Consider the following 47,340-nt stretch of genomic DNA (forward strand, 5'->3'; position numbering starts at 1 on the left):
GGCTTGGCCCGCCGCCCGCCTGCCGGGCTTTTACGTGGTTGAAGGGCGCCTTCATCCACACCAGGTGGAGGAAGGCGCCCTTCATCCACCTCACGGAACGGTTCGACGACCTCGTCGTCAGTGCCACCGCACTGCGCGCCTGCACCTCGGCCGCCGAGCACGACCAGCGGCGCGCGCACGCTGCGTTCAGATCCTAAAGACCGAGGCGCTGCTGTTCGGCCCGCACCACCTGCTGCTCCACCGACATCGCCGAGTCCAGTGCGCTCGCGTGCGAGTGCTTCGCCTCGCTTTCGCGCGCGTAGTGGTCGAACAGCAGGGTCTTGTGGTCGCGGATCTCCCGCACTCGGGCGTCCACGCTGTCCTTCACCAGCAACCGGTGCACGTGGACCTTGCGGACCTGGCCCATCCGGTGACAGCGGGCGATCGCCTGGTCCTCCGTGCTCGGCTTCCACTGCGGCTCGGCGATGATCACCACGGACGCGGCCTGGATGTTGAGGCCCACGCCGCCCGCCTCGATCTGAGCCAGCAGCACCGCGTGCTCCTCGCCCGCGGTGAACGCGTCCACCAGTTGTTGCCGGCCCCGCGCCGGCGTCGCGCCGGTCAGGGGACCGAAGACTTCGACGTGGTTCGCGACCGCGTCCAGCACGTCGTGGAAGTACGAGAACACCACGACCTTCCAGCCGTTGTCCCTCGACTCCTCGATGATCTCCAGCAGCCGCTCCAGCTTCGCCGAGCCGCGGGGCGTGCCCGGTGCGTAGGCGGCGCGGCGCATCGCCATCAGGTTCCCCGCGCGCACCGCGTCGAGATACGCACGGCGGTCCTGCCTGCCGAACTCGACCCAGTCCTCCATCTCCAGCAGCTCCGGCAACTCCCCCAGCACGTCTTCCTGGTTGCGCCGCAGGTACACCGGTGCGACAACGCGGCGGAAGGCCTTCGCTCCCACCACGGCGTCGACGGTGCCCGTGCGGGCCGCGACGTCCGGCTGGAGATAGCCGACCAGGTTGCGGAACTCTTCGACGCGGTTCTCCATCGGCGTGCCGGTGAGCAGCACTGCCCGCTCAGCGCGCTGCACGACGGTGTTGACCGCCTGTGAGCGCTGCGTGTCCGGGTTCTTCACGTAGTGCGCCTCGTCGACCACGACCAGCGCCGGGCGGAACCTCTTCGGCAGCACCAGTTTCGGCAACGTGCCGAACGTCGTCACGCCGACACCGCCCTGCGCCAGCCACGTGCCGACCGCGCCGTCGCGGCCCGCGCCGTGCATCCGGTGCGGCACGAGGTCGCTGTGCCTGGCGATCTCGTTGACCCAGTTGACGACGACGCTCGCCGGGCAGACCACCAGGAACCCACGCCGCCCACCGGCGGCGAGGCTGGCCATCACCGCGATGGCCTCGATCGTCTTGCCCAGTCCCATCTCGTCGCCGATGATCACGCGCTTGCGGGCCAGCGCGAACTTGGCTCCGAACGCCTGGTAGCCGCGCAGCGCCACCTTCAGCAGGCTGGTGTCCAGGGTGGTCGCGTCGACTTCGTGCTCGATGTCGGCCGGGACGAAGCCCTTGGCGGCGCTGCGATCCGGCATCGCGTCCGCACCGGCGAGGTCGGCGAGGAGCGTGTTGTAGGCGGCCGCGTCGAGTTCGTAGTCGCGCCACAGCGCGCGGTGGTCCAGGTCCGGCACGCGCAGCTGCGTGCGCACCGCACGCAACGCCGCCACGTCGCGGCTGGCCAGCAGGGTCTCGAGCCGGCCGAGCGCATCGATGGCGGCCTGTCCGCTCTTGCGCGACGAGAAGAACATCCGCACCCGGCTCCCGGCACGGGACGCGGCGCGCAGGTCGGCGTCGACCCTGCCCAGCACGTCTCCGAGCGGCTCGCGCAGCGGACCGACGAGCTGGTTCGCCCTGCGCAGCTTGGACATCAGCTGCAGCAGCTCGGTCCGGGCGCGGTCAGCACGGTCGGGGTTCAGGCGGACCGCCGTCTCGCGCGCGACGCCGTCGGCGACGGCGCGGGCGACCCGCACGATCTGCTCGGCGGACCGCCTGCCGACTCCGGGCACGCCGTCGAGGTGTTCCGGGCGCGCCCCGGCGACATCGGCAACGGTCCGGTACCCGGCGGCCTTCACCTTGCTCAGCCGCAGGTTCGCCTTCCTGTCCCGAAGCGCGTCCACCGGCATGGCACGGAGCTGGTCAGCCACCAGCGAGTCCCGGACCGCCTGATACTTCGCGGAGGCGAGCGCAAGCAGCCGATCCGGTTCCGCGCGCACCTCTGCCGCCTCGGCACGGAACGCCTTCGCGGCGGCCAGCACCGCGCGAGCCCGCCTACCGACCTTCGACGAGTCGTCCACCCGTGTCCTTCCGTCAGGCGGTCGGAGCGTACCGAACCCAGATCTGTCGTGGCCGGAACACGTGTCGCAGTCGGTGGCGCCGCAGCGACACCGACTCGCAGGGAGCCGGTGCGTCGCCGCGGCAGTGCGGAGCGCCCGAACCGCGCACCGTCAGTTCAGGGCAGCGGGCAGTTGCTGGAGTTGCTGGAGGATCGCCGGGTCCTGCAGCGTCATCCACTGGATGACCTCGGCGTACGTCGCGCACACGGTCTCGGCCTGTCCGCACACCTCACCGAGGTACTGCTCCATCGCGTTCGAGAACGCCGACCCGGCCCAGTCGTTGAAGTGGTTGCCGATGACCAGCGGCGCGCGGTTGCCGGTCAACGCCGCCTGGTACACCGACCGGTACGTGTCGACGACGATCCGGGTGAACTCGGCTGCCCGCGCGGGTTCCTCTCTGGCGCCGTTGAGCACGTACCAGAAGTTGTAGTCCATCATCACCACCCGCCTGCCCAGCGCGGGCACGCGCACCTCGGGCATCGGGAACTCCCACAGTCCGTTTTGGAGGGACGGCCATCGCACACCGAGGCTCACGTGACTGGTGTCGTAGACGAGACCGTGCGCGGCCATCGCGGGAAACGCCTTTTGCCAGTCGCCTTCGAGACACGGCGTGCGGCCGCCGCGGATCGCCTCCTGCGGCAGCTTCAGCCCGGCCGCCCGCGCCTTGTCGAGGATCGCCTTGAACGCGTCGAGCTCGGCGTTCCACTGCTCGGTGTTCCAGCGGCCGACGCTGGGTTCGTCGCCCCGGCAGAAGTGGCCGTTGTAGTGCGTGCCGATCTCGTGCCCGGCTGCGATCGCCTTGTTCAGGTCCTCGATGCGGTCCACGACCTCCTGCCTGCTGCCACCGAACCCGATCGACGAGCGTCCCCGCGGGTGCCCTGGCCCGGTGTAGATCTCCCTGTCCTCGTCCGGGACGAGGTACACGCCGGAAAGCAGGCCGGTGACGTGCGCGTTGTTCTTCTGCGCCAGCGGAAGCACGCGGCCCCAATGCTTCTTCGACGACGCGCCGTCGAACGAGAAGAGCACGAACTGCGGAGGCTTCTCACCCACGGCGAGCTTGCGCATCCAGGCCGGCGGCTTCGGCGGCGCGGGCACCGTCGAAGCCGGGCCGCTCGGCGGGGAGGAGGGGCTGGGTTGCGCGGACGAGGTCGCTGCCGAGTCGGCCACCTCCCGCTCGGCGTCGGGATCCAGGACCAGCAGGAGCACGAGGGCCAGCGCGAGCGCCACCCCCGTGGTCAACCATCCCCACCACTTCACACTGACGAGACTCGCGATCACCCGATCAGGTTGCATCAGATCACCAATTCGTCATTCGGCACCGTGGCCAGAGCCGTGCGCAGCCGGCCGGTGACGACCCGCGCCGTGTCGAGGACCGCGGTCACCCCGGGGCGGGTGGGACGCTCGACGGTGTACGCGATCGAGACCGCGGCGACCGGGGGCGGAGGTCACCGGAGCGGAGATGGTGGCCGGGCCTGGGATCACCTGGACCCAGTGACATGACGGCTGTTTTCGGGTCAGTCCCACCAAACACGCCAGGTGATCGGGCTCGCGGCTGTCCAGACGAGGTGCGGATTGCAGAGGCGGCACGCGAACCTCTGATGAGCTTCACACCGGACGCGGTGGCCGAACTCTTGGCGAGTTCATCGTCCGGTTGACCACTGCCGACGTGGAATAGCACTGGCCAGGTGAGCGCCATAAGTATTCCTGCTGGTCACGCGCCCAATACTGGGCCGCATTGCACCTGTCGTGCACAGCGCTCTGTGCCGCCTGTTCGCGAAACCGGCGTTTTCGCCGCCGGTTGTTGATAACGTGATCATGTGACTGCCGACAGCCGCAACGACGGTGCCGCGTCCACACCCAGCCGTGCGGGTGCGGCCTGGTCGGCGCAGGACACAGAGGTTCTGTTGGACGGCATCCGGCGCGGTATGACACTGAATGCACTGGCACCTGTGTTGCAGCGCACGACTGGCGCCCTGCAGGCGCGTTGTCTGGTGCTTTTACCCCCGGAACTTCGACCTGCTTTGCGGGCCGACGCCGAAGCGGTGTTGCGGGGACATCTGGCGGCCAATCCGACTTTCGACGTGCCCACGGGGAGCCCGAGCCGTACGTCGAGTCGCCGCGGGAAAGACGGCCGCAGAACTGCGGCGATGCCCGTGCGACTGAGCGGCGAACAGCAGCGGATGATCGACGCGGTGCAGGCCGGGCGGGATGTCATCGTCGACGCGACAGTGGGATCGGGCAAGACCACGGCGATTCAGGCGTTGTGCACCGAGGCAGGCCGGAACCGGAGAGTGCTGTACCTGACCTACAGCAAACTGTTGAAAGCGGATGCGCAGCGCCGGGTGAAGAACGCAAAAGTGCAGAACTACCACGGCATCGTGTATCCCTCGCTGCTCGAGGCGCGCATCAGTTGCGGCATCGGCGAGTCGATCCGGCGGTTCAACACGGCGTTCACCGAACTCTCGGCACGTTTCCCCAGGTTCGACCTGCTCGTGGTCGACGAGTACCAGGACATCAACGAGGAATACGCGCAGCTTTTGCGCAACATCAAGTCGCTGAACCCGTCGATGCAGACCGTGCTGGTCGGCGACCTTGCCCAGAAAGTGCAGTCGAACACGACATTGGACGTCCAGCGGTTCACCCGGGAGATCACCCGGCAGGCCGAACTGATGCCGTTCACGCAGTCCTTCCGAGTCGGCCAGGAACTCGGAGCACTGCTCAGTGAGGCGTGGAACAAACCGGTCGTCGGTGTCAACCAAGCCCAGACGATCCGGTACGTCTCCTACAACGAGGCGCTCGAGTTCATGGCGGCGAAAACTCCAGGCGACCTGTTGTGCCTGGGTCGACGCAACGGGCAGATGGCCGCGGCGTTGAACCACCTCGAACGCAGACACGGTGAGGTCTTCAACAAGAAGACGGTCTACGCCTCCATCCGGGACGGCGACACCTCGGTGACCTACAACGACGACACCGCGGTGTTCACGACGTTCGACTCCAGCAAAGGCCTGGAACGGTCGGCGAGCGTGGTGTTCGACTACGACGAGACGACCTGGGACATGCGCTGCAGATTCCCCGGCGTCGACACGACCGTCCTGCGCAACGTCTTCCTGGTCGCAGCGTCCCGGGGCAAGAACGAAGTCGTCTTCGTGCGATCAGAACAGCCGCATCGGCACCCCAAGAGCATCGGCTTCATCCCGGTGAAGCGGTTCACCGAGCTGCCGGATGACGAACTGCCGGCGTACGAGAAACCGTTGCTGGCGTCGGACTGCTTCGACTTCACCTATGCGGAGAACCTCCAGGCGTGTGTCGACCTGCTGGACCGGCGACGCCTCGACGACGGTGCGGCCGAGGAGATCGACATCGACCGCGTCGACGGGCTGATCGACCTCTCTCCCGTGGTGGGGCACTACCAGGAGGCGGTGTTCTTCGACAGGTACAACCCCGCACTCGAGGTGCTGCTGAACCCCAAACCGATCGCGAGGCAACTGCGCGCCCAGCTGAACGACGACCCCTGGCACAACTCGCTGGTGCTGACCGCTGTCGACACGGACCAGATGCGCTACGCGGAACAAGTCACGCGGAGTGTGAGTGGTGAAGTTCGTGACGCGCTGACGAGGCGGCTGGCCACACAGCTTCCCCGCGACTGCGCGGCACAGGTACCGATGGACTTGTCCGGAATGGCCGTCGCATCGTCGGCGGCGACACCGATCACGTTCATGGGTGTCGCGGACGCCGTGCACGACGGCCAGGTCTTCGAGCTCAAGTTCGTCTCCGAACTCGACCACGCCATGTTCCTCCAGCTAGCGCTCTACCTCGTGATGAGCGGGCACCAGACGGGAGTGCTGTGGAACACGCGCACCGATGAGCGCTGGGCGGTCCAGGTGCCTGACCGCGAAAGGTTCATGCACGCCGTCATCGTGTGCGTGACCAAACAGCGCTACCGGGCCTTCCGGCCGGCAACACCACAACAGCAACGGACCGGCCGGCTCCACAGGATCCCCGACGGCCTGATCGCGCGTCCGCATCGGGACGGACGACGCCTCCGCTGAGACGGTCCCGTCGATCTGCGCTGTGCCACCAACCGGTGCGGGCTTCGTCGACCGGAAGGTGTTGCGCACATGAGAAGCGGCTTGGCCGGCCCGGCAAATATCGACATTCACACGCACTGTCACCGCTCGTTACGATGCGCATTCGAAACATTTTCCAAAAAAGGACCTCACATTTAGCGCATTTTCGAGACGTTTCAGTCCAAACCCGCCCATTCGAGTGGTCTCCCCGCACGGATCGTTGACAGAGCGTCACAGCCGCAATCAAGAAAGCGTCCCATCGGGCGCATTCCATGCGCGTGCTCCGTTTGGCGGTCCCGCATCGTCAGGCCGATTTGGAAGCGTACGAGCCACCGAACGGGCTAGCAGACCCGACTCCGGCACCTTGACACAAAAGGTGGAACTAAAACGTTCTGGGGGTCGACTTTGGACTGCGAGGAGACATGCACGACGTCCAGATAGAACCGCTGCTGGAAAGACTCTCCAGACGCCATTTCATTCCGGGAGCACAACTCGCCGTGCACCGCGGTGGAATTACCCGCGCAGTCGAGTTCGGCGTCCAGCACACCGACGGGCCACCGATGACACGCGCTGCGCGCGTGCCCGTGGGGTCGGTCAGCAAGACCTTCACCGCGGCACTGGCGATGATCCTCGTGTCGGACGGGGATCTCGATCTGGACGAGCCGCTCACCGAGTACGTGCCAGCCGCGGCGAGCCTGAGCGACCGCCTCACCGCGCGGCATCTGCTGAGCCACACCGGCGGCCTGCCGTCCGATTCCGACGAGGTCACGGCGTCCACGCTGAGCAAGCACGTGGCCGAGTGCTTCCGCCGCGCCGACCCGCTGCACGAGCCCGGTGACGGTTTCTCCTACTCGAACATCGGCTACAGCGCGACCGGGCACCTGATCGAGGTCGTCACGGGTATGAGCTGGTGGGAGGCCATGTCGTCGGTGCTGCTGCGGCCACTCGGCGTGGCCGCGCACTTCGTGGTGGCGCCGGACGGCCCGCAGGACGCGGTGCCGGGGCACGCGGTCAACCCCGACCGGCACCGGGTCGTGCCGGTGCACCAGTCGCTCACGCTCGTGGACGCGCCGGCCGGCGCCATCGCGGCGAGCGCGATCGATCTGGTGCGGCTCGGGAGGATGCTCGCCGGCGACGGGCCGCGGCTCGTGGCGGACGCCGAGCTGCGCGAGATGCGGACACCGGCCGAGGGAGCGGAGCCGTTCGGGATGGCCGACGCCTGGGGTCTCGGCGTGGCGTTGTTCGAGGGCGGGTGGTTCGGGCACGACGGCACCGGCGACGGGACGTCCTGCCACCTGCGCGTGCATTCGGAAAGCGGCACCGTAGTCGCCCTCACCACGAATGGCAGCACCGGATTCGCCATGTGGCGCGAATTGGCGCGTGAGCTGGGTGTCGGCGACTACGACGGTTGCCGCGAGCTGGGAGAACGCCTGACCAGCACACCGCCGGACTGCATGGGGCGTTTCTACAACGGCGATACGGAGTATTCCGTCATGCCAGGTGAAAACACGCCACTACGACTCGCCGTGGACGGCGAGCCGTTCGCCGAGTTGACGCTCTACGACGGTCTGCTGTTCCGAATGCGGGACGTCGGCACCGGTGACACCACGCAAACCGGCCGTTTCCTGCGCGGTTCCCCCGGCCGCGGCATCGGCTGGCTCCAGGTCGGCGGCAGGCTCGCCCGCCGCGCCGCCTGATCTCCCTCTTTTCCGACTGATCCCCCGGAAAGGTCCTCCGCCGAAATGTTCCTCACGGCACTGTTCCGCGCCAGAGTCGCGTCATCCCCGCACGCACGCGCCGTCATCGCACCATCGGGCACGCTCACCTACGCCGAGCTGAACGCCCGCGCGAACCGGCTGGCGCACTGGTTGCGCGAGCGGGGAGCCGGTCCCGAGCGGATCGTGGCGCTGCGCATGCCGAGGTCGACAGGCATCGTCGTGGCGCAGCTGGCCGTGCTCAAGGCCGGAGCGGCCTATCTGCCCGTCGACCCCGCCTACCCCGTGGAGCGGATCGACTTCATGCTGCGCGACGCCGCGCCGCTGCTCACCCTTCAGTCCGAAGTGGACACGGCGGGACTGCCGGACACCGATCCCGAGGTGGAGCTCGACCCGGCTCATCCGGCGTACGTCATCTACACGTCGGGTTCGACCGGACGGCCCAAGGGCGTGGTCGTCACGCACACCGGCCTCGCGAACTTCGCACAGGCCGAGATCGAGCACTTCCAGGTCCGGCCGGGTGACCGGGTGCTGCAGTTCTCCTCCCCCAGCTTCGACGCCTCGGTGCTGGAGCTGTGCATGGCGCTGCCGTCGGGTGCCGCCCTGGTCGTACCGCCGGAAGGGCCGCTGCTGGGCGAGCAGCTCGCCGAGGTCCTGCGGCACAACAAGATCACCCACGCGCTGATCCCTCCCGTGGCCATGGCGACGGTGCCGGACGTGCCGCTGCCGGACTTCCGCACCCTGGTCGTCGGCGGTGACGCCTGCACGCCCGAGCTGGTCGAGCGCTGGTCGCCGGGCCGGCGGATGATCAACGCCTACGGCCCGACGGAGTCCACGGTGGTGTCGACGTGGAGCGAACCGCTGAGCCCCGGCGGCAGCCCGCCGATCGGCACACCCATCCCCGGCACGGTTGCCCACGTGCTGGACGACGACCTGCGACCCGCGACCGAGGGCGAGCTCTACGTGTCAGGTGCCGGCCTCGCCCGCGGCTACCTCGACCGGCCAGGTCTCACCGCGCAGCGGTTCCTGGCCAACCCGTTCGGGCCGGGGCGGATGTACCGCACCGGTGACGTGGTGCGGTGGCGCGACGGAGTGCTCGAGTTCGTCGGACGCGCCGACCACCAGGTCAAGATCCGCGGGTTCCGCATCGAGCCCGGCGAGATCGAGGCCGTGCTGCGCGAGCACCCGGCGGTGCGCGAGGCCGTCGTGGTCGCCCGTGCCGAGCAGGGACTCAAGCGGCTCGTCGGGTACGTCACCGGGGAGGCCGACCAGGCCGAGCTGCGGGCGCTGGTGGCGGCCAGGCTGCCCGCGCACATGGTGCCGTCGGTGTTCGTGGTGCTGGACGCGTTCCCGTTGAGCCCCAACGGCAAGCTCGACCGATCGGCGCTGCCGGCACCCTCGGCCCACACCGCGACGCCGGGGTTCACGGCCCCGCGCACGCCTGCCGAAGAACGGGTCGCGAAGGTCTGGGCGGAGGTGCTGGGGCTCGACGCGGTCGGCGCCGGGGACGACTTCTTCCACCTCGGCGGCGACTCGGTGCTCGCCACGCGGGCGCTGGCACTGCTGGGCGGCGGGCTGCCGCTGCGCGCTCTCTTCGAGCACCGCACGGTGACGGCACTCGCCGAAGTGCTGCCGGACACCACGCCGGCCGAGATCCCGCGCGTCCACAAAGGACAGAGCGTGCCGTTGTCCCGCACGCAGAAGCGGCTCCAGGGCGCGGAGGGGCCGGACAGCAACACCGCCGTCGGCGTGCGGCTCACCGGTTCGCTCGACCTCGCCCGCCTCCAGCAGTCGCTGGACGCGCTGGTCGCCCGGCACGACGCACTGCGCACCACCGTCCACGGCGACGTCCAGGTGATCAGCCCGCACGGCACGGTGCCGCTGGAGCTCGTCGACGACCTCGCCGCCGAGCTGGCCGAACCCTTCGACCTGCGCACCGGGCCGCTGACGCGCGCGCTGCTCACGCGCGACCAGGTCCTCGTGCTGTGCCAGCACCACATCATCACCGACGGCCGGTCGGTCACGGTGCTGCTCGACGAGCTGGCCAGGTTCTACGCCGGCGAGCAGCTACCGCCACCACGCCTGCAGTACCCGGACTTCGCGCTGTGGCAACAGGACCAGCCCGTGCCGAGCGTGGACTACTGGCGGCACAAGCTCGACGGGCTCGAACCCCTCGACCTGCGCACCGACCGGGTGCGGCCACCGCTGCGCTCGACGGCGGGCGCGGTGCTGCGGCGCCCGCTCGGCGCCGATCTGGTGCGCCGGCTCGCCACGGTGGGCCGGGCGCACGACGCCACGCTGTTCATGACGCTCACCGCGCTGGTGAAGGTGATCATGGCGCGGTACAGCGGCCAGCGCGACATCGCGGTCGGCACGGTGAACTCCGGACGCGACCGGGCCGAGCTGGACGGCGTCGCGGGCTTCTTCGTCAACACGCTGGTGCTGCGGACGTGGCTCGACCCGGAGCAGTCGTTCAGCGCCTACCTCGACCAGGTGCGCGACACCGTGCTGGAGGCGTTCGCGCACGACGACGTGCCGTTCGACCAGCTCGTGGAGGAACTGCGGCCCGGCCGCGACCCGAGCCGGACGCCACTGGTGCAGGCCGTCGTCGCGCTGCAACAGCCGTTGCTCACCCGCACCGGCTTCGGCGAGCTGAGCGCCGAGGAGGTCGGACTGCCGCGGCCGGCCGCGCGGTTCGACCTGGTCACCGAGTTCTGGCCGCGGGGAGACGACCTCACGCTGACGCTGGAGTACAACACCGATCTGTTCGACGCGAGCACGATCGAGCGCATGGCCGACGACCTCGTCGCGCTGTGCGAGGCCGTCACCGCGGACCCGGACCGCGACCTGGTCGAGTTCGCCGGGGAAGCGGAGGACGTGGCACGCGTGCACGGGTTCCGGGTCGACCCGGCGGTGGTGGAGGGGGTTCTGCGCCGGGTCGTCGACGACGCGCACGTGGTGGCGGGCGACGGCCGGCTCGTCGGCTACGTGACGCGGGCGAACCCCGCGGAGCTCAAGGGTTTCCTGAGCCAGGTGCTGCCCGACTACCTCATCCCGTCGGCGTGGGTGGTGCTCGACGAGATCGATCGCGCGAACCTGCCCGAGCCGCCCGCGCCACGGGTCGAGCGCGCCCGGTTCGTCGCGCCCCGCACGCCGGTCGAGGCCGTGCTCGCCTCGGTGTTCGCCGAGGTCCTCGGCGTCGGCCGGGTCGGGGTGCGGGACGGGTTCCTGGAGCTGGGCGGTGACTCGATCCTCGCGATCAGCGTCGTCACCAAGGCGCGGGCGGCCGGTCTGCACCTGAGCGCGCGTGACGTCTTCCAGCACCAGACGATCGCCGAGCTCGCCCCGCACGTGCGTTCCGCCGACGGCACCACCGCCGAGCAGGGCCAGGTCACCGGGGACGTGCCGCTCACCCCGATCCAGCGCTGGTTCTTCGAGCACCACGAGCGGCCGGGCCGGTTCCACCAGTCCGTGCTGCTCGACTTCGCCGAGGACGTCGACCAGGAACGACTCGGCAAAGCCGTCGGCACCGTGGTGGAGCACCACGACGCGCTGCGGGCGCGGTACGCGTTCGAGGAAGGCGAGTGGCGCCAGCGCATCGAGCCGTCCGGGCACTCGCAGCTGCGGGCGGAGATCGTGGCGCCGCGCCAGGTCCGGTTGTCCGCGCACCACCTCGTCGTGGACGGCATCTCGTGGCGGATCATCGCCGAGGACCTGCGTGCCGCCTACCGCGGTGAACAGCTGCCACCCAAGACGACGTCACTGCGCGAATGGGCGCACCGGCTCGTCGAGCACGCGGGAGCGGGCGGCTTCGACGACGAACGCGCGCACTGGGAGCGGATCACCGGGGGCAACCCGCGCACCGGCACCACGGCCACCCAGCACGGCGTCACCGTCCGGCTGTCCGAAGAGGACACCCGGCAGGTCCTGCGCGACGTGCCGCCCGTGTACCGCACACAGGTCAACGACGTCCTGCTGGCCGCGCTCGGCTGCGTGCTGAGCGGCTGGACCGGCTCCCCGAGGGTCCTGGTCGCGCTGGAGGGCCACGGCCGCGAGGAGCTGTTCGACGGTGTGGACCTCTCCCGCACGGTCGGCTGGTTCACCTCGATGTTCCCGGTCGTCCTCGACCTGCCGGAGGCGGGCTGGGGCGAGACGCTCAAGGCGGTCAAGGAGCAGCTGCGGGCGATCCCCCGGCGCGGCATCGGGTACGGCGCACTGCGCCACCTCACCGGCGCGGGCCTTCCGGACGTGACACCGGAGGTCGGGTTCAACCACCTCGGCCGGTTCGACGACGGCCAGAGCGGCATGGACCTCGACGCCGATCCCGGCTCACCGCGGCCGCACGCCCTCGACGTGGTCAGCCGCGTCGAGGGTGACCGGCTGGAGGTGACCTGGTTCTACAGCACCGAACTGCACGACGAGGCGACGGTCACGCGGCTCGCGGGCGAGATGCTGGTGGCGTTGCGGGACATCGCGCGCCACTGCGCGCGGCCGGACGCCGGTGGCCGCACGCCGTCGGACTTCCCGCTGGCGCGGCTGGACCAGGCCGCCTGCGACCGGATCGCGCTGCCGCACGTCGAGGACGTCTACCCGTTGACGCCGATGCAGGCCGGCATGGTGTTCCACTCGCTCGACGGCGTCTACCTGCAGCAGACCAGCTTCGTCGTCACCGCGGACCCGGCCGAGCTCGCGGCGGCGTGGCAACGGGTCGTGGACCGCACCCCGGTCCTGCGCAGCAGCGTGGTGTGGGAGGGCGTGCCGAAACCGCTGCAGGTCGTGCACGCGCACGCCTCTCTGCCGATCCGCCACCTCGACTGGACGACCGGTGACCGCGAGGAACTGCTCAGGGCGCTGCTGGACGAGGACCGCGCGGAGGGCGTGGAGCTGGGGACCGCGCCGTTGATGCGGCTGACGCTCGCCCGCCTGCCCGAGGGCGAGGTGCAGGTGGTGTGGACGTTCCACCACGTGCTGCTCGACGGCTGGAGCGTCTTCCAGGTGCTCACCGACGTGCTGGGCGAACCCGCCGAACGGCCGCCGTTCCGCGACTACGTCGAATGGCTGCACCGCCAGGACGACGAGGCCGCCGAACGCCACTGGCGCGCGGTGCTCGGCGGCTTCACCGAGCCGACGCCGCTGCCGTTCGACCGCACGCCGTCCGGGCAGCACGAATCCAGCACCACCGCGAACCTGCGGATCTCGTTGTCCGCAACGGAATCCGCCGCGCTGTACGCGTTCGCACGCGAGCAGCGGCTGACACCGGGCACGGTCGTGCAGGGCGCGTGGGCGGTGCTGCTCGCTCGCTGCAGCGGCCGGGACGACGTGTGCTTCGGCGCCACGGTGTCCGGCCGGCCCGCCGATCTTCCCGGCGTGGACGACATCACCGGGATCTTCATCAACACCCTGCCGGTTCGCGTGGCGGTGCTCGACCACGAACCCGTCGCGGCGTGGCTGCGCGGCGTGCAGGAGGCGCAGGTCGAGGCACGGCGGTTCGAGCACGTACCGCTGACCGACCTGCACGCCTGGAGCGGGGTCGAAGGCGGGGTGAACCTGTTCGACAGCGTGCTGGTGTTCGAGAACTACCCGGCGAACGGGCTGCCCCTGCGCGACCTGCGGGCGGTGGAGACGACGAACTTCCCGTTGAGCGCCACGGTCTACCCGGACACCGAGCTGACCGTGCTGCTCGGCTACGACCCCGCGGCGTTCGACGAGTCCACGGCGCGCGGGTTCGGCGACCACCTGCGCGTGCTGCTGACCGGCATCGCCGAGGACGCCGATCGCGAGGTCGGCGCGCTGCCGATGCTCCTTCCCGCCGAGCTCGACCGGCTGGAGGCGTGGAACGACACCGCGCACGAGGTGCCCGACTGCACCCTGCTGGACCTGCTGGCTCCCCGTGCCGACGACGCGGTCCGGTTCGAGGGCGAGGCGATCACGGGTGCGGAGCTGGAGCGGCGCGCGAACCGGCTGGCGCACCGGCTGATCACCGAGGGCGCCGGCCCGGAACGCGTGGTCGCCGTGACGCTGCCCCGGTCGATCGACCTGGTCGTCACGCTGCTCGCGGTGCTCAAGACGGGTGCGGCGTACCTGCCGATCGACGCCGACCTGCCCGCCGAACGGATCGCGTTCATGCTCGGTGACGCCGCCCCGGTGTTCGTGGTCGACTCACCACTCGGCGCGGCGGGCTTTCCGCCGACGGCGCCCGAGATCGCGCTGACGCCGGACCACCCGGCGTACGTGATCTACACCTCCGGTTCGACCGGCAAGCCCAAAGCCGTGGTGGTGCCGCACCGGGGCATCGTCAACCGTCTCCTGTGGACGCAGCACCAGTACGGGCTCACGTCCGGCGACCGCGTGTTGCAGAAGACACCGGCGAGTTTCGACGTGTCGGTCTGGGAGTTCTTCTGGCCGCTGGTCGCCGGGGCCACGCTGGTCGTGGCGAAACCCGAAGGTCACCGCGACCCGGACTACCTGGCTGATCTGATCCAGCGCGAGTCGATCACGACCGTGCACTTCGTGCCGTCGATGCTGCGGGCGTTCCTGCGCGAACCGGCCGCCGCGGGCTGCACCGGGCTGCGGCGCGTGCTGTGCAGCGGTGAGGCGTTGCCGGCCGACCTCGTGCGGGCCTGGTACGACGTGCTGGACGTGCCGCTGCACAACCTCTACGGCCCGACCGAGGCGTCCGTGGACGTGACGAGCTGGGCCACCGAACCGGCCGCCGGGGTCGTGCCGATCGGCAGGCCGGTGTGGAACACGTCGTTGCGCGTCCTCGACCCCGAGTTGCGACCCGTGCCACCTGGTGTTCCCGGCGAGCTGTACCTGGCGGGCGTCCAGCTCGCGCGCGGTTACCTCAACCGGCCCGGGCTGACGGCCTCCCGGTTCGTCGCCGACCCGTTCGGCCCGGCCGGTACCCGCATGTACCGCACCGGTGACCTCGCCCGCTGGCGGGCGGACGGCTCGGTCGAGTACCTGGGGCGCACCGACCACCAGGTGAAGATCCGCGGACTGCGGGTGGAGCTCGGCGAGATCGAGGCCGTGCTGGGCGACGCCGTCGTCGTCGTGCGTGACGACCGCCTCGTCGCCTACGTGAAGACGCCGGACGTGGACGCGTTGCGCAAGGCCGCGGCGGCCGCGCTGCCGGACTACATGGTGCCGGCCGCGATCGTGCCGCTGGACGAGTTCCCGTTGAGCCCCAACGGCAAGCTCGACCGGCGCGCCCTGCCCGATCCGGAGTGGACACCGGCCGGACACGTCGAGCCGCGCACCCCGGCCGAGGCAGCCGTCGCAGCGATCTGGGCGCAGGCGCTCGGAATCGACCGCGTCGGCGCCGAGGACGACTTCTTCGCGCTCGGTGGCGACTCCATCCGCGGCATGCACGTCACGTCGCTGCTGCGAGACGCGTTCGGGGTCGCGCTGAGCCCTCGCGACGTGCTGTCCGCCCGCACCGTCGCCGCACTCGCCGACCTCGTCGAGGAACTGATCCTGAGCGAGCTCGAGCACACCGCTTCTCTCGACGAACTCTGAGGACCCGCACCCCATGACCACGTCCAAGCAGGATCGCGTTTCCGCCCTGCCCGCGCACCTGCGGGAACAACTCCGCAAGCGTCTCGCGGGCGCCGTGGCCGCCACCCCGGTGATCCCGGCGGTGCCGCGCACGGGACCGTTGCCCACCTCTCCCGCCCAGCACCGGTTGTGGCTGCTCGACCGGCTGCGTCCAGGCTGCAACGACCACAACTCCGGGCGTGCACTGCGGTTTCGCGGTCCGCTCGACGTGCCGAGGCTTGCGCGGTGTGTGCAGAAGCTGGTGGACCGGCACGAGGCGTTGCGCACCACCTTCGCCGAACGCGACGGCGCCGCCGTGCAGATCGTGCATCCAGCTCGCGACTTCGACGTGCCTGTTGTCGACGAGTGCGACCTGACCGCGGAGTTCGCGCGGTCCTACGACCTGGAGCGCGGGCCGTTGTTCCGCGCGCTGATCGTGCGGTTCGGGCCGCAGGACCACGTGCTGATGCTCGGCGCGCACCACATCGTGACCGACGGCTGGTCGCTCGGTGTGCTGACCGAGGAGCTGGCCGCGCTGTACCGCGGTGAGCGGTTGCCGGAGCTGTCGATCCAGTACGCGGACTTCGCGGCGTGGCACCGGGAGCAGCGCTGGGACGACGCGCTGGGGCGGTGGGAGGAACGGCTCGCCGGGCTGTCGCCGTTGGAGCTGCCGACCGACCGGCCGCGGCCTGCTGAACGCAGTGGCGCGGGCGCGGCACATCGGTTCGTCGTGCCCGCCGCGGTCACCGGTGGCCTGGAGCGGGTCGCACGAGAGCACGACACCACGTTGTTCGGCACGCTGATGGCGGCCTGCCAGGTGTTGTTCGCCCGCTACAGCGGCCAGTCCGACGTGGCGCTCGGCACGGTCACCTCCGGCCGGACGCGCCCCGAGCTCAACCGCGTCGTGGGGTTCTTCGTCGCCACGGCCGTCGTCCGCTCCACTGTGGATGGTGCGTTCACCGACCTGCTGCGGCAGGACCACGCGCTGCACGACGAGGTGCCGTTCGAGAAGCTGGTGGACGCGGTCGGCGCGAACCGCGACGCGAGCCGCAACCCGCTGTTCGACGTGATGGTGTTGCTGCAGAACACCGAACGCGGTCTGCCGGCGTTCCCCGGGCTCACCGTCGAGGACGTGCCGGTCGAGCGGTGGGCGGCGGACTTCGACCTGACCGTGGAGTTCACGCCGTGCGGCGACGAGCTGGAGTGCGTGCTGGAGTACAGCACCGACCTGTTCGACGCGGCGACCGTGCAGCGGCTCGGCGAGCACCTGCTCGTGCTGCTCGGCGGTGTGGCCGAAGACCCGTCGCGGCCGGTGCACGCCCTGCCGCTGGCCACGAGGGCCGAGCTGGATCGCATGCGGGAGTGGAACTCCACCGCGCTCGACGCGCCCGTGACGACGTTCACCGCAATCTTCGAGGCGCAGGTTCGCCGCACGCCGCACGCCACCGCGCTGGTCTGCGGCGCGGAGACGTCGACCTACGCCGAACTCGACGCGCGGGCGAACAGGCTGGCGCACTGGCTGATCGCGCAGGGCGTGCGGCCGGAGCAGGTGGTCGGGGTCTCGTTGCCCCGCACGACGGACGCGATCGTGGCGATGCTGGCGGTGTTGAAGGCAGGCGCGGTCCACCTGCCGATCGACCCGGGTCTGCCGCGTGATCGCCAGGAGCACCTGCGCGTTGACGCCGGTGCCGTGCTGGTGCTCGACGCGCTGCCGGACACCGGCGAGCTGCCGGCGGCCGCCCCGGCGGTGCGGATCCTGCCGTCCCAGGCCGCCTACGTCATCTACACCTCCGGCTCGACCGGCACACCGAAGGGTGTCGTGGTCGAACACCGGAACCTGGTGAACCTCCTGCACAGCCACGTCGCGGACTTCGCGGGCGGCGAACGGATGCGTGCCGCGCTGAGCGCCGTGTTCTCGTTCGACACGTCGTGGGAGGGCCCGGTGCTGATGGCCGCCGGGCACGAACTGCACCTGCTGGGCGACGACGTGCGGCTCGACGCGGACGCTCTCGTCTCCTACGTCGGCGAGCACCGGATCGACTTCCTCGACCTGACGCCGTCCTACCTGCGACAGCTCATCCCGGCGGGGCTGCTGGAACACCACCCGCGCGTGCTGATGCTCGGCGGCGAGGCGCTGGGCGAACGGCTCTGGCGCGAACTGGCCGGCACCAACGCCCACAACTTCTACGGCCCGACGGAATGCACGGTCGACGCGGTGTCGTGCCGGGTCGAGGGTGACCGGCCGGTGATCGGCAGACCACTGCGCAACCTGCAGGCGCACGTGCTCGACGCGGACCTGCGGCCGGTGCCGGTCGGCGTGGCCGGTGAGCTCCACCTGGCCGGCGCTCAGGTCGCGCGGGGCTATCTCGGGCAGCCGGGCCTGACCGCGTCGCGGTTCCTCGCGAACCCGTTCGACGTTGATGATTCTTCTGGGGCACGGATGTACCGCACGGGCGACCGGGTGCGGTGGACGGCCGAGGGGCAGCTCGAGTACCTGGGGCGGGTCGACGACCAGGTGAAGATCCGCGGGTTCCGCATCGAGCCCGGCGAGGTCGAGGCCGCTCTCGTGCGGCATCCCGACGTCACGGACGCGGTGGTCATCGCGCGCGATGACCGGCTCGTCGGCTACGTCGTCGGCACACGAGCGGATCTCCGTCCCTGGCTGAAGGACAGCCTGCCGGACTACATGGTGCCGTCCGCGTTCGTCACACTCGACCGGTTGCCGTTGACGGCCAACGGCAAGGTGGACCGAAAGGCGCTGCCCGCTCCCGTGCCGCGGCGGGAGGAGTTCCAGGCGCCGCGCACGCCCGCCGAGGAGACGCTGGCGGGCATCTGGTCCGAGGTGCTGGGTGTCGGGCACGTCGGCGTGGGCGACAACTTCTTCGGACTCGGCGGTGACTCGATCCTCGCCATCCAGCTGGTGTCCCGGGCTCGGCGGGCAGGGCTCCAGCTCTCGTCGCGCGACGTGTTCCGGCACCAGACCGTGGCCGAGCTGGCACTCGTGGCGGCGCCCGCCGTCGAGGCGGAGATCGCGCACGTCGAGGGTCCGGCGCCGCTGACGCCGATCCAGCGGTGGTTCTTCGAGCACGACGGCGGCACCGACTACGCCATGTCGCTCGCCGTCGACGTCCCGTCCGATGTGGACGTGCAACGCGCGTTGGACGTCGTTGTGGCGCATCACGAAGCCCTGCGCCTGCGGTTCGCCGGCGGACGGATGGAGCTCGGCGCACGCCCGCCGGTGCTGGAGGTCGCCGACGAGTTCGAGCACCGCGACTTCGACCTCGCCAACGGACCGTTGTTGCGCGCGGTGCTGGTGGGGACGAGGCTGTACCTGTCCGCGCACCACCTGATCGTCGACGGGGTGTCGTGGCGGATCCTGCTGGAGGACCTCGCGAGGGCGTGGCACGGTCAGCAGCTCGACCCGCCGACGATGCCGTTCACGCGGTGGGCGCACCATCTCACGCACCAGGACTTCCGCGACGCGTTGCCGCACTGGCGCCGTCAGCCGACCGGTGGCGTGGCGGACGGAGAGCGCCGCAGCTTCACGGTGAGCCTGGACGCCGAGACGACAGCGGCGTTGCTGCACGACGTCCCCGGCATCTACCACACGCAGATCAACGACGTGCTGCTCGCCGCGCTCGGCCGCGCGGAGCTGACGCTGGAGGGACACGGCCGGGACGTGCTCGACGCCGACGTGTCCCGGACGATCGGCTGGTTCACCACCCAGTTCCCGGTCTCCCTGGACTTCCCGGACGGCGACTGGGGCGTGGTGCTCAAGTCGGTCAAGGAACAGCTGCGCGCGATCCCGCACAAGGGCCTGTCGTACGAGGCGTTGCGGTATCTCACGCCGGACAGCGGCCTGAGCGGCGAGCTGCCGGATCTGTGCTTCAACTACCACGGTCAGTTCGCCGGAGGCCACGAAGTCCCCGGACCCGATCTCGCCCGGCACCCGGTCGAGGTCAACGGCGTGGTGGCCGACGGGTGCCTGCGGTTGACGTGGTCGTACACCGGTGAGAGCCCGCGGGCCGAGGCCGAGCGGATGCTGGTGTCGTTGCGGGAGATCGTCGAACACTGCCGTACGAGCACCGGCGGCCACACGCCCTCGGACTTCCCGCTGGCCCGCCTCACCCAGGAGCAGGTCGACGCGCTGCCGGCCGACGTCGAGGACGTCTACCCGCTCACGCCGCTGCAGTCCGGCATGCTGTTCCACCACCTGCTCGACCCGAGCGCGTACGTCGACCGGCTGGAGCTGGTGCTCGACGGCGTCGACGACCCGGAGGCGTTGCGCGCGGCCTGGCGCCGGGTGATCGCCCGCACACCGGTCCTGCGCACGAGCATCGTCTGGGAGGGCGTGGACGAGCCGGTGCAGGTGGTGCACCGCGAAGCGTCTCCGTTGCTGCGCATCGACGTCACACCGGTGAGCGGTTCTCGCGTGCGCATGGTGTGGGAATCGCACCACGTGCTGCTGGACGGCTGGAGCACCGCGCAGGTGTTCGCCGAGGTCGTCGCGGAGTACCGCGGCGAGCCGGCGTCCACCCGCCGTCCGTTCCGCGACTACCTGCGGTGGCTGGCCGAGCAGGACACGCCGGCCGCGCAACGGTACTGGCGCGAGGTGCTCGACGGGGCCGAGCCCACTGCACTGCCGTACGACCGCAAGCCCACCGAGGCCCATCGGGCCGAGTCGACCGAGTCCATCACCGTGTCGTTGTCCACAGAGGACTCCGAGGCGTTGCGCGCGGCCACCCGCGAGCACGGCATCACGGTCAACACGGTGGTGCAGGGCGCGTGGGCGGTGCTGCTGGCCCGGCACAGCGGCACTCACGACGTCGTCTTCGGCACGACCGTGTCCGGGCGTCCCGCCGAGCTGCCCGGCGTCGAGTCGATGATCGGCATGTTCATCAACACCGTGCCCACCCGGATCGGCGTGGCCGATGACCAGCCTGCCGTCGAATGGTTGCGTTCGTTGCAGCACGCGCAGAGCGAGGCGCGCGCGTTCGAGCACATCTCGCTGGCGCAGCTCGGCGGCGGGTTGTTCGACAGCGTCGTGGTGTTCGAGAACTACCCGTTCGACCGCGAGTCCACGGCCGGACCGCGCGTCGTGGAGGTCACCGCGACCGACACGACCAACCTGCCGATCACGCTCACCGCGCACCTCGGCGACCGGCTGAGCTTCGACCTCGCCTACGACCCGCACCTGTTCGGCGAAGCCACCGCGCGGAGGTTGAGCGAACGGCTGCACGTCCTGCTCAGCGGTATCGCCACCGATCCCCGCCGGCCGGTCGGCGCGCTGCCGTGGACCGTGCCGGGCGAGCTCGACCTGGACGCGTGGACCGAGCTGGAGACGTCCGGCGAGCTCTACCACGAGGTCTTCGCCCGGCAGGCCGCCGCGACACCGGACGCGATCGCGGTGTGGCCGCACACGTTCGCCGAGGTCAACGCCGCCGCGAACCGGTTGGCGCACAAGCTGGTCGCGGACGGCGCCGGACCGGAACGACTCGTCGGCCTCGCCCTGCCGCGTCAGGACGTGGTGGTCGCGCTGCTGGCGGTGCTGAAGGCCGGTGCCGCGTACCTGCCGATCGACCGCGACCTCCCGCCCGGCCGCCGGGAGCGCCTCCTCGCCGACGCGAAACCCGTGCTGGTGCTGGACGAGCTGCCCGACGTCAGCGCGTTCCCCGCGCACGACCCGGACGTGGAGGTGCTGCCCGGGCACCCGGCCTACGTGATCTACACGTCCGGGTCGACCGGGACGCCGAAGGGCGTGGTGATCGAGCACGCCCAGCTCGCGAACCTCTGCGCCGACCACCGGGCGACCCTGATACCTGATGCACCGCAACGGTTCGCGCTCACCGCGGCGTTCTCGTTCGACACGTCGTGGGAGGGCCTGCTGTTCCTCGCCGCCGGGCACGAGCTGCACGTGATCGGCGAGGACCTGCGGCTCGACCCGCCCGCGCTGGTGCGGTACGTCCGCGAGCACGACATCGACGTGATGGACGTGACGCCGACGTACGCGCGCCAGCTCCTCCCGGCCGGGCTGCTCGACGCCGGGCTGCGGACGCTGATGCTCGGCGGTGAGGCCGTGGACGAGTCGCTGTGGCAGGAAGTGCGCGAGATCGGCCTCAACTACTACGGCCCGACCGAGTTTGCAGTCGACGCCACGTACTGCGCGCTCGCCGACCACGACCGGCCGGTGATCGGCAAGCCGGGTCACAACGTGCGTGCGTACGTGCTGGACGACGACTTGCGTCCGGTCCCGGCGGGTGTGCCGGGTGAGCTGTTCCTGGCGGGCGCGCAGGTGGCCCGCGGCTACCTGGGCCGCGCGGGCCTGACGGCCCAGCGGTTCGTGGCGAACCCGTTCGAACAGGGCACGCGCATGTACGCCACCGGCGACCGCGTGCGGTGGCTGGCGAACGGGATGCTCGACTACCTCGGCCGCACCGACGACCAGGTCAAGATCCGCGGCATCCGGATCGAGCCGGGCGAGATCGTCGCCGCGCTGCTGGACGTGCCCGGTGTCGAGCAGGCCGCCGTGGTGGCGGTGGACGACCGGCTCGTCGCCTACCTCGTCGGCTCGCCATCGGTGGACGTCCGGGCTGCGCTGAGCGCGGTGTTGCCCACCCACCTGGTGCCGGCGGCGTTCGTGGAACTGGCCGAGCTGCCGGTGACCTCCAGCGGCAAACTGGACCGCAAGGCGTTGCCCGCGCCCGAGTTCACCTCGGCCGGGTTCGTGGCGCCGCGCACCGACGCCGAACGCGTGGTCGCCGCCGCCTGGACGGATGTGCTGGGCGTGGACCGGGTCGGCGCCCAGGACGACTTCTTCGCGCTGGGCGGAGACTCGATCCTGAGCATCCGGGTCGTCGCGCGGCTGCGGGCGGCGTTCGGGGTGCAGGTGTCGCCGCGGGTGCTGTTCCAGCACCCCACCGTGGCGCAGCTGGCGGAGGCGTTGCGGGACGGTGACTCCGCGACGATTCCGGTGGTACCGCGAACGGAAGTTCCGCAGTCGTTCGCCCAGGGGCGGCTGTGGTTCCTGGACCAGTTCGAGGCCGGCGGCACGGAGTACATCACCCCGACGGCGTTGCGGTTGCGCGGTCCGCTGGACGTGCGGAGGCTGAGCGCGGCGCTGACGGCGTTGGTGGCGCGGCACGAGTCGCTGCGCACGACGTTCACCGACGGCGTGCAGATCATCGGCGAGCCGTACGAGGTGCGGCTGCGACCGGAGGAGGGCGACCTCGACACCGTCCTGCTGGAGGAGACCACAACGCCGTTCGACCTGCGCACCGGTCCGTTGCTGCGCACGCGGCTGGTTCGAGCCGGTGCCGACGAGCACGTGCTGGTGCTGACGTTGCACCACATCGTCACCGACGGATGGTCGACCGCGGTGCTCACCGGCGACCTGGCCGCGCTGTACGAGGGACGGGAGCTGCCGGAGCTGCCCGTGCAGTACGCGGACTTCGCGGTGTGGCAGCGCGGCCTCGACCTCGGCGCGCAGCAGCGGTACTGGCGGGAGCAGCTCGCCGGGGTGGCACCGCTGGAGCTGCCGACCGATCGGCCCCGGCCCGCCGTCCGCACCACGTCCGGTGCCGTGCACGAGTTCGAGCTGCCGGTCGCGGGACTGCGTGACGGCGGCACCACGTTGTTCATGACGCTCGTGGCGGCCTGCCAGCTGCTGTTCGCCCGATACGGCGGGCAGTCCGACGTCGCCGTGGGCACGGTGACGTCCGGGCGCGACCGGGCCGAGCTGGAGAACGTGACCGGGCTCTTCGTGAACACGCTCGTTTTGCGGTCCACTGTGGACTCCAAGCCGTTCCGCGAGTTCCTGGCCGACGTGCGGCAGACGGTGCTGGACGCGTTCGCGCATCAGGACCTGCCGTTCGAACGGGTCGTGGAGGCCGCGGGGCCGGACCGCGATCCGAGCCGCAACCCGCTGTTCGACGTGATGGTGCTGCTGCAGAACACCGCGGACGAGGTCCCGGAGATCGCCGGCCTCGCGGTCGAGGAGGTGCGGCTGCCGGTCGTCACGTCGACGTGCGACCTGACGTTCGAGTTCCAGGAACGCGGTGACGTGCTGCGCGGCGCGGTCGAGTACAACCCCGATCTCTTCGACGCGGCCACGATCGAACGGATGACCGGGCATCTCGTGATGCTGCTGGGTGACGTCGCCGCCGGCCGCGAGCCGTCGCTGGTCGACGAAGGCACGCTGCAGGCGGGTCCGGTACTGGAAGTCTCCGATCCACCGTTCCCGCACCTCTTCGCGCGGCAGGCTCGGCGCACGCCGGACGCCACCGCGCTGGTCGCCGACGAGTCCTTCACGTTCGCGGAGCTCAACGCGCGGGCCAACCGGTTGGCGCACCGGCTGATCGCGGGAGGCGCGGGGCCGGAACGCCTGGTGGCGCTGCGGTTGCCGCGCTCGGCGGACCTCGTGGTGGCGCTGCTCGCCGTGCTCAAGTCGGGCGCGGCCTACCTGCCCGTGGATCGCGAGCTGCCCGCCGAACGCGTCGAACTGCTGCTGCAGGACGCACAGCCGGTCGTCGTGCTGGACGAGGTCGGCGGCCTGGACGCGTTCCCCGACACCGATCCCGTCGTGGAGATCGACCCGGCGAGCACCGCGTACGTGATCTACACCTCCGGGTCGACCGGCACGCCGAAGGGTGTCGCGGTCGAGCACCGCAATCTCACGAACCTCGTGGCACACCACCGGGAGCTTTTCGGCTCGCGGGTCCTCCGGGTCGCGCACACCGCGCTGTTCTCGTTCGACACGGCGCTGGAAGGGCTCGCTCTGCTGGCGTGCGGTCACGAGCTGCACCTGGTCCCCGACGACGTGCGCCTCGACGCGGTGGCACTCGTGGAGCGTTCCCGCGGTGTCGACGTGCTCGATGCCACGCCGGCCCACATGCGGGCACTCATCGCCGCCGGCCTGCTGGACCGGGCGCCGGAGATCATCACGATCGGCGGCGAAGCGGTGCCGCCGGATCTGTGGGAGCAGCTCGGTGAGGTCCGGGCGTACAACTTCTACGGCCCCACCGAGTGCACGGTCGACGCGACCTCGTGCCGGATCGGCGGCCCGCGACCGGTGATCGGACGCCCGCTGGCCAACCAGCGGGCGTACGTTTTGGACGACGAGCTGCGGCCGGTTCCGGCAGGCGTGCCGGGTGAGCTCTTCGTGGCAGGCGCCCAGGTGGCACGTGGCTATCTCGGCCGTCCCGGGCTGACCGCGCAGCGGTTCCTCGCGGATCCGTTCACCGCGGGCCGGATGTACCGGACGGGCGACCGGGTGCGGTGGACCGACGACGGGCAGCTGGAGTTCCTCGGCCGGGCCGACGACCAGCTCAAGATCCGCGGCTTCCGGGTCGAGCCCGGTGAGGTCGAAGCGGTGCTGCTGCGGCATCCGGACGTCTCGGCGGCGGTCGTCGTCGGCCGGGACACGCGGCTGGTGGCCTACGTCGTGGGCACCGCCGACCTCGACGACTGGGCGCGCAGGTTCCTGCCGGCGCACCTGGTGCCGTCGGCGTTCGTTTCGCTGGCAGCGCTGCCGCTCACGCCCAGCGGCAAGGTGGATCGCCGCGCGTTGCCCGAACCGCGGTTCGCACCACGTCGGTTCGTCGCGCCGCGCACCGGAAGGGAAGTCCTCTTGGCCCGGACCTGGGCCGAGGTGCTGGGGCTCGAGACCGTCGGGACCGAGGACAACTTCTTCGCGCTCGGCGGTGACTCGATCCTCAGCATGCAGGTGGTGGCCCGAGCCCGGGCTCACGGTCTGATGATCACGTCGAAGGACGTCTTCGTCCACCAGACCGTCGCCGCGCTCGCCGCCGCCGCGCAGGGGGCACCGGTCCCGGCGTGCCACGACCTGGTCACCGGGCCGGCGCCGCTCACCCCGATCCAGCGCTGGTTCTTCGAGAACGTGGGCCGTGACGACTACACGATGTCGCTGCGCCTCGAACTCGCGCCCGGCACCGACATCGACGCGCTCGCCCGTGCCGTTCGGGTGGTGGCCGAGCACCACGAGGCGTTGCGGCTGAGGTTCGCCGACGGCAGGCAGGAAGCCACGGCACCTCTGCCGGACTTCGGCTCCGCGGGCGGATTCGACCTCGAGCGCGGGCCGTTGTTCCGCGCCACGCTGGTGGACGGCACGTTGCTGCTCGTCGCGCACCACCTGGTGATCGACGCGGTGTCGTGGCGGATTCTGCTCGAGGACCTGGAGACCGCCTATCGCGGCGATCCCCTGCCGCCGGGCACGTTGCCGTTCACGCAGTGGGCGCACCGGCTGAACCGGCGCGCTCCCGAGTTCGCCGACGCTTTGCCGTACTGGCGGTCGATTCCGCTCGGCACGACGAGGCTGCCTTCCGAGCGGCACCACTTCAGCGTGGCGCTGGACGAGGCGACGACCGCGGCCTTGCTGCGCGACGTTCCCGGCGTCTACCACACCAGGATCAACGACGTGCTGCTCAGCGCGCTCGGCAAGGCCGTCTCGCCGGTGTTCACGTTGGAGGGCCACGGTCGCGACGACAGCGTGTCGCGCACGATCGGCTGGTTCACCAGCCAGTTCCCGGTGTCGCTCGACCTCCCCGACGGTGACTGGGGTGTCGTGCTCAAGTCCGTCAAGGAACAACTGCGGGCCGTTCCGCACGACGGCCTGTCCTACGAGGTGCTGCGCTACCTCACGCCGGACAGCGGACTGACCGGCGACCTGCCGGAGGTGTGCTTCAACTACCTCGGCCAGTGGGACGACGGCGACGACGACGGGTTGTTCCGCGGTCGCCTGGACACCGGCATCGCGGAGATTCCCACGCATCCGGTGGAGATCACCGCCGCGGTCGAGGGTGGCAGGCTCGTGCTCGACTGGGACCACGGACTGTCCGAAGCCGACGCGCGCCGCCGGGCGGAGGACATGCTCCAGGCGTTGGTGGAGATCGTCGATCACTGCCGCACCAGTTCCGGCGGGCACACGCCGTCCGACTTCCCGCTCGTCCGGCTGACCCAGGAGCAGGTCGACGCACTGGGCGACGTCGAGGACGTCTACCCGTTGACGCCGTTGCAGTCGGGCATGGTGTTCCACAGCATCAATGACGCCGACGCGTACGTCGACCGGCTGGAACTCCTGCTCGACGTCGACCTCGACCGGTTCCGCGCGGCCTGGCAACGGGTGATCGCCCGTACGCCCGCGTTGCGCACGGACGTCGTCTGGGAAGGTGTGGACGAGCCGGTGCAGGTCGTCCGGTGGGAGCAGTCACCCTTGCTGCGCCTGGACTTCTCGCAGGCCGGCGACCGGGTGCGGCTCGTCTGGTCCACCCACCACGTGCTGCTGGACGGGTGGAGCACCGCCGGGGTGTTCGCGGACGTGATCGCCGAGTACCGGGGCGAGCAGCCGGCCACGCGCAGGCCGTTCCGCGACCACCTGCGGTGGCTGTCCGAACAGGACACCGCGGCGGCCGAGACGTACTGGCGCGGCGTGCTGGACGGGTTCACCACCCCGACGCCGCTGCCGTTCGACCGCAAGCCCGGGGGCCCGGCCGAGTCGAGCGCCGTGCTGAGGCGCGATCTGCCACCGGCGGATCTGCGGGAACGCGGACTGACGGTCAACACCGCGGTGCAGGGCGCGTGGGCGTTGTTGCTGGCCCGGTTGAGCGGTGAACGTGACGTGGTGTTCGGCACCACGGTGTCCGGTCGTCGGGCCGAACTGCCCGGCGCCGAGTCGATGATCGGCATGTTCATCAACACCGTGCCGTCGCGGGTGGTCGTCGACTTCGACCAGCCGGTGGCATCGTGGTTGCGCGATCTGCAGGCCCGGCAGAGCGAAGCGCGAGCGCATGACCACGTGTCCCTGGCGCGGCTGGGCGGCGAGCTGTTCCACAGCCTGCTCGCGTTCGAGAACTACCCGGTCGACGCGGACGACGACCTGCGGGTCGAGGTGGTGGAGAGTCGTGACACCACGACGCTGCCGCTCGCCGTGCGGGCGCATGCCGACGACGGTGTGTTGCATTTCGAGTTCACCTACGACCCGCGCTTGTTCGACGCGTCCACCATCGAGTCGCTGGCCGACCGGATGGCGTTGGTGCTGCACGACTTCACGTCGAGTCCGGATCTGGCGCTCGCGGACGTGCGGTGGACGACGGTGGAAGAGGACCATCGCGTTCTGGTCGAGTGGAACGGCACCGCCACCGGGCGGCCTGCCGCCACGCTGCCGGAGCTGTTCGAGGCCCGGGTCGCGCGCACCCCTGACCGGGTGGCGGTCGGCGACCTGACCTATGCCGAGCTCGACGCCCGTGCGAACCAACTGGCACACCTGCTGATCGAGGCGGGGGCCGCACCGGAGCGGTTCGTCGGGTTGCGGATGCCGCGCGGCACCGACCTGGTGGTGGCGATCCTCGGCGTGCTCAAGTCCGGCGCGGCGTACCTGCCGATCGACCTGAGCTACCCGCCCGACCGCGTGGCGCGGATGCTCGAGGACGCCGCGCCGGTGGTGGTGCTCGAGTCGCTGCCCGAGCTGAGCGGCTGTCCGGACACCGCCCCCGTCACTCCACTCAGGACAGATAACCCGGCGTACGTCATCTACACGTCCGGATCGACGGGCGTGCCGAAGGGCGTGGTCGTGCCGCACGCGAACGTGGTGCGGCTGTTCGAGCGGACCGCTCAGTGGTTCTCCTTCGACGAGACCGACGTGTGGACGTTGTTCCACTCGTGCGCCTTCGACTTCTCGGTGTGGGAGCTGTGGGGTCCGCTGCTGCACGGCGGCCGGCTGGTCGTCGTACCGCACGAGGTGTCGCGCTCGCCACGGGCGTTCCTGCAGCTCCTGCACGACGAGCAGGTCACGGTGCTCAACCAGACGCCGTCGGCCTTCTACCAGCTGATGGCCCAGGAGCAGGTGCCGCTGTCGCTGCGCTACGTGATCTTCGGCGGCGAGGCGCTCGACCTGTCGCGGCTCTCGACCTGGTACGCGCACCACGACGCACAGCTCGTGAACATGTACGGCATCACCGAGACGACCGTGCACGTCTCGTACCTTGCGCTCGATCCCGCGCTGGCGGCCCAAGCGCCTGGCAGCCTGATCGGCACCGGCATCCCGGACCTGCGGATCTACCTGCTGGACGAGCACCTGCGGCCGGTGCCGCCGGGCGTGGTCGGCGAGATGTACGTGGCGGGCGAGGGGCTGGCGCGCGGTTACCTGAACCGGCCGGGCCTGACCGCGTCGCGGTTCGTCGCGAACCCGTTCGGTGCGGGGCGCATGTACCGGACCGGCGACCTCGCGCGGTGGCGGTCAGGTGAGCTGGAGTACCTCGGCCGGGCCGACCAGCAGGTGAAGATCCGCGGGTTCCGGATCGAGCTGGGCGAGATCGAGGCCGTGCTGCACCCGGCGGTGGACCAGGTCGCCGTCATCGCGAAGGACCAGCGACTCGTCGCCTACGTCGTCGGTGACACCCCGGTCGACGAGCTGCGTGCCCGAGCCGCAGCGGTGTTGCCGGAGCACGTGGTGCCGTCGGCGTTCGTCCGGCTGGATCGCCTGCCGCTCAACAACAACGGCAAGCTGGACGTTCGGGCGTTGCCGGAGCCCGGCCGGGAGTCCGCCACGGCACGGGAGTTCGTGGAGCCGCGCACGGACGCCGAACGCGCGATCGCCCGCATCTGGGCGGACGTGCTCGGCGTCGACCGGGTCGGTGCCACGGACCGGTTCGTCGAGCTCGGCGGTGACTCGATCAGCAGCATCCGGGTGATCTCCCGGCTGCGGGCGGAGTTCGGCGTCGACCTGACCCCGCGTGACCTGTTCGACCAGCCGACCGTCGAAGGCATCGCCCGCGTGCTGCCCCGGCGCGGCACGACCACGATCCCGGTGGTGCCGCGGGACGGCGGGCTGGAGCTGTCGTTCGCGCAGCAGCGGTTGTGGTTCCTCGACCAGCTCACGCCCGGCGGCACGGAGTACGTGACGCCACTCGCCGTCCGGTTGACCGGTGAGCTCGACGTCCCGGCGCTCTCGGCGGCGATGTCCGCGCTGGTGGCCCGGCACGAATCGCTGCGCACGACGTTCCGCGAGGTCGACGGGCGGGCCGTGCAGGTCGTGCACCCGCCTGCCCCGGTGGAGGTCCCGCTGGCCATCGGCGACGTCGGGGAGATCCTGGCGCGGGAGGCGACCACGCCGTTCGACCTCACGACCGGCCCGCTGCTGCGGCCGTTGCTGATCCGCGTGTCGGCACGCGAGCACGTGCTGGCGCTGACCATGCACCACATCGTCACCGACGGCTGCTCCGGTGGGCTGATCATGGAGGAGCTGAGCGCGCTCTACGCCGGTCAGCCGCTGCCACCGCTGCCCGTGCAGTACGCGGACTTCGCCGCGTGGCAACGATCTCTGCCGCTCGACGAACAGCTCGGCTACTGGCGCACGCAGCTGGCGGCCGTGCCCGCCCTGGAACTGCCGACCGACCGGCCACGCCCGCCCACGCACACCACGAACGGTGCGACGCTGGAGGTCGCGCTGCCCGCCGACGGGCTGCGCACGGTCGCTCGCGGCCAGGACACGACGCTGTTCACCGCACTTGTCGCCGTGTGCACGCTTTTGCTGCGCCGGTGGACCGGGCAGGAGGACATCGCGGTCGGCACCGTGTCGTCCGGGCGGGAACACCCGGAACTGGAGCGGCTCATCGGATTCTTCGTGAACACGCTCACGCTCCGGTCCACAGTGGACGAGTCCGTGAGCTTCGCGGAGTTCCTCGACGGCGTGCGGACGACGGTCAGGGACGCGTTCGCGCATCAGGACGTGCCGTTCGAACGGGTCGTGGACGCGGTGCAGCCCGACCGCGATCCGAGCCGCACCCCGCTGTTCCAGGTGCTGGTGGCGTTGCAGAACGCGCCGAGCCGGGCCGGCTCGCTGCCGGGCCTGGTGGGTGAGGACGTCGACCTGCCGGTGCACACGGCGTCTTTCGACGTGGCGTTCGAGTTCACCGAGATCGACGACTCGCTGCACGGCACGATCACCTACAACACCGACCTGTTCGACCACACCACCGTCGAGCGGCTGGCACGGCATCTGAGCGTGCTGGTGGACGGTGTCGTCGCGGCACCCGCGGTCCCGATGGCCGGGCTGCCGATGCTCACCCCGGCCGAGCTGGACCAGCTGGAGGCGTGGAACGACACGGCGCTCGAGGTCGAGCCCCGCTCGTTCGCTCAGCTCGTCGAACGGCAGGTCGTCCGCACCCCGGACGCTCCCGCGCTGATCCACGCCGAGGGCGAGATCACCTTCGCCGAGCTCGACGCGCGGGCGAACCGGCTCGCCCGGTTGCTCGCCGAGCGCGGCGCCGGCCCGGAGCGGATCGTCGCGGTGCGGCTGCCGCGGTCGGTCGACATCATCGTCACCGAGCTGGCGGTGATGAAGACCGGCGCGGCGTTCCTGCCGATCGATCCGGACTACCCGGCCGAGCGCGTGGAGTTCATGCTGCGCGACTCCGATCCGGTCGTCGTCGTGGACGGTCCGCTGGACGCGAGCGGCTACGACGCCGCGAACCTCGGCGTGCCGGTCGACCTGGCGCAACCGGCCTACGTGATCTACACGTCCGGGTCGACGGGACGGCCGAAGGGCGTGGTGGTCACGCACGCCGGGCTCGCTTCGTTCTCCGCGGCCGAGATCGAGCACTTCCAGGTGCGGCCGGGCGACCGGGTGCTGGAGTTCTCCTCCCCCAGCTTCGACGCGTCCGTCCTGGAGCTGTGCATGTCGCTGCCCGCCGGTGCCGCGCTGGTCGTGCCGCCGGAGGGACCGCTGCTCGGTGACCAGCTCGCGGAGGTGCTGCGGGACAACAAGGTCACGCACGCGTTGATCCCGCCGGTGGCCATGGCGACCGTGCCCGACGTGCCCCAGGAGGAAGGATTGTTGCCCGACTTCCGCACGCTCGTCGTCGGAGGTGACGCCTGCACCGCGGAACTCGTGGCTCGCTGGGCCCCTGGACGCCGGATGATCAACGCCTACGGGCCGACCGAGTCCACTGTGGTCACCTCGTGGAGCGAGGAGCTGCAACCGGGCGGGGTACCGCCGATCGGCAGGCCGTTGCCGAACACTCGCGTGTACGTGCTCGATTCGTTGTTGCGGCCGGTTCCCGTCGGCGTGCCGGGTGAGCTGTACGTCAGCGGCCCCCAGCTGGCCCGCGGATATCTCGGGCGACCGGGGCTGACGGCGGAACGGTTCCTCGCCAATCCCTTCGAACCCGGGCGGATGTACCGCACCGGTGACGTCGTGCGGTGGAACCACGACGGCGAGCTGGAGTTCGTCGGACGCGCGGACGACCAGGTGAAGATCCGCGGCTTCCGCGTCGAGCTGGGCGAGGTCGAGTCGGCACTGCTGCGGCACCCGTCGGTGCGGGAGGCCGTGGTGGTGGCGCAGGGGTTCAGCGGGCACAAGCGGCTGGTGGCCTACGTCGTCGGCGCCGTCGACGGTCTGCGTGAGTTCTTGGCACAGACGCTGCCGGACTACCTGGTGCCATCCGCGTTCGTCCCGGTCGACGAGATCCCGCTGAGTCCCAACGGCAAGGTGGACCGCAAGGCGTTGCCGGTACCGGAGTTCACCTCCACCGGGCACGTTCCACCGCGCGACGAGGTCGAACGCGCGCTCTGCTCGTTGTGGGCGGACGTCCTCGCGGTCCCCGAGGTCGGGGTGGAGGACAACTTCTTCGCGCTCGGCGGCGACTCGATCCTGAGCATCCAGGTCGTGGCCCGCGGCCGCCGTGCCGGACTGCGCTTCACCGCCAGGGACCTGTTCACCCACCAGACGGTCGCGGGGCTCGCGCCGCACGTCACAGGCGAGACCGACACCGGTGAACGGGAGGTCGTGACCGGCGACGTGCCGCTGCTGCCGATCCAGCGGTGGTTCTTCGCGGGAGACCGCACGGCTCCGCACCACTTCAACCAGTCGCACCTGGTGGAGCTGACCGCGGACGTGGACGTCACCGCGCTCCGGCGGTCGCTGGAAGCGCTGGTGCGCCACCACGACGCGCTGCGGATGCGGTTCACGTGCGACGAGTCCGGCTGGCACCAGCACAACCCGCCGTTCGAACCGGTCGACCTGCTGTCCGAGCACCCGCTGGAGGCTCTCGAGCAGGTGGCGGACGAGCTGCACGCGAGCTTCGACCTGGCCCGCGGACCGCTGCTGCGGGCGGCGCTCTTCGGGTCGCGGCGGCTGTTCCTGGTGGCGCACCACCTCGTGGTCGACGGCGTGTCGTGGCGCATCCTGCTGGACGACCTCGACACCGCCTACCACCAGGCGCTGCGGGGAGAGCCGATCGATCTCGGCCGCAAGTCGACCTCGGTGCGCGACTGGGCGGCCAAGCTCGAGTCCTTTGTGGACTCGGGTGCGCTCGACCCCGAGATCGAGCACTGGCGGTCGATCACCGCGTCACCGGTCGACGCTTCCGGCGAGGAGGCAGCGTCGTCGTTCGAACTGAGCGCGGACGACACGGACGCGTTGCTGCGCGGCGCACCCGCCGCCTATCGAACCGGCATCAACGACGTGCTGCTCGCGGCACTGGCGTGGGCGCTCGCGCGGTGGACCGGCACGCCCGCGGTCACGATCGACCTCGAGGGCCACGGGCGCGAGGAAGTGCTCGACGACGTCGACCTGTCCCGGACGGTCGGCTGGTTCACCACGATGTTCCCGGTCGGGCTGGAGGTTTCGGGCTCCTCCTGGCGCGAGCGGGTGAAGTCCGTGCGGCGGCAGCTGCGGCGGGTGCCCGGCAACGGGTTCGGCTACGGCGCGCTGCGCTGGTCGGGTCGTGTGCCGGGCGTCGAGGCGCCGGTGTCGTTCAACTACCTCGGCCAGTTCGACGCGCGTCCGGAGGACAAGTCGTTGTTCGGCGAGGTGCTGCCCGCGACCGGCCGCGACCACATCGACCGCGACCCGCACGTGGTCCAGGTGGTCGGCGAGGTGGCGGACGGGCGGATGACGTTCGGTGTCGTGCACCGCGTTCCCGTCGAGAGTCTGGTCGAGGACTTCGCCTCGGCGTTGCGCGCCATCGCCGCGGACTGCCGGGAGGCGCGATGACCCCGTTGTCGCGCAACCGGAACTACACGGTGCTGTGGACCAGCCAGGCGTTGTCGGAGGTGGGGTTCAACGCCTCCCTGATCGCGTTCCCGCTGGTCGTGCTGATGGTCACCGGTTCGGCGGCGGCGTCGGGCCTGGTGCTCGCCGTCGACGCGGTCGCTCAGCTCGTCGCCGGCCTGCCCGGCGGCGCGCTGGCCGACCGCTGGGACCGTCGGCGGGTCATGCTCTGCTGCGAAGCCGTGCAGGCGGTCGCCGTGGCCAGCCTCGCGGTGGCGTTGTGGCAGGGCATCGCGACCGTGCCGCACATGGTGGTCGTGGCGGCCGTGCTGGGCACCTGCCGGGCGCTCTTCGAACCCGCCGAGGACGCGAGCCTGCCGCGCATCGTGCCCGAGTCCCAACTCGCGTCTGCCGTGTCGCTCAACGCCGCACGGTCGTCCGTCGGGCAGATGGCGGGCACCGCGCTGGGCGGCTTCCTCGTGGCGGTCGGCCGCTGGGTGCCGTTCGCGGTCGACGCCGTGACGCACGCGATGGCGTTCGCGGGCTTGCTCTTCCTGCGAATGCCGCCCTCGCCGCCGGCGGAGCGACGGCACTTCCTCCGCGAGGTGCTCGACGGCCTGCGGTGGGTGCTGGGCAGACCAGAGATGCGCGTGACGGCGTGGTGCGCGGTGACGCTCAACCTGTTCTTCAGCGCCTACTACCTGGTGATCATCGTGCTGGCGCAGTCCCGCGGCGTGCCGTCCGGCGAGATCGGCGTGATGGCCGCGATGCTCGGCGCCGGCGGCGTGCTGGGAGCGTTGATCGCCCCGCGCCTGAGTGCGCTGTTGTCGCCACACCAGGCGATCGCCGGTGTGTTCTGGGCACTGACGGCACTGGCGCCGCTGGCCGTGTTCGTCTCCAACGGCTACCTGATGGGCGCGCTGTTCGCGGGCATGGCCCTGCTCGCACCCACGGCCAACACGGTGATCACCACCTACCAGTTGCTGCGCACACCCGACGAGTTGCGCGGCCGGCTGAGCGGCGTCATGAACGTCGTCGTCGGCACGGCCGCGGCCCTCGGCCCCGCACTCGGCGGTGTGCTGGCCCAACTGCTCCCGGGTTCAGGCGCGGTGCTGCTGTGCGCGGGCGGCATCGCGGTCATCACGGTGCTGGTCACCGTGCATCCCGTTCTCCGCGCGTATCCACGAAAGGACGTCATGGCATGAGGGACGACATCGAGTACCAGGTCCTCGTCAACGACGAGGAGCAGTACTCGCTCTGGCCCGCGACGCACGAGGTGCCCGCGGGATGGCGCCCGGACGGGTTCCGCGGCACCAAGGACGAGTGCTCCGCCCACGTGGACGAGGTGTGGACCGACATGAGGCCGCGCAGCCTGCGCGAACGCATGGCCGCGGGATGACGGGTGTGCCGCCCGGCCACTGCGGCCGGGCGGCCGCCCCGACGGGCCACCGCACCAGCGGCGACAGTCACACCGAAGAGTGACCACGGTCGTGCCGCCGCAGGAGCGGTGAAGGGCCGAAACCCTGTTCGCGTGTTTCCCGCCCGTTGCGGCACGGCAGAATCTCGCCCCGTGATCGATGTGGCGGACAACAGCGGGACCACGCGGGGCAAGCGCGTCGGATGGGTCGAGCTGTACTTCGACCTGGTCTTCGTGTTCGCGGTGAGCCAGGTGGCGCACGGTGTCGTGGTGGACCCGCGCTGGACGCGTGCCGCCGCCGTGCTGGGCCTGTTCGCGGTGCTGTGGTGGACGTGGATCGGCTTCGCCGTGCTCTACAACCGCCGCGGCGACGACGCCCGCACCGCCGACCGGCTGTTCGTGCTCGTCGGCACCATCCCGTGCGCGCTCGCCGCGACCCAGGTCCACCACGTCTTCGACGGGCACCCGGCGGTCTTCGCGCTGGCCATGGCCGGGGTTCGCCTGGTCCTGGCCGCCGCGCACCGGTGGCCTGCCGTGGCCGGGCTCGACCAGCGCCGGATCAGCTGGGGCTACGCGGCGTCGGCGGTCCTGTTCGGCGTCTCGGCGCTGCTCCCGCTTCCGTGGGTGTTCGTGGTCTGGGCGTTCAGCCTGCTGCAGGAGGCTGGGTTCCTGCTGCTCGGCGACCGCCGCGACCGGCACCTCGGCCGGGACCGCGCTCAGCCGCGGACGCGGCCGACGCGGGAAGGCCGGTGGCGGGAGCTGTTCGCGGCGCCCCGCGACCCGGCCCTCGCCGTGGACTCGGCCCACCTCGCCGAACGCTTCGGGTTGTTCATGATCCTGTTGCTGGGCGAGCTGGTGATCACGGTGGGGACGGCGGCGCTCGCGCGCCCGGCCGACGACCTCGGCTACTGGCTGGCCCTGGTCGGCGGGTTGCTGCTGGCCGGTGCGCTGTGGTGGATGTACTTCACGTCGGCCGTGGAGATGTACGAGCGCATGCTCGACCTCTCCGGCGGCAACCCGGCCCTGGCGTACTCGCTGTACGCCGCCGGGCACCTCATGCCGGCCTTCGCGCTGGTGCTCGTCGCGGGCGGGGTGAACCTGTCCCTGCACGAGCCGGCGCCGCACGCGGCCGCGTGGTTCACCACGGCCGGGCTGGCCATGTACCTGGCGGGCACCAGGGTCTTCTCGGCCGCGTCCCGTCGCTGGCAGGTGAGCCTGGGCTGGATCGCGGTCATCGCCGTCACCGTGAACCTCGCCTTGCTGGCCCAGGGCCTGCCGGCTCCGGCGGTGGTCCTGGTGATCGCGGGCTGGGCGGTCGTCAGCGCCGCGGTGGCGGCGGTGATCCGGCACCGCGCACTCGACCACTTCGGCGAGGACCCGGTGGCGTTCCTGCGCAGCATCACCGAAACAACACGCTGAGCCGCGCTCCCCCGGCGCTGCCGGCCTGGCCACGCGGGTCGCATGGCCCGCGGCACCGGTTTGTCGCAGAGAGGTCGTGCTCGGCCGAAGACACCGGCGCCCAGGAGCAACGCCTCAGCCGGGTGTCGCGCGGGGGGGGATTGCTCGGGCCACGCGATTGGCGAACATGTTCGTTACGATCGCCATTGTGACTGAGAGAAGAGAGCCGATCAGTCGCCGGGACCGTCCGGCGAAGCCTGCCCTGTCCCGGCGCTGGATCGTGGACACCGCCGTGCGGGTCATGCGAGCCGAGGGCCTGGAGAAGGTCACGATGCGCCGGCTGGCGCAGGAGCTGGACACCGGCCCGGCATCGCTGTACGTCTACGTCGCCAACACCGCGGAGTTGCATGCCGCGGTGCTGGATTGCCTGCTCGGCGAGGTCGACCTGACCGGGCGGGACGGCGGGGAGGACTGGCGCGAGCAGCTCCGCGCTGTCATGGCGTCGTACACCCGAGTGCTGTTCGAACACCCACCGCTGGCGCGGGCCGCACTCGTCGCCCGCCCGAGCGGGGAGAACTACCTGCGTCTGGTGGAGCGCATCCTGGATCTCCTGTCGCGCAGTGGCGCCGGTCGCGAGCAGGTCGCCTGGGGGGTGGACAAGCTGCTGCAGGACGCGACCGCCACCGCCGCCGAGCATGCGACGCAAGCGCACGACCCGGCCGCCGAGAAGGACTGGGACGCCACCGTGCGCGCGCTGGGCGCCGTGGACGCGACCACGCATCCGGCGATCGCCGCGCACATGCCCGCCCTGATCGGCGGCTCGGTGCCCGACCGGATCCGCTGGAGCTTCGACGTCCTCGTCAACGGCATCACCCACACGCCCGTCCCCGGCGCCGCGAGCTGACGGTCAGGCGGATTCACCTGCTTCGAGGCCGAGTGCGGCCTGAGGTGCCGAGAGCCACCTCACTACGAACTTGTTCGCGACGAACATGTTCGTTACGGTGTGCTTGCCGAGGTCATCGCTTGCACTCAGGCGGCACGTCACCGTCTCACGGGGCCATGCGAGCCGACAGCGATTGCTCGGCGGACAGAGGTGTTTCCCCACGGCTTTGGAGGCCCCATGAGCACTCACTTCCCGGTCGCGATCATCGGCGCGGGTCTCGGCGGTCTGACCGCCGCCCGCGTTCTGCACGTCAACGGCATCGAGCCGGCGATCTTCGAACTGGAGGCGTCGGCGGCGGCCCGCACCCAGGGCGGGATGCTGGACATCCACGAGGAGAACGGGCAGAAGGCCCTGCACGCCGCCGGCCTGTACGACGACTTCCTCAAGATCGTCCACGAGGGCGGTCAGGCCATGCGCCTGCTCGGCCCCGACGGCACGGTCCACGTGGCCGAGGAGGACGACGGCACCGGCGGCCGGCCGGAGGTGGACCGCGGCGACCTGCGCGCACTGCTGCTGAGCTCCCTGCCCGACGGCACGATCCGCTGGGGCCGCAAGGTCACCGGCGCCCGCGCGCTGGGCGAGGGGCGCCACGAGGTGACCTTCGCCGACGGCTCCGCCATCACCACCGATCTGCTGATCGGCGCGGACGGCGCGTGGTCGCGGATCCGGCCGCTGGTCTCGGACGCCAGGCCCGCCTACACCGGCATCTCCTTCGTCGAGACCGACCTGTTCGACGCCGACACCCGCCACCCGCGCAGCGCCGCGGTCATCGGCGGCGGGTTCTTCATCGCCCTGGGCAACGAACGCGGCGTCCTCGCGCACCGGGAGACCGACGGCAGCCTGCACGCCTACACCGCGCTCAAGATCGACGAAGGGTGGCTCGACACCGTCGACTTCACCGATCCCGCCACCGCCAAGGCCGCGGTCCTGGCCCACTTCACCGGCTGGGACGAAGACCTGCGCGGCCTGGTCGCCGACGCGGACACGATCACGCCGCGCCGCATCCACGCGCTGCCCGTCGGACACCGCTGGGACCGCGTCCCCGGCGTGACCCTGCTCGGTGACGCCGCCCACGTGATGTCCCCGTTCGCCGGGGAGGGCGCCAACCTCGCCATGTTCGACGGCGCCGAACTCGCCCTGGCCATCGCCGCCCACCCCGGCGACACCGAGGCGGCCCTGGCCACCTACGAGCAGGCGCTGTTCCCCCGCAGCGAAGCGTCCGCCGCCGAGTCCGCGGCCAGCCTGGACACGATGTTCGGCCCGCGGGGCCTGGAGCAGATGGTCGAGTTCTTCACCTCCGGCCCGGCAGCCCAACCGGCCTCGCGCTGACCACCACCTGCACCCCGCTCCAGGAGGAACCCATGACGACGCCTCTTCGGCGCACGATACCTCTCCGGCCCGGCCTCGATCTCGACCTGCGCGAGGCGGGCACGGGCGGCAGCCCGGTCCTCGTCCTGCACGGCGGCCCCGGCCCCGCCGGCGTCACACCCCTGATCGACCACCTCGCGCCGGATCACCGGGTGCTCGCGCCCACTCATCCGGGCTGGGACGGCACCACACGGCCGGACGCACTGGACTCCGTGCCCGCGCTCGCCTCCGCCTACCTCGACCTGCTCGGCCACCTCGGCCTGCACGACGTGACGGTGATCGGCACGTCCTTCGGCGGCTGGGTCGCCACCCAGACCGCCCTGGACGACCGCGAGGGCCGGATCTCCCAGCTGGTCCTCATCGACGCCATCGGTCCCGTCGTACCCGGCCAGCAGGTCACCGTGCCGGCCGGACCACCGGCAGCGGCGCCGCAGGGCGGACCGTCCGCGCGGTCGATGGCCGTGATGCGCGCCTACACCGGGCCGGCCATGGGAGACGCCGGTCTGCTGCCCCGCCTGTCCACCGTCACCTGCCCGGTGCTGGTGCTCTGGGGCGCCGACGACACCGTCGTCACCCCCGAGTTCGGCCGCGCCTACGCCGCGGCGTTCCCGCACGCGCGGTTCGAACTCATCCCCGGCGCGGGGCACGCCCCCGTCCGGGAGGAGCCCGAGGCGGTCTTCACCGCCCTCGACTCCTTCCTCACCTCCGCGGGCCCGGCCACCGGCCACTGAACCCGGAGCACCTGCGTTTCAACATCCCTTGTGACCGACAGGAGGCACCATGACGAAGATCGCGATCATCCTCGGCAGCACCCGCACCGGACGGGCCGGCGGACGCGTCGCGCAGTGGGTCCTGGCCCAGGCCCGCCAGCGCGGCGACGCCGAGTACGACCTGATCGACCTCGCCGAGGTCGACCTGCCGCAGATCGACGAACCGTTCCCTCCCGCCACGGGCCGCTACACCCACCCCCACACCCAGCGGTGGGCCACGACCATCGCCGCCTACGACGGGTACGTGCTGGTCACCCCCGAGTACAACCACTCCTTCCCCGGCGTGCTGAAAAACGCCCTCGACCGCGTCTACGCCGAGTGGAACGACAAGGCCGCCGGCCTGGTCTCCTACGGCGTGGACGGCGGCGTGCGCGCCGTCGAAGCGCTGCGCCCGGTCCTGGCCGCCCTGCGGCTCGCGGACGTCTCCGCGCAGGTCACCCTGAACCTGCGCACCGACTTCGCCGACTTCGGCGCCACGTTCACTCCCGCCGAGCACCAGGGCCCGGCGCTGACGGCGATGCTCGACCAGCTCCTGTCCTGGAGCAACGCCCTCGCCCGGACCCGCCGCAGCACAGCCCCGGCGACGTCCTGAAACACCACCCGGGAAACAGCACTCCCCACCCGCGACTCGAAGGCCGGCGGCAGGCGATGGTGGCGCCCGGGCATCGCCTTCCGGCCTCAGCGAAACAGGACCTCGTGCCCGGTTCGGCACGCCCGCCGGACGCGACCCTGGGCGTGGAGGTGAGTGCGGTGAAAGCACGGTTCACGGCACACCGGCCCCTGGTGGCCGCCGCTGCGGTGCTGCTGCTCGGTGGCGTGGCGGTGCTCGTCTTCGCGCTGCTGCGTCCGGCTTCCGAAACACCCTTCGGCGCACCACCGCGCTCGTCAGCAACACCGACGACGACCACAGCCACCACAACTGGTGCGAGCAAACTGCCGACGACAACCGCGCCGACAACCACTCGGACCACAACTCCCCCTCCCCCGGGGATCCCTTTCCCAGAGTCGTTGCGCGGCCAGGACGTCTCCCGGCTGCCGACCGATCGCAAGGTCGTCGCGCTGACGTTCGACGCGGGGGCCAACGCCGCCGGACTGCCCAGCATCCTGCGCACGCTGGCCGACCAGCGGGTGCAGGCGACGTTCTTCCTCACCGGCAACTTCGCGCAGTCCGATCCGGATCACGTTCAGGCGATCCTCGCCGCCGGGCACCGCGTGGGGAACCACTCGATGACGCACCCGTACATGACCCTGTTGCCGGACAACGAGATCGCCGGTGAACTGACGCGTGCGGAGCGGGTGCTCATGCGCACCGGAGCCGATCCCCGACCGCTGTTCCGCTTCCCCTACGGTGACCGCGACGCGCGCACGATCGCGGCCGTGAACGCACAGGGCTACGCCGCGGTGCGGTGGACCGTCGACACGCTGGGCTGGCAGGGCACGACCGGCGGCGGTGATGCCCGGCGAGTGGTCGATCGCACGATCGAGGCGTTGCAACCGGGTGAGATCGTGTTGATGCACATCGGATCTCATCCCGACGGGTCCACCTTGGACGCCGACGCGCTGCCGGACGTGATCAACACCGTGCGGGCGCGCGGCTACGAGTTCGTCACCCTCGACACGCTGGGGTGAAGTCGTGCCGCGGGGGGCGGGCAGGAGGTGGCCCACTCCGGTGCGCCGCCGAAGCCCCACGGGGTGTCAACGGTGACGACCTCTCCGGACCACCTCCGCGGGCCGCGGACTGCGGGCCGCCAGTTCTCACGTCGGCCTCGGTGACTCGCCGCAGGGACCAACGTCCCGGCCCGGAGTTGCGCTGGTCCCTGGGGGCGGTTCCCGGCGCTGCCTAACGTCGGGTGAGTCCCGTGAAGTGAGGAGGCCACGTTGTCGCGTCTCGCGCGGTCAGGGCCGCCACCCGGTCCCGCCCCGGGTCCGCCACCGGCACGGCCGTGGCGCGGGTGGTCGTGGCTGCTCCTGCTCGCCGTGGGCGCGGTCATGGTGCTGCTGTTCTGGATCGGTCTGCTGTTCAGCCCGGCGGTCTCGCTGTCCTACACCGACTTCGTGTCCAAGGTGGACGCGGATCAGGTGGTGGACGTCACGGTCGACGACCTGGGCTCGGTGCGCGGGACGCTGCGGGACGGGTCCGCGTTCCGCTCGCAGATCCCGTCCGCGCTCGACACGTCCGGGCTCGAGGCGAAGCTGGCCGGGAAGAAGGTCGAGGTCACGGCCGAGCAGAGCGAGAGCATCTGGGGCTCGCTGCTGTCGCTGGTCCTCCCGCTGGTGTTGCTGCTCGCGCTCTTCATCTGGATCGGGCGGCGCGCCAGGGGTGTCCTGGCCGGTGGCGCCGCGGGGTTCGGCCGGTCGCGCGCGAAGATCATCGAGGCCGAACGTCCGACGACGAGGTTCTCCGACGTCGCCGGCTACGAAGGGGTGAAGCAGGAGGTCAGCGAAGTCGTCGACTTCCTGCGCGATCCAGGCAAGTACGCGGCGGCGGGCGCGAAAGGACCACGCGGCGTGATCATGGTCGGGCCGCCGGGCACCGGCAAGACGTTGCTGGGCCGCGCCGTGGCGGGCGAGGCCAGCGTGCCGTTCCTGTCGGTGACCGGATCGGCGTTCGTCGAGATGTTCGTCGGCGTGGGAGCCTCGCGCGTGCGCAGCCTGTTCGAGGAGGCGCGCACACGGGCACCCGCGATCATCTTCATCGACGAGATCGACGCGGTGGGCGGACGGCGTGGTTCCGGTGCCGGCGGTGGGAACGACGAACGCGAGCAGACGCTGAACCAGCTGCTGTCCGAAATGGACGGCTTCGACCAGACCAGCGGAATCGTGGTGCTGGCGGCGACGAACCGGCCGGAGGCGCTCGACCCCGCGCTGCTGCGGCCGGGCCGGTTCGACCGCCAGGTGATGGTGCCGCTGCCCAACCAGGCCGAGCGAGCGGCGATCCTCGCGGTGCACGTGCACGGCAAACATCTCGGCGAGGACGTCGACCTGGGCAGGATCTCCAGGGCCACGCCGGGGTTCTCCGGCGCGGACCTGGCGAACCTGGTCAACGAGGCGGCGATCTTCGCGGTGCGCGCCGACCGGACGGTGATCACCGCGGCCGACCTGGTGGCCGCGCGTGACCGCGTGCTGCTCGGCCGGCGCGACTCGTCCAACGCCCTGTTGCCGGAGGAGCGGTGGGCGGTCGCGGTGCACGAATCAGGGCACGCGCTGCTGGCGGCGTTGTGCGAGCACGCCGACCCGGTGGAGAAGGTGACCATCCTTCCGGCGGGCATGGCGCTGGGGGCCACGGAACAGCTGCCCGAGGTGGAACGGCACCTCTACCGCGAGAGCTACCTGCTCGACCAGCTCGCCGTCCGCCTCGGCGGGCGTGCGGGCGAGCTCGTCGTCCTCGGGGAGGGGTCGACCGGCGCCACCGACGACCTCGTCGGGGCCACCAGGCTCGCCACCCGCATGGTCACCGAGTTCGGCCTGTCCCCCGCGCTCGGGCCGGTCGGCTACCCCGGCGGCGAGCCGCGGTTCCTGTCAGGCGGCGGTAACGGCGGCTTCGGCAGGCCGTACTCCGAACAGACCCAGCGGCAGATCGACCAGGAGATCGCCCGGCTGCTGCGCGAAGCGGAGGATCGGGCGGTCACCCTGCTGACGAAACACCGCGGAGCCCTGGAGCACCTCGCCGGCCTGCTCACCGAGCAGGAGACCCTAGACGGTGCCACCGTCCTCGCCGTCCTGCGCGAGGAGCTCGTGGCCACGGCCGACGTCGAGCGGTGACGACAGCGTCCGGTGAGCACCTGCGCTCACCGCGAACTGGTGACTCCACTGTGGACTTTCCGCGCCGGGCCGGAGCGTTCCCGGGCTCCTCACGTCCGGACCGAACCGGTTGCCGCGGCCCAGGTTCGCGGTACGGTCGTGATCGTGGACCACGACCGTCGGCACGAGCTCAGCGTTGGTACCAACGGAGCCACACCATGGGCGGTCTGACGCATCAGATGCGGCCGGTGTCGGCGTCACGGGCGCTTGACCTCCTGGCCAGTTGCCCGTTCGGGCGCGTCGTGCTGTCCGAACGAGCGCTGCCCGCGATTCGGTTGGTCAACCACGTCGTCGAGGGCGACGCTCTGGTCATCCGCACCTGCCTGGAGCAGCCCGTGCGGCCGGGGGCCGGTATCGTGGTGGCCTACCAGGCCGACGCCATCGACCCGCAGACGCGTGCGGGGTGGTCCGTGGTCGTGGTCGGTCTGGCCGAACGGATCGTGGACGCCGACGAAATCCTGCACTACGAGCAGATCCTGCCGTCGTGGTCGGCGGGTGACATCGACCAGGTCATCCGGATACGGCCGCACCTCGTCACCGGCCACGAACACGTCCTGATCACGACGGAAGCCTGACCGGCGACCTCAGCCCGGCCCGAGCACGTCGCCGCCGGCCAACACGGCACGAGCGACTTCGGACAGGCCGAGACCGTGCCGGTCGGCGTGCTCGGTCATGGCCGCATGGGCTGCCGGGATCGTCATCGCGTGGCGCTCGGCCAGCACGCCCTTGGCCTGTTCGACGGCGGCGTTGTCCGCCAGCGCGGTGCTGAGACGAGCCGCGACCTGTTCCCCTTCGCGCGTCACGGCCTCGACCGCGATGGCGGCGGACGCCAGTTCCGCGAGTCCGCGCGCGATCAGCGTGTCCTGCTCGGGCATCGTCCGGACGTCGTCGTCGAACAGGATCAACGTGCCGCGCATGACGCCACCGGAGGACAGCGCCACGGCGTGCACGGCGAGATAGCCGGCGGCTTGGGCCAGGGCGGAGAACATCGGCCACCGGTCACCGGCGGCCGCGAGGTCGGAAACCGCGACCGGCAGCCCTGTCACGTGCGCCTCGTGACCAGGTCCCTCGCACAGTTCGCACAGTTCTCGCACCGCGGGCAGGTCCGGGCTCGTCACGACCAGGTTCAGCGGCGAACGGACGACGACGGCGGCCGCGGCCACGCCGAACACGCGCAGGCAGCTCCTGGTCAGCTCGACGAGGTACGCCTCGAGATCCGGGCCGCTCGACGATGCGCGCATGAGGCCGATCAGTTCGCGCAGGGCCTTGGCGGCCTCGACGGAACGCGGGCGTACGCCGGCCTGGCGGATGGTCGAGATGACGGCGTCAAGCCGGTCGATGACGGTGTGCGTCCGTTCGTGGCCCAGCTTCTCGTGGCCGGGCAGCAGACCCAGCAGTGCGTGCAGGTCGAGGCTCGCGGCGTACAGGTCGTACACGATGCCGTCCAGAAGGCGGTCCAGGGCGCTGCCGTCCTGCGCCACCCCGGCCTCGGCACGGCACGGATCCGCTGAGCTCCCCGTGTGCATCTTCAGGCCTCCACGGCGGACCACCGAAGCAGGCCCGCCGACTTCGTCTCAGCGGCGTCGCGCATCAAATGATGTGCACCACCTCGATGCTTCCGGTCCCGTGCCGCGCGGACAACCGGCCAGTCAGATGATGCCCCGCGCACCGCGATCAGGCGGGGCGGACGTCCGTCGCGGCGATCAGGGCCACGTCAGCCGATCCGTCGACCACCGCGGCCGCCAGCTCGGCCAGCGGCACCGAGCTGGCGTGGGCGTACCGGCGCAACAGGTCGAAGGACTTCTCCACCGTGGTGTTCAGACGTTCGGCCAGCACGCCTTTGGCCTGCTCCACCAGGATCCGGCTGTCGAGTGCGGCCTGCAGCTCCTCCACGACGACATCACCGTGGCGTGCCGACCGCTGGCGGAGGATGGCGACCGTCGCCACGTTCGCCAGCGCCTGCCCGACCTCGACCGTGGCGGGGTCCAGCGCACCCTGCCGGGCGCTGAAGAGGTTGAGACCGCCGATCACGGTGCCGCGCAGTCTCATGGGCAGGGCGTGCACCGCGGCGAACCCCGCGCCGGCGGCGGCGCGGACGAAGTTCGGCCACCGGTCGGACGCTCCGGCGAGGTCCGCGCACAACACCGCCTCGCCGCCGTGGTAGGCGTCGAGGCACGGGCCCTCGTGGTTCTGCAGCTGGAACAGCTCCGCGATCATGGCCTGTTCGGTCGAGGCGGCCACCATGTTCAGCGTGCCCCGGTGGTCCACGAGCAGCAGTCCCGCCGCCGTCACTCCGAGCACCTCGACGCAGCAGTCGACGAGCCGGTCCAGGAAGTCGATGATGTCGAAGTCGTCGACGAGCGTGCTGGACAGTGCGACGAAGGCTTCCCGGGCTCGCTGGTCAGATACCGTCACCGGTCTTCCTCCTTCCCTGGGCTGGGGATGTCGCTGTTGGTGTCGACGGTCGCGTCGCGGGAGAAACGCAGCCGTCTCTCCACCACGTCGCGCGCCACGTCCACCAGCCGCCGGTCCTGAGCGTAGGCGTGCGCCCGCAGCCTCACCAACGCCTCCTCCACGCCGACGCCGAGCTGTACGGAGATCATGCCCGCTGCCTGGTGCACCTCGGCACGCCGCTCGTCGAAACCGTTCCCGGTCGATGTCCGTTGCCCGGTGGCGATCCCGTCGGCGGCGCTCAGCACGAGCAACATCGCCGCGTCCGCGTACACCAGGACGTCGGCGACGCGGTCGTCCGACAGGACACCCCGCTCGGTCAGATAGGCGCTCAGCACACCGACCTCGATCGCGCCCGCCCGCAGCGGTACCGAGATCATCGCCCGTACACCGTGACGTGCGGCCGCCCGAGCGAACATCGGCCACCGGTGGCCGCTCTCCGGTCCGGCGAGATCCGCGACCAGGACCGGCGACCGGCGGGCCGCCGCATCCGCCGCGGGTCCCTCACCGAGGGTGAACTGCATTTCCTCCAGCTCATCCGTGCCGGGGCCGACCGAGCAGACCGGCTCGTCCCTTCCCCGGCCACGAGCCAGGGTGAGGCCGACCCCGCGCGCGCCCACCGAGGCAGCGCAGGCCGCACACACATGACCTACCGCAACCGGCACGCGCTCCTCCTGAGCGCGCTGTCTGATCGCCGCCCACGCGCGTGCCACCCGTTCGTGATCCACAGGCCGCCTCACCACCGTCGAAACCTGTCCGGAGTCAGGCTCCAGACGCTAGTTCGGCCTCCGTACGGCGAGAACTATCCCATGTCGCAGGTGATGCGGGCCCTACGACCCGCCCGCGGCACATCGGCTTGCCCTGTCGCCGACGCTGCCGCGCATGGTGAAGGCCGGCCGGACCGACGGCGAGCGGTTCGGCGAGCCCGAGAAGCGGAAGGGTGCCGGGTGAGCCCGGCCCCCTTCACGTGCTCACACCCTTCTGCCCCAGTGGAAGTAGGCGAGAGGCCCAGCGAAGTTCACCAGGATCGCCAGCGCCCACCAGAGCTTGCGTCCGCGCACGAACTCGCGCGGCCGCAGGGCCAGGTCGGTCCACGCCGCACCGGCCATCACCACCTGCACGACGCCCATCGTCAGCAGGGTTCTGCGCTGCGCCTCGGTGAGGTCGTTCCATCGTTTCGCCACGGCTCAGATCCGTTCGGGCGTGGTGATGCGGACGTCGGTCACCCCGGCGACCGCGCGGGCCAGCACCTCGGCGACGTGCCGGTCGGTCGCGTCGTCCAGGCTGTCCACAACGGACACCTTGCCGCAGCTCACCTCGACCTGCCAGCGGTGCGCGGCACCCAGCACTGCGAGGCGGTGACGGATCTCCGCCTCGACGACCCGGTCGTCGCGGCTGATCGAGCGGAGCAGGTCGCGGCGGGTCACGATGCCGACGAGGCGGCCCTCGTGCACGACCGGGATGCTGCGCACGCCGTGTTCGAGCATCAGGTCGGC

22 protein-coding genes are annotated in these 47,340 nt (G+C 70.9%); 15 read left to right on the plus strand and 7 right to left on the minus strand.

Features of this window, described 5'->3' with window-relative positions; translation table 11 throughout:
- The coding region (locus tag ABZV40_RS39665; protein WP_355454191.1) for a hypothetical protein at positions 1 to 197 on the plus strand (197 nt) is incomplete at its 5' end.
- On the opposite strand, the gene ABZV40_RS39670 is transcribed toward ABZV40_RS39665, so the two are convergent.
- Together ABZV40_RS39670 and ABZV40_RS39675 are read right to left on the minus strand one after the other, a co-directional pair.
- A complete protein-coding gene (locus ABZV40_RS39670) occupies positions 194 to 2,335 on the minus strand; it encodes an SNF2-related protein (RefSeq protein ID WP_355454193.1) in 2,142 nt (713 codons plus the stop codon). The genes ABZV40_RS39665 and ABZV40_RS39670 overlap by 4 nt on opposite strands.
- Before the next feature lie 150 nt (positions 2,336 to 2,485).
- On the minus strand, positions 2,486 to 3,613 hold the full coding sequence (locus ABZV40_RS39675; protein ID WP_355454195.1) for a polysaccharide deacetylase: 1,128 nt from the start codon (positions 3,611 to 3,613) through the stop codon (positions 2,486 to 2,488).
- A 908-nt stretch (positions 3,614 to 4,521) separates the two neighbouring features.
- Here ABZV40_RS39675 and ABZV40_RS39680 point away from each other — a divergent pair.
- From ABZV40_RS39680 to ABZV40_RS39745, 14 genes are all read left to right on the plus strand, one after another.
- Positions 4,522 to 6,423, plus strand: a complete 1,902-nt coding sequence (locus ABZV40_RS39680) for a DEAD/DEAH box helicase family protein (RefSeq protein WP_355454197.1) — start codon at positions 4,522 to 4,524, stop codon at positions 6,421 to 6,423.
- 440 nt (positions 6,424 to 6,863) lie between these two features.
- On the plus strand, positions 6,864 to 8,138 hold the full coding sequence (locus ABZV40_RS39685) for a serine hydrolase domain-containing protein (protein WP_355454198.1): 1,275 nt from the start codon (positions 6,864 to 6,866) through the stop codon (positions 8,136 to 8,138).
- A gap of 45 nt (positions 8,139 to 8,183) precedes the next feature.
- Entirely contained in the window at positions 8,184 to 15,674 is a 7,491-nt protein-coding gene (locus ABZV40_RS39690) for an amino acid adenylation domain-containing protein (protein ID WP_355454200.1), read from the plus strand.
- A gap of 13 nt (positions 15,675 to 15,687) precedes the next feature.
- Positions 15,688 to 33,699 (plus strand): non-ribosomal peptide synthase/polyketide synthase, encoded by an 18,012-nt coding sequence (locus ABZV40_RS39695; protein WP_355454202.1) that lies wholly within the window; start codon positions 15,688 to 15,690, stop codon positions 33,697 to 33,699.
- A complete protein-coding gene (locus ABZV40_RS39700) occupies positions 33,696 to 34,901 on the plus strand; it encodes an MFS transporter (RefSeq protein ID WP_355454204.1) in 1,206 nt (401 codons plus the stop codon). The genes ABZV40_RS39695 and ABZV40_RS39700 overlap by 4 nt, the downstream gene beginning before the upstream one ends.
- Positions 34,898 to 35,095, plus strand: a complete 198-nt coding sequence (locus ABZV40_RS39705; protein WP_355454206.1) for an MbtH family NRPS accessory protein — start codon at positions 34,898 to 34,900, stop codon at positions 35,093 to 35,095. Before ABZV40_RS39700 ends, ABZV40_RS39705 begins: the two co-directional genes overlap by 4 nt.
- A 171-nt stretch (positions 35,096 to 35,266) precedes the next feature.
- Entirely contained in the window at positions 35,267 to 36,532 is a 1,266-nt protein-coding gene (locus tag ABZV40_RS39710; protein WP_355454208.1) for a low temperature requirement protein A, read from the plus strand.
- A 166-nt stretch (positions 36,533 to 36,698) separates the two neighbouring features.
- Positions 36,699 to 37,415 carry a TetR/AcrR family transcriptional regulator gene (locus tag ABZV40_RS39715; protein ID WP_355454209.1) on the plus strand — a complete coding sequence of 239 codons (717 nt, stop codon included), beginning with the start codon at positions 36,699 to 36,701 and terminating at the stop codon, positions 37,413 to 37,415.
- 216 nt (positions 37,416 to 37,631) lie between these two features.
- Complete coding sequence (locus tag ABZV40_RS39720; protein ID WP_355454211.1) at positions 37,632 to 38,783, plus strand: NAD(P)/FAD-dependent oxidoreductase; 1,152 nt, start codon at positions 37,632 to 37,634, stop codon at positions 38,781 to 38,783.
- 32 nt (positions 38,784 to 38,815) lie between these two features.
- Positions 38,816 to 39,553, plus strand: coding sequence for an alpha/beta hydrolase (locus ABZV40_RS39725; protein ID WP_355454213.1), 738 nt, complete (start codon positions 38,816 to 38,818; stop codon positions 39,551 to 39,553).
- A 49-nt stretch (positions 39,554 to 39,602) separates the two neighbouring features.
- A complete protein-coding gene (locus ABZV40_RS39730; protein WP_355454215.1) occupies positions 39,603 to 40,184 on the plus strand; it encodes an NAD(P)H-dependent oxidoreductase in 582 nt (193 codons plus the stop codon).
- Between the two features lie 158 nt (positions 40,185 to 40,342).
- Entirely contained in the window at positions 40,343 to 41,221 is an 879-nt protein-coding gene (locus ABZV40_RS39735) for a polysaccharide deacetylase family protein (RefSeq protein WP_355454217.1), read from the plus strand.
- 249 nt (positions 41,222 to 41,470) lie between these two features.
- Positions 41,471 to 43,354, plus strand: coding sequence for an ATP-dependent zinc metalloprotease FtsH (gene ftsH / locus ABZV40_RS39740; protein WP_355454219.1), 1,884 nt, complete (start codon positions 41,471 to 41,473; stop codon positions 43,352 to 43,354).
- Between the two features lie 197 nt (positions 43,355 to 43,551).
- Positions 43,552 to 43,968, plus strand: coding sequence for a pyridoxamine 5'-phosphate oxidase family protein (locus tag ABZV40_RS39745; RefSeq protein ID WP_355454221.1), 417 nt, complete (start codon positions 43,552 to 43,554; stop codon positions 43,966 to 43,968).
- A 9-nt stretch (positions 43,969 to 43,977) separates the two neighbouring features.
- Here ABZV40_RS39745 and ABZV40_RS39750 read toward each other — a convergent pair whose 3' ends face one another.
- The 5 genes from ABZV40_RS39750 to ABZV40_RS39770 form a co-directional block, all read right to left on the minus strand.
- Complete coding sequence (locus ABZV40_RS39750) at positions 43,978 to 44,919, minus strand: ANTAR domain-containing protein (RefSeq protein WP_355454223.1); 942 nt, start codon at positions 44,917 to 44,919, stop codon at positions 43,978 to 43,980.
- Between the two features lie 148 nt (positions 44,920 to 45,067).
- On the minus strand, positions 45,068 to 45,808 hold the full coding sequence (locus tag ABZV40_RS39755) for a GAF and ANTAR domain-containing protein (protein WP_355454225.1): 741 nt from the start codon (positions 45,806 to 45,808) through the stop codon (positions 45,068 to 45,070).
- Positions 45,805 to 46,587, minus strand: coding sequence for a GAF and ANTAR domain-containing protein (locus ABZV40_RS39760; protein WP_355454227.1), 783 nt, complete (start codon positions 46,585 to 46,587; stop codon positions 45,805 to 45,807). Before ABZV40_RS39760 ends, ABZV40_RS39755 begins: the two co-directional genes overlap by 4 nt.
- A gap of 228 nt (positions 46,588 to 46,815) precedes the next feature.
- Positions 46,816 to 47,028 carry a PLDc N-terminal domain-containing protein gene (locus ABZV40_RS39765; RefSeq protein ID WP_355454229.1) on the minus strand — a complete coding sequence of 71 codons (213 nt, stop codon included), beginning with the start codon at positions 47,026 to 47,028 and terminating at the stop codon, positions 46,816 to 46,818.
- Positions 47,029 to 47,031: 3 nt separating this feature from the next.
- The coding region (locus ABZV40_RS39770; RefSeq protein ID WP_355454231.1) for a CBS domain-containing protein at positions 47,032 to 47,340 on the minus strand (309 nt) is incomplete at its 5' end.

Source organism: Lentzea sp. NPDC004782 (assembly GCF_040609115.1).
Taxonomy (GTDB): Bacteria; Actinomycetota; Actinomycetes; order Mycobacteriales; family Pseudonocardiaceae; genus Lentzea.

Bases quoted from the DNA above. Each gene is read 5' to 3' on its own strand.
- ABZV40_RS39700 (WP_355454204.1), top strand. From the start codon at position 33,696: ATGACCCCGTTGTCGCGCAACCGGAACTACACGGTGCTGTGGACCAGC.
- ABZV40_RS39730 (WP_355454215.1), top strand. From the start codon at position 39,603: ATGACGAAGATCGCGATCATCCTCGGCAGCACCCGCACCGGACGGGCC.
- ABZV40_RS39680 (WP_355454197.1), top strand. From the start codon at position 4,522: ATGCCCGTGCGACTGAGCGGCGAACAGCAGCGGATGATCGACGCGGTG.
- ABZV40_RS39705 (WP_355454206.1), top strand. From the start codon at position 34,898: ATGAGGGACGACATCGAGTACCAGGTCCTCGTCAACGACGAGGAGCAG.
- ABZV40_RS39690 (WP_355454200.1), top strand. From the start codon at position 8,184: ATGTTCCTCACGGCACTGTTCCGCGCCAGAGTCGCGTCATCCCCGCAC.
- ABZV40_RS39685 (WP_355454198.1), top strand. From the start codon at position 6,864: ATGCACGACGTCCAGATAGAACCGCTGCTGGAAAGACTCTCCAGACGC.
- ABZV40_RS39745 (WP_355454221.1), top strand. From the start codon at position 43,552: ATGGGCGGTCTGACGCATCAGATGCGGCCGGTGTCGGCGTCACGGGCG.
- ABZV40_RS39750 (WP_355454223.1), bottom strand. From the start codon at position 44,919: ATGCACACGGGGAGCTCAGCGGATCCGTGCCGTGCCGAGGCCGGGGTG.
- ABZV40_RS39720 (WP_355454211.1), top strand. From the start codon at position 37,632: ATGAGCACTCACTTCCCGGTCGCGATCATCGGCGCGGGTCTCGGCGGT.
- ABZV40_RS39715 (WP_355454209.1), top strand. From the start codon at position 36,699: ATGTTCGTTACGATCGCCATTGTGACTGAGAGAAGAGAGCCGATCAGT.
- ABZV40_RS39695 (WP_355454202.1), top strand. From the start codon at position 15,688: ATGACCACGTCCAAGCAGGATCGCGTTTCCGCCCTGCCCGCGCACCTG.
- ABZV40_RS39725 (WP_355454213.1), top strand. From the start codon at position 38,816: ATGACGACGCCTCTTCGGCGCACGATACCTCTCCGGCCCGGCCTCGAT.